Annotated in this window: 54 protein-coding genes (1 of these 54 running past the window's edge); 25 read left to right on the forward strand and 29 right to left on the reverse strand. The window is 44.6% G+C overall.

Translation table 11 applies throughout. The features are described from left to right. Positions 1-74 precede the first annotated feature (74 nt). From OQJ86_RS12150 to OQJ86_RS12160, 3 genes are all read right to left on the reverse strand, one after another. Entirely contained in the window at positions 75-704 is a 630-nt protein-coding gene (locus OQJ86_RS12150) for a GrxB family glutaredoxin (protein ID WP_265987914.1), read from the reverse strand. A 79-nt stretch (positions 705-783) separates the two neighbouring features. Further along, complete coding sequence (locus tag OQJ86_RS12155; protein ID WP_265987915.1) at positions 784-1,971, reverse strand: MFS transporter; 1,188 nt, start codon at positions 1,969-1,971, stop codon at positions 784-786. Positions 1,972-2,072: 101 nt separating this feature from the next. Beyond that, positions 2,073-2,741 carry an SDR family oxidoreductase gene (locus tag OQJ86_RS12160; RefSeq protein WP_265987916.1) on the reverse strand — a complete coding sequence of 223 codons (669 nt, stop codon included), beginning with the start codon at positions 2,739-2,741 and terminating at the stop codon, positions 2,073-2,075. A gap of 121 nt (positions 2,742-2,862) precedes the next feature. Between OQJ86_RS12160 and OQJ86_RS12165 the strand changes: the two genes are divergently transcribed. After that, positions 2,863-3,786 (forward strand): LysR family transcriptional regulator, encoded by a 924-nt coding sequence (locus OQJ86_RS12165; RefSeq protein ID WP_265987917.1) that lies wholly within the window; start codon positions 2,863-2,865, stop codon positions 3,784-3,786. Positions 3,787-3,793: 7 nt separating this feature from the next. On the opposite strand, the gene OQJ86_RS12170 is transcribed toward OQJ86_RS12165, so the two are convergent. Genes OQJ86_RS12170 through OQJ86_RS12180 form a run of 3 tightly spaced genes read right to left on the reverse strand, consistent with a single transcriptional unit; the run spans position 3,794 to position 5,647 of the window. Continuing rightward, complete coding sequence (locus tag OQJ86_RS12170) at positions 3,794-4,336, reverse strand: nucleotidyltransferase family protein (protein ID WP_265987918.1); 543 nt, start codon at positions 4,334-4,336, stop codon at positions 3,794-3,796. A 5-nt stretch (positions 4,337-4,341) separates the two neighbouring features. Then, the gene (locus OQJ86_RS12175) at positions 4,342-4,716 is read right to left on the reverse strand and encodes an MmcQ/YjbR family DNA-binding protein (RefSeq protein WP_265987919.1); all 375 of its coding nucleotides are present in this window, start codon (positions 4,714-4,716) and stop codon (positions 4,342-4,344) included. Positions 4,717-4,735: 19 nt separating this feature from the next. Beyond that, positions 4,736-5,647 carry a LysR family transcriptional regulator gene (locus tag OQJ86_RS12180; protein ID WP_265987920.1) on the reverse strand — a complete coding sequence of 304 codons (912 nt, stop codon included), beginning with the start codon at positions 5,645-5,647 and terminating at the stop codon, positions 4,736-4,738. A 230-nt stretch (positions 5,648-5,877) separates the two neighbouring features. On the opposite strand from OQJ86_RS12180, the gene OQJ86_RS12185 reads away from it, so the two are divergent. Continuing rightward, entirely contained in the window at positions 5,878-8,754 is a 2,877-nt protein-coding gene (locus OQJ86_RS12185) for an MGH1-like glycoside hydrolase domain-containing protein (RefSeq protein WP_265987921.1), read from the forward strand. 101 nt (positions 8,755-8,855) lie between these two features. Here the strand turns inward: OQJ86_RS12185 and OQJ86_RS12190 are convergent, their stop codons facing one another. Beyond that, positions 8,856-9,749 carry a LysR family transcriptional regulator gene (locus OQJ86_RS12190; RefSeq protein WP_265987922.1) on the reverse strand — a complete coding sequence of 298 codons (894 nt, stop codon included), beginning with the start codon at positions 9,747-9,749 and terminating at the stop codon, positions 8,856-8,858. Between the two features lie 160 nt (positions 9,750-9,909). On the opposite strand from OQJ86_RS12190, the gene OQJ86_RS12195 reads away from it, so the two are divergent. From OQJ86_RS12195 to OQJ86_RS12210, 4 genes are all read left to right on the forward strand, one after another. Further along, positions 9,910-10,779 (forward strand): Vmh family MBL fold metallo-hydrolase, encoded by an 870-nt coding sequence (locus OQJ86_RS12195; RefSeq protein ID WP_265987923.1) that lies wholly within the window; start codon positions 9,910-9,912, stop codon positions 10,777-10,779. 404 nt (positions 10,780-11,183) lie between these two features. Next, entirely contained in the window at positions 11,184-13,442 is a 2,259-nt protein-coding gene (gene tssI / locus OQJ86_RS12200; protein WP_265987924.1) for a type VI secretion system tip protein VgrG, read from the forward strand. After that, complete coding sequence (locus OQJ86_RS12205; protein WP_265987925.1) at positions 13,424-14,017, forward strand: DUF4123 domain-containing protein; 594 nt, start codon at positions 13,424-13,426, stop codon at positions 14,015-14,017. The genes tssI and OQJ86_RS12205 overlap by 19 nt, the downstream gene beginning before the upstream one ends. A 12-nt stretch (positions 14,018-14,029) precedes the next feature. Continuing rightward, the gene (locus tag OQJ86_RS12210) at positions 14,030-16,591 is read left to right on the forward strand and encodes a LysM peptidoglycan-binding domain-containing protein (RefSeq protein WP_265987926.1); all 2,562 of its coding nucleotides are present in this window, start codon (positions 14,030-14,032) and stop codon (positions 16,589-16,591) included. Between the two features lie 23 nt (positions 16,592-16,614). Here OQJ86_RS12210 and OQJ86_RS12215 read toward each other — a convergent pair whose 3' ends face one another. From OQJ86_RS12215 to OQJ86_RS12255, 9 genes are all read right to left on the reverse strand, one after another. Continuing rightward, positions 16,615-17,691: a formylglycine-generating enzyme family protein gene (locus OQJ86_RS12215; RefSeq protein ID WP_122020385.1), complete on the reverse strand. Its 1,077-nt coding sequence runs from the start codon at positions 17,689-17,691 to the stop codon at positions 16,615-16,617. A 345-nt stretch (positions 17,692-18,036) separates the two neighbouring features. Further along, positions 18,037-19,101 (reverse strand): formylglycine-generating enzyme family protein, encoded by a 1,065-nt coding sequence (locus OQJ86_RS12220; RefSeq protein WP_265987927.1) that lies wholly within the window; start codon positions 19,099-19,101, stop codon positions 18,037-18,039. 135 nt (positions 19,102-19,236) lie between these two features. Beyond that, a complete protein-coding gene (locus tag OQJ86_RS12225) occupies positions 19,237-19,626 on the reverse strand; it encodes a DUF6232 family protein (RefSeq protein WP_045463283.1) in 390 nt (129 codons plus the stop codon). Between the two features lie 224 nt (positions 19,627-19,850). After that, the gene (locus tag OQJ86_RS12230; protein ID WP_265987928.1) at positions 19,851-21,425 is read right to left on the reverse strand and encodes a DEAD/DEAH box helicase; all 1,575 of its coding nucleotides are present in this window, start codon (positions 21,423-21,425) and stop codon (positions 19,851-19,853) included. A gap of 264 nt (positions 21,426-21,689) precedes the next feature. Then, positions 21,690-24,119, reverse strand: a complete 2,430-nt coding sequence (locus OQJ86_RS12235; protein ID WP_265987929.1) for a carboxypeptidase-like regulatory domain-containing protein — start codon at positions 24,117-24,119, stop codon at positions 21,690-21,692. Between the two features lie 43 nt (positions 24,120-24,162). Further along, positions 24,163-24,855, reverse strand: coding sequence for a molecular chaperone (locus OQJ86_RS12240; RefSeq protein ID WP_265987931.1), 693 nt, complete (start codon positions 24,853-24,855; stop codon positions 24,163-24,165). Further along, positions 24,852-25,286 carry a DUF4402 domain-containing protein gene (locus OQJ86_RS12245; protein WP_082038289.1) on the reverse strand — a complete coding sequence of 145 codons (435 nt, stop codon included), beginning with the start codon at positions 25,284-25,286 and terminating at the stop codon, positions 24,852-24,854. The genes OQJ86_RS12240 and OQJ86_RS12245 overlap by 4 nt, the downstream gene beginning before the upstream one ends. A gap of 66 nt (positions 25,287-25,352) precedes the next feature. Continuing rightward, positions 25,353-25,787, reverse strand: a complete 435-nt coding sequence (locus tag OQJ86_RS12250; RefSeq protein ID WP_038865086.1) for a DUF4402 domain-containing protein — start codon at positions 25,785-25,787, stop codon at positions 25,353-25,355. An 821-nt stretch (positions 25,788-26,608) separates the two neighbouring features. Continuing rightward, a complete protein-coding gene (locus OQJ86_RS12255; protein ID WP_104029604.1) occupies positions 26,609-27,319 on the reverse strand; it encodes a lipoate--protein ligase family protein in 711 nt (236 codons plus the stop codon). 242 nt (positions 27,320-27,561) lie between these two features. Here OQJ86_RS12255 and OQJ86_RS12260 point away from each other — a divergent pair, with 242 nt between their 5' ends. Together OQJ86_RS12260 and OQJ86_RS12265 are read left to right on the forward strand one after the other, a co-directional pair. Beyond that, positions 27,562-28,017 carry a hypothetical protein gene (locus tag OQJ86_RS12260; RefSeq protein WP_038865089.1) on the forward strand — a complete coding sequence of 152 codons (456 nt, stop codon included), beginning with the start codon at positions 27,562-27,564 and terminating at the stop codon, positions 28,015-28,017. Positions 28,018-28,096: 79 nt separating this feature from the next. Continuing rightward, positions 28,097-28,423: a DUF4156 domain-containing protein gene (locus OQJ86_RS12265; protein ID WP_038865090.1), complete on the forward strand. Its 327-nt coding sequence runs from the start codon at positions 28,097-28,099 to the stop codon at positions 28,421-28,423. Positions 28,424-28,534: 111 nt separating this feature from the next. Here the strand turns inward: OQJ86_RS12265 and OQJ86_RS12270 are convergent, their stop codons facing one another. From OQJ86_RS12270 to OQJ86_RS12280, 3 genes are all read right to left on the reverse strand, one after another. Then, positions 28,535-29,563 (reverse strand): hypothetical protein, encoded by a 1,029-nt coding sequence (locus OQJ86_RS12270; RefSeq protein WP_265987933.1) that lies wholly within the window; start codon positions 29,561-29,563, stop codon positions 28,535-28,537. Between the two features lie 33 nt (positions 29,564-29,596). Continuing rightward, complete coding sequence (locus tag OQJ86_RS12275) at positions 29,597-29,815, reverse strand: hypothetical protein (RefSeq protein ID WP_039974807.1); 219 nt, start codon at positions 29,813-29,815, stop codon at positions 29,597-29,599. 181 nt (positions 29,816-29,996) lie between these two features. After that, positions 29,997-31,145: a PLP-dependent aminotransferase family protein gene (locus OQJ86_RS12280; RefSeq protein ID WP_102387888.1), complete on the reverse strand. Its 1,149-nt coding sequence runs from the start codon at positions 31,143-31,145 to the stop codon at positions 29,997-29,999. A 124-nt stretch (positions 31,146-31,269) separates the two neighbouring features. On the opposite strand from OQJ86_RS12280, the gene OQJ86_RS12285 reads away from it, so the two are divergent. Both OQJ86_RS12285 and OQJ86_RS12290 read left to right on the forward strand, forming a co-directional pair. Continuing rightward, positions 31,270-32,139 (forward strand): AraC family transcriptional regulator, encoded by an 870-nt coding sequence (locus OQJ86_RS12285; RefSeq protein WP_042602151.1) that lies wholly within the window; start codon positions 31,270-31,272, stop codon positions 32,137-32,139. Between the two features lie 105 nt (positions 32,140-32,244). Beyond that, positions 32,245-33,159, forward strand: a complete 915-nt coding sequence (locus OQJ86_RS12290; protein WP_042602152.1) for a LysR family transcriptional regulator — start codon at positions 32,245-32,247, stop codon at positions 33,157-33,159. A 63-nt stretch (positions 33,160-33,222) separates the two neighbouring features. Here the strand turns inward: OQJ86_RS12290 and OQJ86_RS12295 are convergent, their stop codons facing one another. Together OQJ86_RS12295 and OQJ86_RS12300 are read right to left on the reverse strand one after the other, a co-directional pair. Beyond that, entirely contained in the window at positions 33,223-34,095 is an 873-nt protein-coding gene (locus tag OQJ86_RS12295) for a B12-binding domain-containing radical SAM protein (protein ID WP_038882409.1), read from the reverse strand. Positions 34,096-34,406: 311 nt separating this feature from the next. After that, entirely contained in the window at positions 34,407-35,210 is an 804-nt protein-coding gene (locus OQJ86_RS12300; protein ID WP_265987936.1) for an SDR family NAD(P)-dependent oxidoreductase, read from the reverse strand. A 231-nt stretch (positions 35,211-35,441) separates the two neighbouring features. Between OQJ86_RS12300 and OQJ86_RS12305 the strand changes: the two genes are divergently transcribed. Beyond that, positions 35,442-35,681 (forward strand): YdcH family protein, encoded by a 240-nt coding sequence (locus OQJ86_RS12305; protein ID WP_038865100.1) that lies wholly within the window; start codon positions 35,442-35,444, stop codon positions 35,679-35,681. Positions 35,682-35,757: 76 nt separating this feature from the next. On the opposite strand, the gene OQJ86_RS12310 is transcribed toward OQJ86_RS12305, so the two are convergent. Further along, positions 35,758-36,411: a cupin domain-containing protein gene (locus OQJ86_RS12310; RefSeq protein WP_038882405.1), complete on the reverse strand. Its 654-nt coding sequence runs from the start codon at positions 36,409-36,411 to the stop codon at positions 35,758-35,760. A 579-nt stretch (positions 36,412-36,990) separates the two neighbouring features. Here OQJ86_RS12310 and OQJ86_RS12315 point away from each other — a divergent pair. Genes OQJ86_RS12315 through OQJ86_RS12325 form a run of 3 tightly spaced genes read left to right on the forward strand, consistent with a single transcriptional unit; the run spans position 36,991 to position 39,847 of the window. Next, entirely contained in the window at positions 36,991-38,133 is a 1,143-nt protein-coding gene (locus OQJ86_RS12315; RefSeq protein WP_038882403.1) for a hypothetical protein, read from the forward strand. Continuing rightward, the gene (locus tag OQJ86_RS12320) at positions 38,123-39,049 is read left to right on the forward strand and encodes a metal ABC transporter solute-binding protein, Zn/Mn family (protein ID WP_265987937.1); all 927 of its coding nucleotides are present in this window, start codon (positions 38,123-38,125) and stop codon (positions 39,047-39,049) included. Before OQJ86_RS12315 ends, OQJ86_RS12320 begins: the two co-directional genes overlap by 11 nt. A 3-nt stretch (positions 39,050-39,052) precedes the next feature. Next, on the forward strand, positions 39,053-39,847 hold the full coding sequence (locus OQJ86_RS12325) for a metal ABC transporter permease (protein WP_038882400.1): 795 nt from the start codon (positions 39,053-39,055) through the stop codon (positions 39,845-39,847). A gap of 157 nt (positions 39,848-40,004) precedes the next feature. Here OQJ86_RS12325 and OQJ86_RS12330 read toward each other — a convergent pair whose 3' ends face one another. After that, positions 40,005-41,351, reverse strand: coding sequence for a DUF1501 domain-containing protein (locus OQJ86_RS12330; RefSeq protein WP_265987938.1), 1,347 nt, complete (start codon positions 41,349-41,351; stop codon positions 40,005-40,007). A gap of 5 nt (positions 41,352-41,356) precedes the next feature. Then, a complete protein-coding gene (locus tag OQJ86_RS12335) occupies positions 41,357-42,841 on the reverse strand; it encodes a DUF1800 family protein (RefSeq protein ID WP_265987939.1) in 1,485 nt (494 codons plus the stop codon). Positions 42,842-43,281: 440 nt separating this feature from the next. On the opposite strand from OQJ86_RS12335, the gene OQJ86_RS12340 reads away from it, so the two are divergent. Together OQJ86_RS12340 and OQJ86_RS12345 are read left to right on the forward strand one after the other, a co-directional pair. Further along, positions 43,282-44,001: a beta-ketoacyl-ACP reductase gene (locus OQJ86_RS12340; protein WP_265987940.1), complete on the forward strand. Its 720-nt coding sequence runs from the start codon at positions 43,282-43,284 to the stop codon at positions 43,999-44,001. Between the two features lie 367 nt (positions 44,002-44,368). Next, positions 44,369-44,848, forward strand: a complete 480-nt coding sequence (locus OQJ86_RS12345; RefSeq protein WP_038882396.1) for a DUF1456 family protein — start codon at positions 44,369-44,371, stop codon at positions 44,846-44,848. Positions 44,849-45,375: 527 nt separating this feature from the next. Here the strand turns inward: OQJ86_RS12345 and OQJ86_RS12350 are convergent. Together OQJ86_RS12350 and OQJ86_RS12360 are read right to left on the reverse strand one after the other, a co-directional pair. Next, a complete protein-coding gene (locus OQJ86_RS12350) occupies positions 45,376-46,581 on the reverse strand; it encodes a DUF3103 domain-containing protein (protein ID WP_265987941.1) in 1,206 nt (401 codons plus the stop codon). 526 nt (positions 46,582-47,107) lie between these two features. Further along, complete coding sequence (locus OQJ86_RS12360) at positions 47,108-47,437, reverse strand: hypothetical protein (RefSeq protein WP_416236452.1); 330 nt, start codon at positions 47,435-47,437, stop codon at positions 47,108-47,110. Between the two features lie 555 nt (positions 47,438-47,992). Here OQJ86_RS12360 and OQJ86_RS12365 point away from each other — a divergent pair. The 3 genes from OQJ86_RS12365 (at position 47,993) to OQJ86_RS12375 (ending at position 48,941) form a co-directional block, all read left to right on the forward strand. After that, positions 47,993-48,205, forward strand: a complete 213-nt coding sequence (locus tag OQJ86_RS12365) for a cold-shock protein (protein WP_038865127.1) — start codon at positions 47,993-47,995, stop codon at positions 48,203-48,205. Between the two features lie 119 nt (positions 48,206-48,324). Beyond that, positions 48,325-48,525: a hypothetical protein gene (locus OQJ86_RS12370; protein ID WP_038882393.1), complete on the forward strand. Its 201-nt coding sequence runs from the start codon at positions 48,325-48,327 to the stop codon at positions 48,523-48,525. A 251-nt stretch (positions 48,526-48,776) separates the two neighbouring features. Beyond that, positions 48,777-48,941, forward strand: a complete 165-nt coding sequence (locus OQJ86_RS12375; RefSeq protein WP_164492023.1) for a hypothetical protein — start codon at positions 48,777-48,779, stop codon at positions 48,939-48,941. Positions 48,942-49,166: 225 nt separating this feature from the next. On the opposite strand, the gene OQJ86_RS12380 is transcribed toward OQJ86_RS12375, so the two are convergent. Next, positions 49,167-49,376, reverse strand: coding sequence for a hypothetical protein (locus OQJ86_RS12380; protein WP_038882392.1), 210 nt, complete (start codon positions 49,374-49,376; stop codon positions 49,167-49,169). A 504-nt stretch (positions 49,377-49,880) separates the two neighbouring features. Here OQJ86_RS12380 and OQJ86_RS12385 point away from each other — a divergent pair. Further along, positions 49,881-50,138 carry a hypothetical protein gene (locus OQJ86_RS12385; RefSeq protein ID WP_038865133.1) on the forward strand — a complete coding sequence of 86 codons (258 nt, stop codon included), beginning with the start codon at positions 49,881-49,883 and terminating at the stop codon, positions 50,136-50,138. 423 nt (positions 50,139-50,561) lie between these two features. Here OQJ86_RS12385 and OQJ86_RS12390 read toward each other — a convergent pair whose 3' ends face one another. After that, entirely contained in the window at positions 50,562-51,095 is a 534-nt protein-coding gene (locus OQJ86_RS12390) for a dihydrofolate reductase family protein (protein WP_265987944.1), read from the reverse strand. A gap of 99 nt (positions 51,096-51,194) precedes the next feature. Between OQJ86_RS12390 and OQJ86_RS12395 the strand changes: the two genes are divergently transcribed. Both OQJ86_RS12395 and yghU read left to right on the forward strand, forming a co-directional pair. Beyond that, complete coding sequence (locus OQJ86_RS12395) at positions 51,195-51,761, forward strand: TetR/AcrR family transcriptional regulator (protein WP_237303878.1); 567 nt, start codon at positions 51,195-51,197, stop codon at positions 51,759-51,761. Positions 51,762-51,976: 215 nt separating this feature from the next. Then, positions 51,977-52,837, forward strand: a complete 861-nt coding sequence (gene yghU, locus OQJ86_RS12400; protein ID WP_265987946.1) for a glutathione-dependent disulfide-bond oxidoreductase — start codon at positions 51,977-51,979, stop codon at positions 52,835-52,837. 309 nt (positions 52,838-53,146) lie between these two features. On the opposite strand, the gene OQJ86_RS12405 is transcribed toward yghU, so the two are convergent. After that, positions 53,147-54,754 (reverse strand): BCCT family transporter, encoded by a 1,608-nt coding sequence (locus OQJ86_RS12405; protein WP_265987947.1) that lies wholly within the window; start codon positions 54,752-54,754, stop codon positions 53,147-53,149. A gap of 501 nt (positions 54,755-55,255) precedes the next feature. Here OQJ86_RS12405 and OQJ86_RS12410 point away from each other — a divergent pair. The 3 genes from OQJ86_RS12410 to OQJ86_RS12420 all read left to right on the forward strand — a co-directional run. After that, the gene (locus OQJ86_RS12410) at positions 55,256-56,425 is read left to right on the forward strand and encodes a D-alanyl-D-alanine carboxypeptidase family protein (protein WP_042602584.1); all 1,170 of its coding nucleotides are present in this window, start codon (positions 55,256-55,258) and stop codon (positions 56,423-56,425) included. A gap of 106 nt (positions 56,426-56,531) precedes the next feature. Then, a complete protein-coding gene (locus OQJ86_RS12415; protein ID WP_038865140.1) occupies positions 56,532-56,939 on the forward strand; it encodes an SPOR domain-containing protein in 408 nt (135 codons plus the stop codon). A gap of 201 nt (positions 56,940-57,140) precedes the next feature. Beyond that, positions 57,141-57,671, forward strand: the 5' portion of a protein-coding gene (locus OQJ86_RS12420; RefSeq protein ID WP_237303876.1) for a class I SAM-dependent DNA methyltransferase. 174 nt of this gene lie beyond the right edge of the window; the window shows 531 of its 705 coding nt (coding positions 1-531); the start codon lies at positions 57,141-57,143; its stop codon lies beyond the right edge, outside the window.

A 57,671-nucleotide genomic window follows, 5' to 3' on the forward strand; every position in this document is an offset into this window, starting at 1 on the left:
CAGAGAAGCCATCACTCAACATCACCAATGCTGAAAAGTCTGGGCTGATGGCGATGGCTTAAACCGATCTCAGGTTACTTAAGTAGTGGTACTTGGGTTTTGTTGCTTACCGATTCCATCCAATCTTTCACGGTGTTGTCCCATCGGATTTCTGTGGCACTGAAGAACCCGCGCAAAATAGAAAATAAGATCGCTTCGTCTACCAAAGTCACATGCTGGTAGGAATCGAGATTCAACACGCTCTTCGCACGTTCAATGAGCGCTTCTACCTCTTTCGCAATGTTGGGTGTGTCTTGCAGAAGTGCATCAAAATTGAGTGCATCCGTTTCCTTTTTCGCGTGCCAAGCGAGCTGTGCAGATTGAGTGGCAAACTCTGGTAAATCCATGTTTGACCAACGCGGGTAACCCACTTTCTGCAGTGGAAGAAACGCGATTTTTTGCCAATCCAGCGCTTGTTGAGATGGTTGACTTGTTTCACTTGATGTTGCCAGTTCAAGGAAGTAAGCGATGATATCTAGACTTTCTGCCATCGCTTCACCGTTGTCTTTGATAAGAAGTGGCACTTGCTTGGTTCCAATCAGGTCTGTTGTGGTTTTGTCATCGTCATAAGCAATATTGATGATGTCGAGTTGGATATTCAGCATGCCAGCAACATAGCGGACGCGAGCACTGAATGGGCAATGTTCGTAAATGTAGAGTTTCATAGTGTTTTCCTATCGATTCGTATTGTGTAGCCCCGCTTGTTCGGGAGGCGTTAAGTCAGGGCTACCAGTAGGGATGAAATTAGTTGTTGAAGCTTGGTGTTAGCTCAGTTTGTTTGCTTTCTTTGCGGTTCGCCTTGGCGATGAATAGCAAACCAATCAGTGGAACAATGATGGCTGCGTAAGGGATCATGCCTGCGCCCATTTGGCTATCGAGCACCATGCCACCTAAGAAACCGCCAAAGGCATTGGCTAAGTTGAACGCAGAGATGTTTGCCGTCGCTGCTAATTCTTGACCTTCACCACCGTGGTTCATTACTCGAAGCTGCATTGCTGGCACGTTAGCGAATGACGCAATACCAAATACAAAGGCGGTGGCAATAAACAGAACTTTGCTGTCGACAGTTAGGCCGACCAGTACCAGTGACACAATCATTGCGATAGCCCAGAACATGGACGCTTTTTGTAGGTTTTTATCTGATGAACGACCACCCATGGTGTTGCCGACAATCAGACCGACACCAACGATAACCAAAATCCAAGTCACGGCACTTTCACCAAAGCCAGTGATGTGCATGGCGATAGGGGCGATGTAGCCATACAAAGTCATAAACCCCGACCAAGCAAATACGGTGATCGCAAGGCTGATAAGTAGCATTGGGTTTTTGAACGCAGCCAATTGCGCTTTGACATCTTTTGCTTCGCCATGACCGGTAGATTTGATCAATGAAGTGATGAAGAACAGAGCCACTAAACCAAAAGCGGCAACGGTTAAGAAAGTGGTGTGCCAGCCGAATTGCAAGCCAATCCAAGTACCGCCAGGCACACCTAAAACGTTAGCCAATGTTAGGCCTGCGAACATCTGTCCGACCGCACGACCTGCCATTTTTTCTGAAACCAAATTGGTCGCGACCACGGCTCCGATACCGTAGAAAGGACCTTGAACCAAACCTGTGATCACTCGGCTGACCATCAATACAAAGTAGTTCGGCGCGAAAGCGGACAATACGTTGCCGAGAATAAACAGCACCATTAGCCCAGCCAGTACGGCTTTCTTGTTAAAGCGTGCTAAGTAAATCGTAAGTAGCGGGCCGCCAAACACAATGGCAAGCGCGTAGGCACTGATTAGGTAACCCGCTTGCCCTTCCGTGATGGACAAAGAGTTGGCGACTTGAGGAAGGATTCCTGCAATAACAAATTCCGCGGTACCGATAGCAAAAGCTGCAAGCGTTAAGATCCATACCTGCAGCGGCATTTTTTCTTTATTCATGGGGGAATCTCTTTTTTTTATTTCGTTTGAACCCATTGGTGCCATGCTTTTTTATTTCTCTGGCACCTTGTTTTTATTTGCGGTTAGCTAAGCGTGTGTTGTTAGCCAAGCAGTGCGCCACCATCGACATCAATCACGGCGCCAGTCATGTAGCTGTTTTCAGTCAGAAGTCGATAAGCTTTTGCAACGTCACTGGCTTCGCCAACTTTGCCCACTGGTAAGCTATTTTGCGTGCGTTTGTACATGGTATTTCTGTCGTCTTCGTTCATGCCTTGATACGCCTCAGTTTTAGTCAAACCAGGGCTGACCGCATTCACTCTGATCGGAGCCAATTCTTTCGCCAGTACTTTCGTGGTCGCTTCAATGGCCGCGTTGATGGCAGTTTTGACGTAGGTGTTAGCAACCACTTTGCGCGATAACATGCCGGAAGTTAGCGTGATTGAGCCGCCTTTCTTGATGTAGCGTGCGCCATGTTTCGCCGCGTTGATGGCGCCCCAAAACTTGGTATCAAAAGCGTATTTTGCTTGGGAAACTTCCACGTCCATCACTTTGCCTGCCGGAGCATAAGAACCTGCTGTGACGATCAGGTGGTCAAAAGCACCAATGGTTTCGAAGTAGTGGTAAACCGACTGTTCATCGCTGATGTCTAACCCTGTTTTGCGGCTTGCTACGTGGACAACCGCATTGTCGCTTGCAAGTTGTTGGCTAAGTTCAGCACCAATACCTGATGTGCCACCGAGTACGACGTAGACAGTTTTTTCTGTTTTCATGATTTGCTTCTCCAATCTTGTTTCGTTGGAGCCAGTATATTGATTGGAAAAAATTTGATAATTGGGTAATATTTGAATTGATTATTCAGCTCAGTCGAATAATGAGGTTTTAGGAGGGAATGTGGACAAGTTTTCGGATATGACGCTATTTGTCAGCATAGTGAAGAACCAAGGGCTGGCGGCGGCTGGTAGAGAGCTCGGCTTATCGCCGGCCACGGTAACGGCAAGATTGCAGTCGCTGGAAGAGCGTTATGGGGTGAAACTACTTAATCGCAGTACAAGGCATATCTCATTGACGGACTCTGGTGTTATGTACCATCAGGCATGCTTGGAAATCATCGACAGCGTTAAAGAGACGGAGAACTTACTCCAAACTGGCACCAAAGAAGTGCGCGGCACACTTAAAATCTCGGCTCCTCGTGATATTGGTAAGCAATACATTTCGCCAATACTGTCGGAATTTAGTCAGCTCTATCCCGATGTGATCCCTTATCTGTATTTGAACGATAACTTATCCAACTTAGCTGAGTCCGGTTTGGATATTGTTATCCGATATGGGGAGCTAGCCGACAGTAACCTTATCTCTCGCAAACTGGCGTCCAGTCGCCGAGTGCTTTGCGCTTCTCCTCAGTATTTGGCAAAGAAAGGCACGCCGATCACGCCACAAGATTTAGCACAGCACGATTGTTTAGCCATGGTTCGCAGCAATGAAGAGTTGAAAACATGGCACTTTCAAGATGAAGATCAGCACAACGTTATTACTGTCGTACCGAAGCGGTTTTCTGATGATGGCGAAGTGATTCGTCAATGGGCATTAGATGGGGCGGGGATTGCGTTGAAATCGATTCTCGATGTACAAGAAGACATCAAACAGCAGCGTTTAGTGACGGTGTTAAATGGCTATATGAAGAACTTCAACGCATCGACCTCCTCTGCAGGTGCAGATTTGAACGTGATTTACCTGAGCCGCCAGTATCAACCCAAGCGACTTCGTTTGTTTTTGGACTTCTTGATTGAGCGCTTCCATAGTCAGTTTCCGGAATAAGCAAGAATTAGACGGCAATCCGCAATTGAGGCCATGTGATTAGCCAGTTTTTGGATTCTACCCGAGATTGAAACAGCGCTAATGTTCGCTTGGGATTGTAAGTAATCTGACCTTCAAACAAAGACTCAAATCCGAACGCTGAAATGCACTCTATCTGATTCTTTTCGTTCAATCTGGCAGCAACCGCCGTTTCTTTCTCTGGCCAGTAGCCCATCGCATCTAAGGTACTTTGGTAAGGTTTATCACCATTCTTTAGGTGCATGTTTACTTGATTGCGTACTTGCCAGTTGACCTCTGGCATCAAGGCGTTTAGCTGCGTTTCGTATTTGAGGTTGGCCTGATCGTCCGATTCACTCGGATCGAAATAAACAACATCAAGATCGTTTAATGGTGTTGGATTTTGCTTTTGGTGAAGGTGATCCCAAACTAGGTTTCGTACAAAGCCCGCAGCAATGTAGCAATCTGGTAAAGCCAGTGAGCGAACACACTCCAATGCTTGAATGCGAAGTGGATCTTCTGCCAACAACTGAGCAAGTTTATCTTCAAGCATCGGCATTACTTCGCTGGTGGCAGTTCAATGCCCAATTCTTCGCGTTTTCGCTTACTCAAGCCAAGTGCAACCAATCGATAAGATTCTGATAAATAGTACTTTAGCTCTTCGTCTAGGCGTCCGGAGGTTTCCGTTTGCTGAATCCACTTCATTCCACGGTTTGCGAAATAAGGGGCGGGAATATAACCCTCATAATCACTTAAAAAATCGAAGTTTAAAGGGGAAGTCTTAAACGTAAATGCAGGCTGCTTGTCTTTACTCCAGCCACCAATAGCAAACACCTTTCCACCGACTTTCCAAACGTGCGCATCACCCCATTGAACAACATGAGAAGTGGCAGTGAATGAGCCGCAGAATTGATTAAATTCATCGTATGTCATTGGGTTACCTCAATAGTGATTAGCTTAAATTTTGGGCTAGCTTAGTGATGTGTGCAATCAAAGCCAAGTGAGATTTTGAGGTTTCCCTTCTATGGCGATAGATGCCGACAGTACCCGGCTTGGGCTGTGAGTCCACGGTTAAGATTTTCAACCCTAACGATTGTAAGTAATCGCTCAGGTGGCTGGTATAAGACATCACGGCTATGCCACTTTTTAGTACATCAATACTCGCGAGTAACGAATCGACTTCGTAAGTTGGGCGGTCATCAAGTTGCTGACGTTCCCTTTCGTTTTGCTTGGGAATTGGGTTGTCTAAAACATGGTTAAACTTTTTTGCATCATAGGTGACGGATAGGGCGGGGTATTCATGGAGCATTTGTTTTGTCACCACTTTACCCAAAAGTGGATGATTGGGAGAGACAAAGTAGGCGTCAACAGTTTGAAATAAAGGAATAAAAGTAACATCACACTTTGACGACAAACCTACAATTTCATGACCAATGAAGAATTCAATTTGCTCATTAATCAAAGAATCCATTAAACCCAAATGATTGCCAAATTCGACGTGTGTGGATTCGGATGGTTGATGAGACAAATGTTCATCTAAGGCTTGCTTTACGAACAAAGGCCACCAAGCGTCCCCGGTTCCTATTTTTATTTTGCCGACTTGATACTGCTTCCTCTCTTCAATGCCTTGCATCATTTGATTGTATTCGTGCTGCATCGCATCGCTATGACGATAGAGAATACGACCAAATTCGGTTAGAACCATGCCGCTTTGGTGGCGTTCAAAGAGTGTGACGCCAAGAGACTCTTCCAGCTTTTTTAAATTACTCGTCATTGTTGGTTGGCTTAGTCCGGCCATCCTTGCGGCGGCACTTATGCTTTGACAACGAGCAATCAGTAAAAATTGCTGTAGAGATTTGTCCATTGTTATTCCCCTTTTTGAAACAAGGTTTCTTGGGGGTATTGTGCACAATTTCTTTTATAAATCACAAATCTGCTATCTGACATAATTGAATTTATTAGTGTTTCATAGATCTAAATCACTATTGGTAAGCAACATATAGATATTGTCTATAAAGCTGGCGCTGTTACCTATTTTTCTCTGAAGAGCGTGTTCCTTAGACTGTCGCCAAAATAACAATCTAAGGGATGAACATGAAACCAAGTTTTATTGCGCTTGCTATTGCTGCAACGATGGGATTAGTTGGATGTGGTTCAGATTCTGATACCACGGAGATCGTCGATAAACCGATTATTTCGGAAGATCTTTACTTGCGCGGATTGAATGGCGATTGGGGGACTGCGGAACACGCGAAGCTGAACTATTTAGGGAACAACGAATATGAGACGGTTCTGCGTGTAGCGCGAGGTAGTAATCAATTCAAGATTGCCGATCCTGGCTGGCAAATTCAATACACCCATTTTGAACAGCCTGCGATGTTTGATGAAGCTCAGGATTACTTACCAAAACCAGAGACGAATGAAGCGTGTATGAATGACGACTGCAATTCGGAAATCACGTTTGAAGATAAAGGTTACTATAAATTCTCTGTGAGTTTTGCGGATGAAAGCAGCGCGATGATGACCGTAACAAAAGCCACGCAAGAAGAGGCGGAGAAGTACTACTCAGATGCTATTTTGGACCCTGAAATGGTGCATGAGGGGCATCAAAATAAAGAGCTAAAACTGTTCCGAAACTACGATGACAGTAATGAAACGGTGACTTTTTCTGTCAAAGATCCTAAAGCAGATCTGCGCGAGTTTGGCATCTCAACTACGACGGAGCTGCGAGACGCTCTGGATCAAGGCATGGTGATTACGGAGAAAGAAGGGCCTCGCGTTGTTTCTGGCGATCTCGCGTTTGATGCACTGTTCGCTTTGACGATGAAAGAGCTCGATCAACTTGCGGTGTCTGAAATCAAAGACGGTAATTACAATTACAACAAACCAATAAAGGCAGAAGTGTTTGAGACAGGTGCCAAGTGGCATTACGTTTGGACTCGTGATTTGGCATATGCGGCCGACCTTTCCCTAGCGTTGATGAATCCTACGCGTGTTGAAAACGGTTTGGAATTCAAGTTATCAGTCTTCCGAGACTCAACTGATCAACAATACGATGGCGAGCAAATCGTCCAAGATACAGGCACTGGTGGCAGCTGGCCGATCAGTACCGATAGAACAACTTGGGCGCTAGGCGCAGAACGTTTACTGTCGGCACTGGATGGCGAAGCTTACAACCAATTTGCAGAGCGCGCTTACAACGCGGTTAGCAACACGCTAGAAGCCGACCGTTTAGCGGCGTTTGATCAAGATTCAGGCCTTTACACGGGAGAACAGTCGTTCTTGGACTGGCGTGAGCAGACATACTCTACTTGGACGCCAGATGATGTTAATGCGATTGGTAGTAGCAAGGCGCTATCAACAAACGTGGTTCACTATCGAGCAATGCGCTTGGCGGCGAAGTTGGCAGAACAATTTGACTCGAAAAACGCGGTGAAATACGCAGATTGGGCTGAGCAATTAAAAACGGCAATCAATACCAAGTTTTGGAATGAACAGCGTGGTATGTACGTGAGTTACTTGTTCGATAACGGGCAGGATATTGCGGTCGATAAATATGACATGCTTGGGGAAGCGTTGGCGATCATAAGCGGTATTGCAAGCAATGAACAAGCGAAGCAAATCATGGAAAACTATCCTCACAGTGAGTTTGGTGTGCCAGTTTATTTCCCTCAACAACCTGATGTTCCTGTGTATCATAACCGTGCTATTTGGCCATTTGTCACCGCATATAGCTTGCGTGCTGCACATCGTACTCAAAACGTGGCAGCGGCTAACAATGCGATTCAATCCCTAGTTCGCGGTACCGCAACGAACCTATCAAATATGGAAAACTTGGAGTGGTTGTCTGGCAAATCGTTCATTATTCACAGTGATCATGGTGCAGATGCTTCTTTAGATGGCCCTGTGATCAACTCGCAGCGCCAGCTATGGTCGGTAGGTGGTTACCTCAATATGGTGGTCGAAACTATCTTTGGTATTCACACTGAAACAGGGCAATTGGAAGTTAAACCGTTCATTACAGGATGGGTTCGCAATCAACTTTTTGCTCAATCAGATCAGATTACATTGGAGAACTTTAGCTTCAAGGGTAAAAGCTACTCTGTGACAGTTCACTTGCCAGAAGTACAAGATGAGTCAAACGGTTACTATCCAGTGGAAGAGGTGACGGTTGATGATAATGGTCACTACCAAGTCACCTTGGGTAGCCTTGTTGCTGACGACAGCAGTATAAAAGTGGTTGATGGAGTTAAACCTTACGCAACGGAGAGCGAAAAAGTCTTTTCTCCAAAAGAGCCTAAGCTTGATGTCGCTCGCGCTAACAATAATGTGACGATTGGTGTAACTAGTGACTACAACATTAACTTGTACCGCAATGGTCAGCTTATCCAAAATAATGTAAATGGTAAGCAGTTCAGCGATACGCTCAATGGTTTTTCATGTTACTTAGCTGAAAGCATTAACAAACAAGGTTTCCGCTCCAACCCAAGTGAGCCAATATGTATCGGCAAAGAAATTCGCGTGAAATTAGAGGGGGAGTATCAACCTTTAACAGACGATGTTGATGTGGTTACGGTGAGCAAAGACAGTGGTGATGTAAATGGTCTGAGTGCTTTCACCGTCCCTACCAACGGGCGATACCAGTTGGCGGCGTGGTATAACAATAACTTAGGCCAACTAAACACCGGTATTACTAACGCAGTGAAAGAGCTCGAAGTTCTCGACGAATCTGGTCAGTCAGTTGGTAAAGGTTACATTCAAATGGGCCATATTGGTGAGAACAAAGGCATGCGTTACTCAACACCGATTGAAGTTTCCTTGGAACAAGGCAAATCATACCGACTGGTTCTCAAAGACCATTTCAATATGAGTTACTTGAAATCTAATGAAACCTACATTTACTCGGGTGGTGTAGATGGCGAGATGAACAAAGCGCAGATTGCTGATATCCGAATCACACCGCTTCAATAACGTGAATTGTAGTTCTGAGAAAAAGCCGCTGGTTTATCCAGCGGCTTTCTATTTAAGTAACCACTGGATGTTCGTTGTGACGTGAATGCTCAGAAAAGTGCTCACCAGCGCTTGGATTCCGACATGCTAGTGGAGAGATGATCGATAAAGGCTCTTAATAACGGTGTGACTTGTTTTCGCGTACCATAGATGGCATGAACGCCTAACGTTTTTGGGTGCCATTCTGGTAACAGCTGAATCAATTTCCCCTCAGTGAGCAAATCCTTCACGGTTGGATAGGGCTGTAAGCTGATTCCGTTACCATTTAAAGCGGCAGCAAGCAGTACTTCTGGGGTATTCGCGCTGATATTGCCTTTGATGGAGACTGATTCATCACCGTTTGGTCCAGAGAATATCCACTCAGAACGACCAAAATAGCTAAAGGAAAGACAATTGTGGTGTCCTAGGTCTTGGGCGTTTAACGGTGCGCCTTTTTGTTCGATGTATTTGGGGGACGCACATATCACCGAGCGGCATTCACCTAATTGCTTTGCTACGACATTAGCAGGCAACTCATTGGTGATACGTATGGCAAGATCAATGCGTGATTCCACGAGGTTTACGGTTTCATCTGTCGACACAATATCAATCGCCACATCAGGCCACTGTTCAACAAAGCATGTGATTGCATCAATGAGGAAGCTACTCACGATGGAATAGCTCGCGGTAATACGCAATTGACCTTTTAAATTCACTCGATTTTGATTTCGGATTCCGCTTAAGGATTCTTCAAGTGCAAGTAGCTCTCGTGCAATCTCAAGCGTCTCTTTCCCTGCACTGGTTAAACTGAGGCTTCGAGTTGTGCGGTGGAGCAGACGAGTATCCATCCACTTTTCGAGCTCACCTAAATAACGTGTCACTTTGGTTCGCGACAGATCGAGGTGTTCTGCTGCTGCACTCAAACTGCCACGCTCTACGATCGTGACAAAGACGTTCATTGCCTCAAGTCTGTCCATTCTGTTGCTTCACCGTAGGAAAATCACTGTCACAGTATATGACCGAATTTCGCAACAGTGAAAGTTAATTTGCTGTCTATTTCATCTAAAACCAATCAAATAAGATGGCCTCAACATGAAACGAGCCGCATGAATTGGTTCTCTAATACGGAATAAGATGATGAATAAGCGTTCAATTACTCTACTGGTCACCGCACTAGCGGCATCGAACTATGTGTCGGCTGCGGACTTAACGATTACCCACTACAACCCCGGTGAAAATGCGATCTTTCCTGCAAGCTCTGTGCTTGTTTCTGGTGAAAAAGAACTGATGTTGTTTGACGCGCAATTTAGCGTCAAAGATGGAAAAAAGTTGGTGGAACAGATTAAAAAGAGTGGCAAAGAGCTGTCGATGATTTATATCAGCAGCGGTGACCCAGACTATTATTTTGGTCTAGAGCCTATTGTTGCGGCATTCCCTGATGTGAAAGTAGTTGCGAGTGAAGCGGTTGTTAAACATATCGAGCGAACAAAAGACGCGAAACTGGCGTACTGGGGACCTATTTTGGAAGAGGGAGCACCATCGAAAATTGTTGTGCCTACTGTACTCAATGACACCACTCTGACGCTTGAAGGTAAGCGCATTGAAGTAAAAGAAATCAATACTCATGATGCCTACCTTTGGGTACCTTCGGAGAAGACCGTATTTGGTGGTGTATCGGTTTACAGTGGTGTTCATGTTTGGATGGCGGACACTCAGTCGAAACAAGAGCGTGCTCAATGGTCTCAATCGTTAGAGCGCATGAAAGCACTGAAACCAAAAAACGTCATTCCGGGACACTACCTAGGTGATATGCCGAAAGGTGTGGAAGGTATTCAATTCACCATGAACTACATCGCAGACATTGAGCAGACGTTAGAAAAATTAAGCAAGCCATCTTCAAGCGAGATTTCGGCAGCGATGAAGGCTAAGTACCCACAATTTGCTGCAACAGAGGGCGATCTAGAATTGGGTGCGAAAGTGCTAAGTGGTGAAATGGAGTGGCATTAATCTAAGCCTGTTATTCGCCATACTACCCAAAAACAGCCCCTCATTGTGAGGGGCTGTTGTCGTAATAGCTTTGCCACTTGTCGACGTGGTTTACGATGTGATTGCTGATGAGTGGTAAGTAATTAAAGGCGTGTTCAAAGCTTCAGAACAATTCTTGCCGAGTTATGTCACATACTGACACATTCAAAATCGGTACATGACCGATTAAATAACCATACAAAAAGTCATATTTTTGGTGTCACAGATGATTGGTGTATTTGTCCCCAATAAATACCTAGTCTAACGTGCAAATTATCTGTTAATTCATCACGGTGATGGACGTCATATAACTTGATACAGTTTGGCCAATTTAGTGTCTGTAGGGGTGTTAACACACTTCTTCATTGTCATAAGAGTCGAACAGTATGGTAAATGATGTGGATTTAACCTTTTATGTTTCTGGGTTCTCCGGTGCATTTAAAGTCGAAAGCTTCCGGATTACGGAAACAGTCTCTTCTCCCTTTGAAATGAACCTGACGGTGTTGTCCGACGACGATGCCATCACGTTTGAAGCCTTAAGCCGAAAAATGGGCGTCCTGAGCCTGTTTGGTCAAGGTGTAGGAACGGCTCGCCAGTTTAACGGCAGTATCTCTGAACTTCGTTACTTAGGCTCTGGCCGCCGCTTCTCGCGCTATCATATTACCTTGGTTCCACACCTCTGGTTTCTCACTCAGCGTCAGGACTGTCGCATCTTTCAGATGCAAGCGCCTCCCGACATCATTCGTCAGGTTTTTGATGACGCAGGTATGAGCGATTACCGCTTTGAATTGTCAGCGCAATACGAAGCGAAAGAGTACGTTCTCCAATACCGTGAAAACGACCAGCATTTTGTGCAGCGATTAATGGCAGAGCATGGCCTTTGGTATTACTTTGAGCATAGCGAAGCTGGGCATACCATGGTCATTGTCGATAGCAACGATGCGATACCTGAGCTCATCAGTTCACCTACTAATGCTTCTTACCTAGGACCTGTGATTTATCATGCCCAAGGTGGTGGTACGCCAGATCGAGAACACATCTTCGACCTCGAACAAACGCATCGTACTCGCACTGGCATCGTCAGCTATGGCGATTACAACTATCTCACACCGAAAATCCCACAAGGAAAAAGTGCGGATGAAGGTCCGAACTTTGATTTGCAGCGCTACGACTATCTTGGCCGTTATACTTCACCAGACTTAGGGCAGCAGCGTGTAACGGAGTGGATGTCCGAATACACGGTGGACAGCCATCAGATTGAAGCTGCGAGCGATATCATGCGTCTCACCGCAGGCTACAGCTTCGATATCAGCCAGCATCCTCGTTTAGGCATCAACCGTGATTACCTCATGTTGACGGTGATGCACACTGGCTTTAACCCTCGTGTGCATGAGGAAGAGTCGAGCGATGAGCCTACAACTTATCACAATCAGTTTGTCTGCTTACCACGAGATGTGACATTCCGTGCGCCTAAAATGGCGTCACCTGTCGTTGATGGTCCTCAAACTGCCGTTGTGGTTGGTCCTGCGGGTGAAGAAATCTACACCGATGAATATGGACGCATCAAAGTTCAGTTCCATTGGGACCGTTACGCACAAAGCGATGAGCATAGTTCATGTTGGCTACGTGTCAGTCAATCAATGGCAGCACCCAACTGGGGAGCAGTCTATCTGCCTCGCATTGGTCATGAAGTGATTGTGACCTTCCTAGAAGGTGACCCAGACCGCCCACTAGTGACGGGCGCGGTTTACAACGGTTTACACACGCCGCCATACCCATTACCAGAAAACAAAACGCGCACAGTGTTTAGAACCCAAAGTCACAAGGCTGAAGGTTACAACGAAATGTACTTTGAGGATGAGAGTGACCAAGAAGAGGTTCACTTCCGCGCTCAAAAAGACATGAAGACCAAAGTGCTCAATAACCGTTATCGAGACATCGGAAATGATGAAGAGTTAAAAGTCGGTAACAACCAAGAAAACAACATCTTAGGCGACCGTAAAGAAGTCATTGATGGGCATAAAACCTCCATTACTAAGCAAACCTTTATGGATCAAGTTGAGGAAGATGTTCACGTCACTTACAACGCGAATGAATCCGAGAAAATAGCCAACAACCGAGATTTGTACATCGACGAAAATCGTCAAACTTTGATTGGTAAAGACGATTCACTGGATGTAGGGCAAGACCAAAACACGGTAATCATGGCATCGCGCTCTATTGATGTGGGGGCTGACGACACACATAGCATCGGCAATAACCTCAGTGTCGAAGTGAACGGTAACACCTCTATCCGCTCTGATGGCGAAACGGCGGTGGTCTCAGCGGATGAAATCAAGTTCCTCGTTGGTGCATCCAGCTTAGTGCTAAAGAGCAGCGGCAACATCCATTTAAACGGCACCTCCATTACCATTGATGGTGCGAGTAGTGTCACCGCAACGGGTGGAAAAGTAGACATCAATCCGGGCGGCGCGGCAAACGGTAATAACAGGGTTTCTACAAGGCGTCCTAAAGGATTGTCTATCGCGAAGAAAACACCACCTGTTATGTCTCCGGCCACTTATAAAGGGTTTGTTGAAGACGGTGGCTTAATGCAAGAACTGTGTGATTGTGGGAGCGGTAAAACATGTCAAATACACAGCTAAATCCAAACTGGCGAATTCAAGCCAATGCCCAACCGAACCTAATTACGAATCAACAAGCGTACGCGATTATCGAACCTCTTCTTTGGCCTGAATGGAAAAAGAAATTGGAGGCGCATCTTGAGTCATTCGAGGTTATCCCGTTGATGGCTGGTACTCGTCTATCACACCTCAATGAGGGGCCTGTCTTAGTTTCTATCGGATCATCAGAAGAGGCACTTCAGGCATGCGTAGCTAAGATGAGCCAGACACCTTGTGGTTGTTTGGTTTGGAGCTCGCCATCTTACTCTTCTTCGGAGGTCGCAACCTCATTGCGTCAGCGTCTCTTTGTATCGCGCAATCAAGGAGAAGCATTGTTTCGATTTTATGAGCCCAGAACTCTAGTACCTTTAATGGCAGCATTAAGTGATGAGGAGCGACGACAAATGTTTCCTTTACTCTCATCTCTGCATTGGCATAGCAAACAATGGCTAAGTATTAACTTATTCCACGCTAATAAGGCTACTACGTCAATTCAACCTTGGACACTCTCGCAAGAACAACTGAGCACAATGCAAAACATTGCGCAGCAATGGTAATGGACGCGTTTCATGAGTAACAAAACCTACGTAATTAAACCCGGTGACACCCTTATTGGCATCGGTATCGAGCAAAGTGTTAACTTCAACATCTTGTTAGAACTAAACCCCAAGTACCAACCAAATCCTGATTTAATCCAAGTTGGCGATACGTTAATCCTTCCTAGTCAGGAAGAGGAAGAGCCTATCCCTGTCGAGTTTCCGGTAGAGCCAATCGCCAAAATGTGTCCAAAAGAGAAAGGGACAATTGTTGTGCCGCCTTTGTGTGAACCAAAGGAAATTGAAGATATCATTTTTGCCACGGGTGAATCAGCGAACCGATTCTATTGCCTAACGAAAGAATCGGTGGAAAAGCTTGATAAGGAAATCGAAGAAACGACGAAGTTATTTCAATGCTACAGTGACCTAGTCCATCAAGCTCCAACGGGCAAAGAAACATGGGCTGAGTTGGAAAAGCATACTCAAAAGCGAGAAGCCCTATGTGCCGACCTGATATACGCAGGCATATTGCCAGATCCCAGCCGTAAGAATCCAGCAAGTGTCAAAGCAGAACAGTCTCGAAAAGAAAAGGCTGAGAGAGAAAAAGCTTTAGAAAACCAGCGAATGGCTAACGCTAAAGTAACCGAGTTGAAAAAGCGTATCCGCTACATTGAGGAATACTCAAATTGGTTTGGCTCTGAAGATTCAGCCATTGAGCTAAAAGAGCGTTTGACTGCGACAGTCGTACCAAACCTTAAGAAAGAGCTTGCGACGTGGGAAAAGATGGCCAAAGTCCCACCAACCAAAGAGAGCTCTTCTGGCAAGCTTGTTGATGCTAAAAAAATGGCGGTAAAAGAGAGAGCATTGGATGGCATTGTAACAAATACTGGGGTTAGAGAGTTGTACTCGATTAATCGCGGCGTTTACACCTATGTTCGAGAAGCATTCTTTCAAGAGGAAACAACCGTTCGTAACAGTTGGCGAAACACCTCTAATACCAACAACGCAAACCGAGCATTACGTACGGGAAATATCAAAGAATTTGGTAAAGCTATCGCTGACGATATCACCAGCGACCTTGAGCAGAAAAAGCTTGCTCCTGATATTAAAGCCAACCTTGCGAAGTGGCAGGCGCCCGGTGGAAAAATTGCTGAATGGAAATCGACGGATACACTCTTACGCGACGATGAAGGCAATACAATGTTTGCGGTGAGTTCTGAGGCGCAACTTGGTCGCTGGGGAATGCAAGCGGCTGTCGATGCTGAGTTAAACCCATTTGAGAAAGATGAGCACGGTAATGCGAAAGGAAACGTAGATTTAGGTGTAGGTGCTTCTGCGGGCTTTTCTGCTTTTGAAGCGGCCATTACGGCAGAAGTCTTCTTACCTAGCGATGCGGGTTATACGCCATGCCTAAATTACACCGATGCGAATGGTCAGCCAGCCTTACACTCCTTTGGCAGTTTTCGCTTTAATGCCAAAATGAAAGTGGGTTGTTTTGTGGGCGTAGTTGCTCAAGCAAAAGCAGGTATCAGTAACAGAAGACCGGAAACTGGTGATGATGTAGGGATATTGTTTGACCCTCATGTGAGCATGGGCAACGCAGGAGGCGGTCAAATAGGCATCAAGGCCAGTGTTTTTGGTGGTGGCCAGTTAAGTGGAGAGTTTGCAGGTGGCGTTCAATGGAAAGCGCCAGAAAACGATAAAATCACAAACTTTAACTCTTTGGCTGAAATTCAGACCGAAGGTAATGTTTCCGTTGGTGGTGGTTATAACGCAGATTTCGAGCTTTACCTTCGTGGGGGGCAATTTTTTTTAAAACTATCTGCGAAGTTGGTTTGGGGGGCAGGCGGTGGCGGCGGTTTTGCGGTTGCTATCAATGCACAAGAAATTTGGAATTTAGCGAAAGTAATCTGGCAAGGGCTTCAGTATGTAGATTACCGGATGCTGAAGAACATCAATAACCAAGCGTATGAATACTTGGTTGATGCTGCTTATTTTGCATTTGCTGCCGCTGATATTATCAAATCGCCAGATGATGCCCTTAAAATGACAGTTACTGCCGGGAAAGCTAGTATTGATTTTATAAAGGCTGAGAGAAAAAAATACCTAGCTCTAGAAAAAGAGGCGGCCGTTCTTTCCGATAGAATTTTAAACACATCGACACGTAGCGGTGTACCGTTTGATCAGCTTCCGCCGGAAGCAATAGGCCGAATGCTAGATACTCTTACTCGAACATTTCTTCTAAATTGGGAAGAAAAGCAAGAAGACGCTATTTGCACTTTGTTGTCACAAAGTACTTACAGTTGGCACAAGTTTGAAGAGATCTTAGCGAGAATGAATGAAAAGGGAGAAAAAGAACGTGGGGAGGATACTCTTTTTGATAACATCCAACGTCTAAATGCCATTCTTGATGGGTCTCAACAACGAGAGTTTAATAGGTGGGTGGCATCACTAGCTGAGAAGAACTTGAGTAAAGAGGTAGCAAATGCTCCATTTGCTCCTTACAAAGGTAAAGCCTTTGCACGCAAGCTAGCTCATGTAAATCAGCAATATGCATCAATCTACGGTGGCTCTACGCCTAACCAATACGTTTAAATATTGGCCCTTTCGGGCCAATATTATTTGGAAATCGGTTTTGGATCGTGAATCGTACAACGGAAGCTGTGGGTTGGGGAGTAAGCGTCAAGAACAGGATCTTTACCAAAACGGTCAAAGGTTTTTACTCCTCCACCATCTCGAACAACCTTTTGAATACCATTTTCCGGTCCTTGCGGGTTGTGTTCAGGTGAGTTTAGGTAATACTCTTTTGCATACCAATCATTAACCCACTCCTGAATACCATTACTCATCCCATATATCCCCAGAGGATTTGCTGGCCATTGACCAATATATTCTTCACTACTCGTACTACTATTTACTTCTGAAGGGAGTATATCTATATATTTACCCATATCTGGATCAAAATATTGTCCTTCAGTTAGAGAACGATAACCATCATTGGTTGCATAGTAATAATGCTGTCCGCGACTCCTTGCCGCAAACTCCCATTGCGCTTCTGTCGGAATATCAAATTCTAAAGTGGAAACTTTGCCCAACCACTGACAGTAATCCTTTGCCTCTTGCCAAGATTTTGTATATGCAGCCTCATTGTTTTTCAAATTGTATTCAATAGCTTTCTTATATTTTTCATCTGTCCGCTCCATAGGCTTTGTCTTCAAAGGAATTACACTAATGAAGTTAGTGAGGGCTACCGGTAAGCCATTTATTTGACGCATCCATTCCATATCTAAAAAGCTAGTTTCATATTTAGAAATCGAATAAGAATCGAGAGTAACTTTATGTAAATGTTGGGCTCCAGATAGATTAGTAGCAAAGTTAAAACACTGCGCGTCTGGAGACCAATCTAAGCGGTTTTCAGTTTTTGTTGGGAAATCACAATCCATCTTGAAATCACCCATATCGAAGCTTCCGCCTTCGACGAACACCATGTTCTCGATCGCTCGGACCACCACTTCTGCCGCTTTCTGTTTCTGATCTGGAGTTGCTTCTGGATAAAGCTCATTGATATTCGACACAATCGTATCGATTTGCTTTTGTGAGACCGTCTCGCTAGACACCTTAATTGCTGAACTTTCGCTATTGCACGCAACCAATAGGGGAAGCACACAAGCCATACCTAACCATCTGTTTTTCATTTGGTATTCCTTTTACTTTATGTGCATATTTTACGCAAAAATAAAAGGAGAGAACAGTTTCAAAGGCACTGTATTACTAGTTATAACGACGGCGTTCCTGCTTTTGGGCGAGTAGATTCCAAACGCGCTGGATAAAACAAAGCCGCTGAGATTATCAGCGGCTTTGTCGTTTTAACTCGGTATCTAATTACTTAGCTACCTGCACGCCTTACACACCGTTAAGCAGTGAAGCACTCACTCGCAAAAGAAAACAAATTACCACGCGCAATGATGAATACTTGCCGTATCGATAAACCTAACAAGCGAGGAAATTGGTCGTTGTGACCGATTTCCTCTCTTTCCCCTTTACTTAGCTGGCGTGATTTGCTGAAGCGCGCAACGAAAGCTCACCGATGGGAAGTACCACTCTAAGACTGGTATATCATGTATACGTGAAAAGACCATAGTCATTCCTGCCGCATCACGAAGCACTTTTTCCGTGCCAGAGTCAGGGCCTTGCGGATTATATTCCGGTGAATTCTGGTAATATGTTGGTGAGTACCAATCATTGACCCACTCGCTTACCTGATTAGACATGCCTGCTATTCCCAACGGGTTTGGGGGATAGGAGTCAACATTTTCGATATCTGTTGAGCTGTTGACTTCACTCTCTTTGTAATCCACGTTACGCCCCATCTCTGGATCGAAATAATGAGAATTGTACATTTGACGATAACCATTATTTGTCGCGAAATAAACCATTTCTCCACGACTTCTTGCTGCATATTCCCATTGCGCTTCCGTTGGTAGATCAAATGGTAATGCGCTGATATCACCTAGCCATTGACAATAGTCTTTCGCTTCTTGCCATTTCTTTGCAGATGCCGCAGTATTTTGCCCGTCCTCCATTGCATACACATAACGTTCAGAATCTCGTTCAACAATTGCTCGGTCAGATGAACCATTATAAAAGTCTTTCGCTACTGGTAATCCATTGATCCATCGCATCCATTCCATATCGACAAAGCGTGTTTCAAATTTTGCAATAGAGTACGAATCTAATGTGACCTTGTGCAGGTTATAAGCCCCTGTTTCACCGCTGGATGGGTCACTCGAACACTGCACGCCTGGAGACCAGTCAATACGATTTGGTGTACGACTTGGCACTTCGCAAGGAGCGCCGAAATCGCCCATTTCAAAGCTACCGCCTTCAACAAATACAAGTTCTTCAATCGCTCTAACTACGGTTTTGGCTGCTCTCAGCTTTTGCTCTGGGGTTGCTTCTGGGTAAAGCTCATTGATATTCGACGTTATCGTATCTATTTGCTTTTGTGAGACAGTCTCGCTAGACACCTTAATTGCTGAGCTTTCGCTATTGCACGCAACTAATAAAGGAAGCGCACAAGCCATACCTAACCATCTGTTTTTCATTTGGTATTCCTTTTACTTTATGAGCATATTTTACGCAAAAATAAAAGGGTAGAACAGTTTCAAAGGCACTGTATGACTAGTTATAACGACTGCGTTCCTGTTTTTGGTCATGTTGCTAATTCATATAGAAAACATTTATTTTTCTAATGCGGCATGCACCTTCATTACTTGTTCTTCAAACACGCTTTTGACTTGTTGGTTGTTGCTTTTAGCTACGGATACCCATTGGAGGCCAGTTTCATCGATATGTTGGAATTCAATTTGTAGTTCGTATTTTCTTGTTGAGCCAAGAGCGGTAATGATGCCAGCCGTAAAGGCGACTGGCGCGGTAAGCATCCCAAATGATTCTGGACAGACCATCCAAACGACGCTAGAAACAACCAAGCCAATGCAAAGCATGCGCAATGCATGATCTTTTAAAGTATTGGCCTTAACTCGTACCCTTTTGATTTTATTCAATTGGTATTGATCTTGCCTAAAAGCAAACTGGGATTGAGTGATTTGAAAATCTTGTGCAGAAACCATCGACAATTCCTTTGTTTTGCATCTACATCAGAGTGCTTATAGGAATATCACCTATAAAGCTAATGAATCAATGGGGGCGTAAATAAATGAGTGGGTTAATCACAGATATGTAAATGATTGATTAGTTGTAGAGACTTCAAACATTTTTAGATTCAGGTGAGCATTTAGATAAAACAAAGCCGCTGGTATTATCAGCGGCTTTGTCGTTTTAACTCGTTATCTAATTACTTAGCAGTTTGCGGACGTGGCTTGCGACGTTGTCCTGATGGCTTATTGCCTGACGGTTTACCGTTTGAAGGCTTTGTGCCAGCTGGCTTGCCGCTGTTAGGCTTGCGGTTACCTGATGGTTTGCCACCGTTACCGTTTTTATTTGCGCCCGGTTTGTTCGCTCCAGACTGGTTGCTATTCGGCTTGTTACCGCTTGGCTTGCCGTTTGAACGAGCTTGATCGTCACGATTGCCTTTTGGTTTACCAGCGCCGCCTTTACCTGCTTCACCTTTGCCGTTTTTGTTGTCGCTGTTGAAGCGACGCTTTGGTTTGTTGTTACCGCCGCTGTTTTTCTTCTCAGCGGTTTGACTGTTTTCACCTTCTGCTTTTGGCTTCTTAGGCTTTTTCGGTTTCTTAGGCTTGATTGGGCGAGTATCCAATTTAGATTCTGGAACCACATTGGTTGGTGCAAAGCCCGCTAGCTCTTTACGTGGAAGCAGTTGTTGAATCAAACGTTCGATGGCAAAAAGCTCTGATGCTTCAAGTGCGCACACTAGAGAAATCGCTTTACCAACTTCTCCAGCACGGCCTGTACGACCGATACGGTGAACGTAATCTTCTGCCACTTTTGGTAGCTCGAAGTTAACCACTTGAGGAAGCTGAGGAATATCGATACCGCGTGCGGCGATGTCTGTTGCTACCAGCACACGAATCTCGCCAGATTTAAAATCAGCCAACGCTTTAGTACGAGCACCTTGGCTCTTGTTACCGTGGATCGCTGCCGCTGGTAGCTTTTCGTCCACTAAGAATTTCGCCAGGCGGTTTGCACCGTGTTTAGTGCGAGTGAAGACCAGTACTTGTTTCCAATCACCATCTTTGATCAGTTTTACCAGCATCGGCGCTTTCTTCTTCACGTCTGATGGGTAAATGCTTTGCTCTACAGTGCGTGCTGTAGAGTTTGCAGGGTTCACTGAAATCTCAATCGGGTTGTTCACAAGGCCTTTCGCAAGGTCACGAATCTCATTCGAGAATGTCGCAGAGAACAGTAGGTTTTGACGTTGCTTAGGCAGCAAATCAAGAATCTTACGAATGTCGCGGATGAAGCCCATATCCAGCATGCGGTCCGCTTCGTCCAATACGAGTACTTCTAGTTGGTCGAACTTCACCGCGTTTTGGCTGTAAAGATCCATCAAGCGGCCTGGGGTTGCAACCAATACGTCAGCACCTTTACGTAGACGCTGCATTTGTGGGTTGATCTTAACACCACCGAACACAACAGCACTGTTTAGCGATAGGTGACGGCTGTACATGAACACGTTTTCTTGTACTTGAGCTGCAAGTTCACGCGTGGGTGTAAGAATAAGTGCACGAACGTGATTACTACGAACGCGAGGGCCGTTTGACAAGCGTTCTAGGATTGGCAGAGTAAAGCCCGCTGTTTTACCCGTACCAGTCTGCGCTGCTGCCATGACGTCTTTCCCTTCCAGAATTGCAGGAATTGCTTGAGCCTGAATTGGCGAAGGGGTGTCGTAGCCTTTTTCCTGAATAGCTTTAAGGATTGGAGCAGATAGACCTAACGAGGTAAAACCCATATGTATGATTCTCAATTGTCGAGTTTGATAACAAGGCGTCGATTTTATGCGCGACGCGAAAAGTGCGACATTCTGAGGCTTTTGGGCGTTAGCTTCAACTATTTCTGTTACCGATGAATAGTTGATCCAGATCTCACTTCCGAATCAGTGACAGCGGCTGGGGATGACCTCTCTGAGTTTTTAAAATAGATGGAGGAGGGACTTTATTGATGCTGTTACTATATTTTTCTTTTGAATCATAAGCTTTGGTTGTTTTTCAATGTCTCAGTGAAAGTCAGAGACTTGGTAGTTCAGCTCACTTATCCAAAATTCATTGTCTAGGTGGGCTTGCATCATTCTTTTTTGTTGTCCGTTTTCTAGAGTAATAAGATAGAGTCCGGACGTGAGTCCTTCGACCATATAAAAGCCATCCTTTTCTATTTTGCTTGAGAATTCCATATCGTTGGCAATGTGTTTGAAATGGAGATAGCTGTAGTCTTCAAGTGGGCCTTCGATTACTCCATCAATACCAAAAGAGGCGATCAAGACCACGGATATTTGTGTAACCCCCGCTTGGCGAGTATTGACTAGAATGGGATTGTGTTGCGTTGTTAAGTTGAGGTCGAGGGCACTCTCATCAACATGGATAGAAAGGTTATCGTGGGCAGGAACTTGATGGAAAACAAACTCGCCGTTTTCATCACTCATCGCGAATTGGTCAAGCACACGCAAATTGACATTTGGGATCACGTTGCCTTGTTGATCGACGACGGTGCCGACGAGCTTGGCATAACTGTATTTGCTCCAATCTAATATTTCGGCAATGTTGTCGTCGAAATGGCTGCGAATCCCGGCCTCCGTAGTAAGCTCAATACCATAATGTTCGTGGTTGCCGAACAGTTTTATTTTGAAGTTTGAGTTTACGCGTGCTTCTAACGTTGCGGATAATTCAACATCGTTATTGGTATAACTGGCAGACAGGTTCGACATCACTTCTTCAAAATACTGCCCATAGTTAATCCAGCAATCGGTACAAATATTTCGCAACGAAGCTTCAGTTTGTTCAAGAGAACCGGATTTATCCCATGCCCCTTTTACACGCCATGAGGTATCAGAAAAGCCATTCTTGGCGAGCTCAATAGTATGTAAAAAGTCGTCGATATTTTCTATCTGGTCGCGTGTGTAATTGGATTCAACGCGGAGAAAAAGGTTACGTGCAATTTTTGCACTGAGTTGAGGTGAGATTTGGTACTTATCATCTTCACGTCTTAAATCAAGGTAGGCGTTATAGTAAGGGCCTGAAAAGCTGTATTTTAAAGCGTCATACAACTCGAAATCCCGCGTGAAATTCACCGTCTTGTTGAGCTCTAAGCTTAACGATTGTGTGCGACCAAACTGCATATCCAACTCAATAGGAAAACGTTGTAATTCAGGAATCCAGCCCACATGCATTGCAAGCCAGTGGCGTGGGAGATAGCGTGTTTGGAAAGCCAAGAGCGTGTCGTGGTCTGCAATTAACGCGGTGCTGCCAAAAGTGAGGTAATCATCAATGCCATATTCCAAAATACCTGCGCCAACTTTTGCCTTTTCAAAGTCGGCGATGAGATCTATCCCCCATTGCCCTTTTGGAAGGAAGCCACCATCCAAACCTGCGATAATTACTTCCTCTTGCTGCCAAACACCTTTGGCCAAGTAATAACGGAAAGTGAGAGTATCGCCCGGTGCAATGTTACTTTCTTCTATCACAAAGCGACCAAAATCATCAGAGCGGTATGAGCTTTGATAAACCCCGTTGACTAAAAGATCGATGTTGATGTTTGGCTGGGTTGTCCTTTCCAATTGAAGGTTGCCAAATTTTGGCACCGTTTTGTGGTTGGAGTAGTGAAAGCCATTTTCGAGAATCACAGGATTCGAGTAGAGACCACCATCCAATAACACATGTCCAAGTTCAACTCGGTTGTGGTTGTCTGGTTGAGCGATTGTGATGTTGTAGTATGCCACTGGATGATCTTCTCGTGAATCTACAGACATTTGGCCAATCCAATTTTCTGTACTCAATAGAGAATCGGAGAGCAGGTGTCCTCCCTCCTTGTTATCGCTCTCATATGACGCGGTTGCGGAAAGGCGAGTGGAAAAGCCCAACGTTGATAGCGGCCTGACTGAGGGTTGTCGCGTCAACTGTTCGAGTCGTTTGGCTCTATCTCGAGAATCACGTTTGAGTTTTTGAATTTCCTCCTCTAATTCCGAGGGGGATTTATAGCCCTTGTCGATGATGAGTTGGTAGTCTTCGATATACCAACGAGCTTTAACGGGTAAGCAGTCATTAAGGCTACGCCAATGGATAAGCCATTCCTCTTCATAAAAAAGGATCTGGATAGGCTGTTGCGTTGAATTTGATCGGTAACATACGTGACGGCTTAGGTCGATAATGAAAGCGGGGGTTTCTCGTGCCACGTCTTGCGGTAGGTGTATTTCACAACGCTTATGAACGCAGTTTCCGTGCATTTCCAATAAGTAAGCAATACTGCTCTCGATAGGCAGGTAGGGCTGTTCCTCGTCATCCATCATAACACGATAAAAACTGTCCCCCACATTACCCAAACGAACCTCGATGTGAGCAGGATACAAGGCTAACTGCGATGGTTCGTTGGCGAATAACGGAAAAGATAGGGCGAAGATCATCGACAAACACAGCCCAATGTAACGTAGTCTCATTCTCGTTAGATTGGGCTTAGTACGTGAATTGATGTAAGGCTGGTTACAGGGTGCATTCGTGTAGTGATTGTTCGTCTTGTGTGATAAGAATCTTACTCTTGGCCGGAAGTCGTTTCACGAGCTCAGATTGTCGAAGCAATACCAGCCTCTCTTGATGATTATCGGTGTTGAGCATCGCATTAAATTGATATCTGCCTTTGTTTTGGATGCGTAACTCACCTTGTTTACATTGGATGGATACGTTTTGTTGAACCTCGCCGCGTTGTGCGTAAACTGGGATGTAGCTGTTTACTCGGAAGTCGAGAGCAAAAGAGGGCCCAGAGCTTTGAGCGTCTGCGGTTTGGCTTTGAGCCAAAGTGATAGGAGAGAACCACAAGTAAGCTCTATATTCGCCGTTGTCTTTATCTGCTGGTAAAGCGCTAAACCTCAAGCGAATCGTACGTCTTTGGTTTGGCTTTAACTCTCGAATGATCGGCGGAGATACTTTGATCCACTTTGCAATATCTTCCGTTTGCGCGATGTCTTTATCGGTGCGGGTGACACCCCTCGAAGTGATAGGGCGATAAACTGGCTTAATTTCAAGCCTAATGGGTTTGTCTGAGTTGTTTTCTACGATGATCTTCTCTGTCACTGATTGATCCGCATTCAGCACCAAACGGGTGGGAGCAATCAACAATTGCGCATAGCTGGGGAATGAGACAAATATTGTCGTGAGTAATAGAACTAGGTGCTTCATCGATAATTAACCTCAAAAGGAATGGTGCCAGAGTAGCTGCCTGCTGGAAATTTTGCGCCTATCCGAATTTTTGCGCCGATACACAACAATTTGCTTCTTCCGTTGCTGTTTATTTTTGAGCGCCCGCGTTTAGATAAACCACACCCATAAAAAATTCGACGAACCTTAATTTTTCGAGATGATTTGTCATGATTAAGGTATTGGTTGTTAGGTACGGTGACGGTAATTTTTCGCCCCGGGTCACCGTCTACATAAAAGCGGACAACGTAAAGTTGACTGTGGGTTGGGTTGGAAACTGCATTTTGACCTCGTCCAGATAAATATATTCCTGGGAAAGTGATATCCATATTTTCTGGGACGATCGTCAATGCCAAGCAACTTTGATGAGTTAATAAAAATAACCCTAAATAAAAAGCGACTTTTAATGGCATGATATTCTTATTTTGATAATGGCGGCATTAAAATATTGCCGCCATTTCATTAAATAATACTATTGATTACTGGTAAGTAACATCAACTGGAACGCTAGCAGAGTACGTACCTGCGACAAGCGTTGCTGTTGATACTTGTGCTGTGCCACCAATTTTAAGCTCAGCAGTTCCACCTGTTAGTGTCAACGCAGGAGAGAAGTCAAAGGTTGCTGCAACGTTGTTTGCGCCATTTACAAGGTTAGTACCAGAGATAGCAACATCAACCACTTCGCCAGCGCCGCCGTCGATAGTGAATGTTGCGGCGCCCGCATCACCTTGGGCAATGACAACATCTGTTGTACGGTCTGATGTGATAATACCGAAATCAAGATTAGACGTTCTGGTCATAGTGATCGCTTGTTTTACTTCTAACGTTGCGTCGAAAGTATCGCTAACGGCAAAAGCATTCATTGATGAAAAGGTGATAGCAGATAGCGCAGTAACTTTTACAAATGTATTCATTTCTTTACCTGTTGTGTTTTGGTTTGAGTAAAATGTTCTTATATATGAGACAAATAACTAGGGGTTGGTATATTTGTCAGTTGAATAAAATACACAGAAAGCATAGCTTGTAAAAATATTTCTATAATTAGATAGTTTATATATAAATAAGTTGAACAGCGGTCACATAAGCTATTAGCGGTTACTAATTAAGCTGGTATTATATTGTGGCTAAAAAATTTAAATAAATTAACCATATAAATAATGTGTAGTTATTAGTTGCATAAAAATAAGGTGAATATTATTCAATATAAGTATTATCAAGCTTTAATGAAGAGGATGTTAATGTAGGCTTTAATAATTAAGATGTAGTGATTGAGACATAATTAAATTTAATCTCTGTTATAACATTAAATAATTATACCCAAGTAACCTCAAAATGCTAGGTTCAGCGAGAGTGGCTTGGTTTGTAGACGCGGCGGCGATTTAAAGGTCTAGTGGGCCTAAATCAAGAATCGGCAACAAAGTATACAAACCAAGACAACTCGCCCTTCGGGAGCGTGTCATTGACCCGCTTTTTTAATTAAACCAATGGCTGTGTCAAACAACTTGGAAAGAGCTGGCTATTACGCTGCGTTGTTTTCCTTGATCTCGAATCAATGACAGCGCTCTGAATCCTGCATCTTGAAGTCACTTGGGTATATAATATAGTGCTGGTGGTAAATAAGGCTCAACCCTTATGGTCGACATAAGCAAAATCACTATTTGAGATGCAGTGTCGGAGAGACTTTCCCACGCTCTGTGATTAGCTCTCAAAAGAGATGAGAGCTTATTATGAGAGTCTAGTCTTGCTTGGCGCGATCTAAAAAAGTTTGAGTGATGAGCTGGAACAAGGCATCCACACTCGGTCTTTGTTCAATATGGTTAAATAGGGGGGTGTGAACATCACCGCGAATATGATCGGCATGGCCACACAATTGATTGCACAGTTTTACCGGTTCAACGATCTTTTCTACGTCCGCATCAATAAGAATGCAGGCCTGAGAGAGCACCACTTGCCCGCCGCCTTTCTTCAGTAAGACTCGTTGTGCGGTTCCGACCACTTTTTGTCCATTGATGTTTAGGTTGTAGTCCCCATCACAATATGAGTTTGGTGTTGCGTGCACATCAACCTTCACACCGAGTTGTTCAAAGAAAACCTCTAGGACAGAACATAAGTCGAGATACGCTTTTTTGATGTCGTATGGCTGACCTTCTGGCCAATGATAAATATGTGAGAGATTAATGATTCCTGGGACTTGTGGGACTGGTGCGCCCCCCGTTTTTCTCGAGAATAGCTTCCAGTTTGTGTCTTCAAGGCCTTGTTCAAGCTCATCCGAAATTAGCCACTTTTTTCCTGCCGGAAGAACTAGTGTTGGGCTCTTCACTTGCCATAACAGTAGGACTTGAGAGAGTTGATCCGTCTGCACGAGTTTGATCAGCTCATCTTCTTTACTGAAAACATCTGCGACTTCAGTGCATTGATAGCGGATCAGTTTATTTTTGGAAGCCAAATTCAGTCCCTCTTTTCATCTACCCTTCAGTTTTACTCCAATTCCTTCACAAAATCCAATCACAACTCTGTTTTTGTTTGAAAGTAAATGTTCATTAAAAACATTAAGTTAAAACCTTCATGTGCAAATATCGAGTCAGGTTTATAATTTGCTTTTAATGCAAATGTTGCGTATGCAATGATTGTTGTGTAATCTTTGTTTTGTACCGCTACTCACATCAAATCAAAAAAGAGAATACTGCTATGAAAAAGAAACTCGCTTTAGTTCATCGACTTGCTTCTATCAGTGCCTATCTATTGATCATGAGCTTTTTCACTAGCACCGTACTGGTGGAGTTGTTTGGTAACCACCAAACCATTTTGGCAGTAAAAACCTATATTTCTTATGCGATTTGGGCAGTCGTACCATTAATGGCAATCACTGGAATTACTGGTGCTAAGATGGCACCGAATGTGAAAAAAGGGCCTTTAGCTGCGAAGAAAAAACGCATGCCTTTTGTTGCCTTGAATGGTCTGCTGATTTTGGTTCCTGCTGCAATTTACTTAAAGTACTTAGCGGGAATGGGTCAGTTTGATACCATGTTCTACATTATTCAGGGGATTGAGTTGCTTGCTGGCTTCATCAATCTTACCTTGATGACGCTGAATATTCGTGATGCTCGCGCATTAAAGGCATCAAGAAAATCAATGCTTGTGTAAAGCATAAAAAATTTTTGTTGTTCATTGCTTAAACGATAAATAGAATCCGCAGTCTATTTAATTCTAAGGCGATGAAATTATGAAAAAGTTAATGACTGGTGCAGCATTAGCAACGTTATTAACTGGTTGTGTGACGTTCCCAACACAAGAATCAGAGCAAGTAAAAGTGATTTGGGATGATGTAAATGCAATCGAAAACTGCCAACACCTTGGTACAGTAATGGGCTCAGAAGGTCACTTCTACGATTACTGGCTCCATGCAGACAAAGACATGGTTTGGGGCACATTAAACCAAATGCGCATAAAAGCAGTGGAATTGGGTGCAGACACGCTTTACTTGTATCAACCTCTGGGTTTCTCAAGCTCGGTCACTATGTTCGCTAACGCGTATCAATGCCAAAACTAAGCTTGGAACAAACGAATAAAAAGCAGACTGTCGACAGTCTGCTTTTTTGCTTTATGCCCCCCAATTTTAAAGGGGGCTGCAAGGAACGACAGGACAGGCCGTTCTTGAATTTTAGTTCAAGCTTGCGGTCGCCATAGCAACGGAATCGGTAAACGATACACTGAATGCGTCATCGGTATTGAGCACTTTGGCAGGAAATTCCAAGCTTAGCTGAGCTTGAGGCGCCACTTCAGATTCTACACTGGTAATGAACTTCCGAGTTTCTCCAGGAGAAATCGTCAGGTCGCTGTTTCCCTCTGGACCAAGTTCAGCAATACCAATGGTTGCTAGGCCGTTACCTTCACCATCTACCAAACTCAACAGTGATTCGGATTTGTAAATCAACTCGCCTTTATCGGTTTGGTACGCTCTGAAGGTGTTAAAGCTTGGCTGTAAATCGCCTTCTGTTGCTAAGTTAGTCACAGAGAAAGTGACATTCGAGCCGTCAAATTTTTCGACTTTGACTAAGACATTCGCGTCTTGGTAACGAGCGGCTGCCGCAGCGGTTGCCAACTCTTTCTGTCTTTGTTTCTCTCGTTCAACTTCAGCGATACGCGTTTCTTCCTCTGCAATACGTGTTTCTGCCATCGCGTAAGACTTATCTACCATCGCCAGTAGTGCAGGGATAGAGTAAGCAGACAAGCCCTCTAAGTGATCGAAGTCGATCTTCGCGTGAGTGGTCATGTTATTGGTCGAGAACTGACAGTGACCATCAATTAAGCTCACGAATGCGACTTCATATGTACCTTGTAACTTGCTTACTTCAACGCCGGCCTTCTCTATGTTGGCACGCACTTGTTTGATTTCTGCCAGCGACTGCTTTGGTAATGGGCCGTTTGGTGCTACGTCGTTAGCCACAGAGACTAATGCTTCGGTCACGAATGGATTGTTTTTCTCTGGAACGACGGTAGTTACAAGGTTAGCTTGAGTAATATCTTCCCCAAGCAACACCGTCATTTTTTGCGATGCAGCGGTCTTATTACCGGCGAGAACGTCGCTACAGTTCGGTGAGTTGCTTGCATTTGCAGATGTTGCAGCAACGAGTGATAGCATGGCGGACAAGCCAGTGATGACGAGTCCTTTTGATGGTCGATTGTTCATCCTGATAACCCCTCTGGAATATGATGCGCTCAGCTAACGTTTGTTGCCCAACTTAGTTGGGATAGCGACATTCAGAATGGTTGTAGTTGCGTCCTCGCCACGTTCATCTTCACAAGACTGTTTAGTTGGCTTTTTCTGCCCAACTCTAAATCGCGATAAGCCGTCACGATCAAAAGTGTTTGAATTCGTCGATGATGCTACAAGGTCGATGTCTTTTTTCTGAAAGATAGACGTAACTTTTCCAAGCTTCAAATTCGTGATCGAGATCTATTTTTTGCGATGGTGCGAGGATCAAGCGAAAACAGACACTTAACGTAGAGAGTTGATTTTGAGAGAAAAAAATAAATTTTTTTGGGAACTTTTTGAAACGCTGCCTTTGAGACTTAATTCGCATCTCAAAGGCAGGTATTTGGAAATCAAGGCGTAATTTTGACTACAGTGCGTTTAATACGTCCGCCAAACGGGTCACGGCAACTGTCAATTCTTCTGGTGTAGCGTTTGTAAAGTTTAAGCGCAGCGCTGCTTTGACTGCTGAGCCCTCTGGGTAGAATACAGGACTTGGTACAACGGCAACGCCGTTAGCCAACAATGATTTGGCCAGTTCAAACGTATCGCATTCTGGGATCTCTACCCATACGAACATACCACCATCAACAGGCTTAAGGACGCAACTTGCTGGAAGCTGTTTTTCTAGCTCTGCATACATCACATCGTAGCGAGACTTGTACAATTCACAGATGGTGGTGATGTGGGTGGCAAAGTTGTCATGTTGAAGCAAGCCGTGCAGTAGGGCTTGCATCGGTACGCTTGAGTGCAGATCGGCACCTTGTTTGATTTTAATCAGCGGTTCTAGGTAGCTAGTTTTACCCGTAACCACACCAATACGAAGGCCTGGCGATGCAATCTTAGAGAATGAACGCAGTACGATAGAGTTCTGTGGACAGAAATCAGAAACCAAAGGCAAAGCTTCACCAGAGAAACGCAGCTCGCGGTACGGTGCATCTTCGATGAAAGCCACGTTGTATTGAATACAAAGCTCTGCAACCTTTTGACGCGTTTCTAGTGCCCAGCATACGCCCGTTGGGTTATGGAAATCTGGCACCGCATAGAACATCTTAGGCTTTTGCTCAGCGAAGCACTGTTCTAGCTCTTCAAGGTTTGGACCGAACTCTGTTTGAGAAACAGTCACAATGTTTGCTTGAACCAAGCCAAACACCTGCATCGCACCAAGGTAGCTTGGGGCTTCCATTACGACTTTGTCACCCGGGTTCACATAAGCACGCGCAATCAAATCCAAACCTTGCTGAGAGCCAGTCGTTACCATTGCGCTGTGCGTGTCTGGCAACTGGAAGTAATCCGTCAAGAAATTAAGCAGAGGTGTGTAACCGGCCGTCGAACCGTATTGGAAAACCTCAGGCATGTTTGCGAGATTTTCCAGTGTTGGTTTCATTAAATCGATTGGGAAGGTCTTCTCGTCTGGCAAACCGCCAGCAAGCGAGATGACGTTTTTATCGCTGGCAGCAGCGAGGATCTCTCGAATGTACGATGACTTTACTTGTTGTAGTGACTGTGCGATTTCCATGTGTTGTGTTTCTCGTATTTCTCATTGTTATGCGAGAAATAGTACATGGGAATTGCTTACTTTAGTGTGTCCATTTATGCTGTTAAACATGTCCATTTATGCTATTTAAGCCAAAAGACAGAATATGAGCCAACAACAAGTTTCCAGAATCAATGACGTACTGTTCTACATTCACCAAGACATTAGCAGAGAATTATCCGCTAAAGAGTTGGCTGATGTAGCAGCGTATTCTGAGCAGCATTTCCACCGTATTTTTAAAGAGGTTGTAGGGGAGTCGATTCATCAATACATTCGTCGTACGCGAATGGAATACGCAGCCAATCAACTGATGTTTGATACCAAATCCTCCGTGTTAGAGATTGCCAATAAGTGCGGTTTCAGTTCCGTGTCTTCGTTTAGTCGGGCCTTTAAAGCTACGTTTGCCTTGTCGCCAGGAGTATGGCGAAAACACGATTTACAGATCGCAGAGAAGCCTTATTTAAAAGATCCCGAAGTCGCTGCGGGTTATCATCGAGTCGCCAAGCGTGCTTTACCAGATCCTAAAGTTGTCGAAGTGCCACAGCGGTTTGCGGCTTATGTTCGTCACGAGGGGTATAACCGTTCGATTCGCAATGCTTGGTTGGTGCTTAAAGCTTGGGCTAATTCAGAGAACCGAGACTTCTCTACCCAATATGGTTTACATCATTCCAACCCGGCTTGGGTTGAGTTGGACAAATGTCGTTACGTGGCGTGCATGGCCATTGATAAACCGCTTAAGTATCGCGGAGTGGTGAACCAGATGACGATTCCGGGGGGCTTACATGCGGTGTTCAGGTTGACTGGTGTGTATGGTGAGTTGCTGCCTCAAATCAGCATGGTGTTAGAGAAATGGTTGCCAAACTCGGGCTTTAAGCAACGCTCAACTCCTGCGTATGTGCATTATCATCAAAACCACTTTTTAAATCATGAAGAAGCGTTTGAATTAGATTTCTACTTGCCTATCAGTTTCTTCTAACAATTTCTTTTAAAAAGCTTTGCTTCACGTTCAATGCTTTACTATTGTGTCAGATGAAAATGCCCGGCATTGACGTCGGACTTTATAGAATAAGTTGAAAATGAAATGAATATAGAACATCTCAAGCTTTTCGTTCGTTTGGCATCAACGCACAACATCAGCATGGCAGGACAAGAGCTTGGATTATCGCCAGCCGTTGCCAGCGCCCACATCAATAAGTTGGAAGAAGGGCTAGGCGTTCGCCTTGTGCACCGAACCACACGTAAGGTCTCATTAACGGAAGAAGGTCAGGCATTTTTGCCACACGCGGAAGAAGTGCTTGCAACGGTAGAAGCGGCACGAGGTGCGGTCGGAGTAGGTCATAGCGCACCAACTGGCACGCTTCGAGTCACGGCTCCAGCATCGTTTGGGCGTTTGCATCTTGTGCCGGCACTCAAAGGCTTTATGGCGGCTTATCCAGAGCTAACGGTGGATTTTCGTTTCTCCGATTCCATCATTGATATGGTTGAAGGCGGGTTCGATGTCGCGATTCGTCTTGCAGAGTTGAAAGACTCAACGCTGGTGGCACGTAAACTAGCACCGGATCGCCGTATCATTGTTGCTTCACCAGAGTATTTAGAAAAGCACGGTACGCCGAAAACACCGCAAGAACTTGCTGAGCACGAATGCGTGACGCTAATGGGGCTAGACAATTGGGTGTTTGAAACCCCAGATGGTCATTATGCGATGCGCGCTTCGGGCAGCTTTAGAACCGATAACGGCGATGCGATGCGTGATGCTTGTATCGATGGACTTGGTGTGTCGATCAACTCGATTTGGAGTGTCTACAAACAGCTTCAAGCCGGTGAGTTGGTTGAAATCTTGGAAGACTACCCATTGGTGATGAACGCCAGCATTTGGGCGGTTTACCCTAGCTCACGTTTGATCGCACCTAAGGTTCGTGCCTTTATTGATTACTTTGCCGAGCATTACGGGCAGCCACCTTACTGGGAAACCGAACTGGCTACCCATCAGAAATAAACAAAAACGCTTTCCAATCGGAAAGCGTTTTTTATTGTGTTCATTTAGCGAGAAAGAGAACGACTACCAAGAGAAAGTCTGGATGACGTTGTCTTTTGCCATTGGGTTAGATGCTATCGCGTGATTGATGTTTCTCAGAAAATCCTCGCGTGAATCCAACAACCAACCTTTTTGTGGAACGATGTTGTTACCATGGTCGCCCCAGTAGAAGGTATCAATGTTCAAGTTTTCGAGTAGGTATTTCTCTTCCTCAAGCACTTGAAGTTGCGTTGGCATAATGAACTCACCATTCTTCACTTCTTGTTCCATCACCGTTCCTGGTTGAATCGCAAGTGCCATAGGCGCAATTTGCTCAGGATTGATTTGGTTCAAGATGTCTGTTGTCGCAATAATGTGTTCTTTTGAACGTTCGCGTCCACCTAGGCCAAAGATGAAAGACAGCAACACTTCAATGCCAGCTTCTTTTGCCATTGCCATGCCTTCGATCGCTTGCTCTGGTGACATGCGTTTTTTAATGCGCTCAAGAACAACGCGATCGCCAGATTCAAGGCCAGAATAGGCCATATCTAAACCCGCATCTTTTAGCTCTTTCAATTCAGCAATGGTTTTACGGCGGAAATCGTTCAATCCACTGTAAAGAGATATCTTTTTGCATTCAGGAAACGTTGAACGCAGTTTGTCGAAGATCTTAAGTAAGTAATCCGTACGTGCCGCCATAACGTTACCATCAATCAAAAAGATCGACTCTACATGTGGGTAGATAAGACGCGCTTCTTCAATATCTTTAAACACGTCTTCAATAGGGCGTACCTTAAAGCGTTTGTCATCAAACATGCTGCAAAACGTGCAGGTGTTGATGCTACAACCCAATGTGGTTTGGATTAAGATGCTGCGGTATTCCGGCCATGGTCGGTAAACTTTGCCCTCATAGTTCATAGTTGGATCTCCAGTTAAAAGCGGGATGATTCGATGTCATCACTCGCGAAAGATAATGGGAACGAACGCGTTTGAGTCTGGCGTTTTTCCCGATGGCTGAAGATTAACAAGAGAAGGCTTTGTTGATAATTGGCCTTTATATCAAATGAGTTTTTAGATTTTATTGAAAATGAACAATGATGGCAGTTTTATAAGCGCGAGATCAAAACGTGAGAAACAGAAACGCCAGAAAGCAGTAAACAGGAACCAGTACGTAAAAATGACAACACCCAGCCGAAGCTAGGTGTTTAACAGGAAACAACTGTGTTGAATTAAGCGAGTTTAGCAATCATTGCTTCAATCGCGTCTACCACTTGTTGTGATTTGATGTCATTCAACGCATCACGATGAGGAGCGGCAAAAGCTTCGATATCGTTGTCGAAGTACGAACCATACGCTTGAGCAAATTCATCCGATAGTGCAGCACGAATTAGAATGTCTGCGCCCAAACTGATGTCATTACCCGCGATACCGTAAGCGTCTTTCACCATTTTGCTGCCAAGGAATGACTTTGGATTGACGGAAACCACCATAGGGCCGACGTTTTTCAACTGCAATCCCATAACGCGTGACCACATTGTCAGTGCCAATTTACTTTGAGCATAAGCTTCACCGTCTGACAGTGGTTTTTCGCCCATCAAGGCTTCGATGCTCACTGGTGCTTGTGCCGCAGAAGATAGGCTTACGACACGACCTGTGTTGCCAAGTAGTGGGAGCAACTCTTTTGTCAGCATGTATGGTGCAATGGTGTTAACGGCAAAGCGCACATCAAGACCTTCTTGAGTTCTTGAGTTAGGTGTCGCGAATACGCCTGCGTTATTGATGATCACATCCAGTTTGCCAAAGCGCTCTGCCACCTCTGCAACCATCTGTTTAACGGCTTTGACTGAAGACAGATCAGCAACGATGCTTTCCACTTTGCCAGCATTCATCTCAATTAAGCCTTGCTCTACGTTTTGTAGTTTAGCCTCGTTGCGGCCATGAACAATCACGTGGTGACCATCTGCCACTAACATCTTTGCTGTTTCTAAACCAATGCCGTCTGTAGCGCCAGTAATCAGGATGATTTTTTGCATAATTGAGATTCCTCATGAAGTCGTTATGCAACAATCATAGAGTGAACAGAGTGATTAAACTATCGAGGTAAAGAGGGAAACACTTTATACGCAAAATTGAAAATCAATTTGTTATCTTTTTGTGGGCGATACGACGAATTAACCGCCCACGAAATGCTATGGTTATTTCAAGCGTTGCTTAAGATTTGAGCAGCTTGATTAACTAAAATACACTCAGCCCAAGAGGTCTTTATGTTAGGCGAAAATCACTCATTAACTCATGAATTCCCAGAACATTTGGATACCATCAATCAGCTGACAGCAAGTGACGCCTCGTTTGCTGAAAACGCTAAAAGCTACAACTCTCTCGATAAAGAAATCCGCGAACTAGAATTGCGAGGAAACCCACTCGACGACCATGAAATGAACACACTTAAACATAATCGTGCGGAGCTAAAAGACTGGCTTTACACAAAAATTATGAGCGCATAATTAAGACTGTGACTCCATGGATGGCGGCTCGAATTTCGAGCCGTTTTTTATGCCGTTTTTATACTGGTTCTAAACGCTACTCGACAGGTAAGTGCCCTGTCTTTACCCAGATGATCGTCTCTTGATCAACAAAAGGAAAATGCTCGCTCATGTGTGGGTTGCGTAACCACGTATGCTGGGGGTAGTGACCTAATTCATCATTAAACTCACCAGACAGAACAAAGATCTCTTCCCCTCCAAAATGGCGATGAGGTTGAAACTTTTCACCTTTAGGCCATTTGACCAATGCAACATGCTCGTGTTCGAAGTTGTGCAATGGCATTACCTCCAATCCACCAATACCCGGTAACCATTCGGTTTGGTTGGTATTGATGCGTACCGTTTCCAGATCGTTAGGATCAAATTGATTAAGTTTCACTAAGATCACGCAACCATCTTTGCTGAATGGGGCATGTTGGCTTCCCGGAGGGTTTCGTAGGTAAGTTCCCGCTGGGTAATCGCCATGTTCGTCAGAAAACACCCCTTCGAGCACCAGTATCTCTTCTCCATATGGGTGAGGGTGGGTCGAAAACTGTGAATTTGGCTCATAACGCACTACGCTGGTGGTGTGCCCAGATTCTTTGGCTTCTCGTTCTAGTGGCTTTCGCCAAACGCCTAATGCTGGGCTGGCAATCCAATCTTGTTGTGCGGTGTTAATCACCAACCGTTGTGAAAAATCCATGTTTAACATTGCTTGTTACCGGTGTCAGTCATGTTTGGAATAAATATATACCCAAGTGACTTCAAGGTGCAGGATTCAGAGCGTTGTCACTGATTCAAGTTCAAGGAAAACAACGCAGCGTAATAGCAAGCTCTTTCCAAGTTGTTTGACGATGAAATTGCGTCAGTGACACGCTCCCAAAGGGCGAGTTGCCTTGGCTTGTATGCTTCGTTAACAATTTTTTATTTAGAGCCACTAGATCTTCAAATTGTTGCCTCGCGTTCAAACCAAGTCATTCTCGCTGAACCTAGCACTTTGAGGTTACTTGGGTATACACAGTTTCAAACTACACGTGTCTTGTCTGTTTGGCGGCTCTGATTTTTATCGTTTTAGCTCGCTGAACAAACATGAGGTAAGGCGGAGAGATGTGATGAGCAAACTGGATGTGTGATGGTCAATAATCATTAACCTTATGATTATTATTGATAATGTTCACACAAAATGATTTTACAAATTGTTACATGCTTCGCTTTTTTTAATCCTTGTTATGTTATAACATCCGCGAAATATTTGATGGTGTTATAACATAACAAAATAAGGAAAAACGTTGTGAATAAAAAATTGGTCTCTTTAGCGGTTGGTAGTTTGTTTGTTTCCCCAGTTTTCGCCGATACGCTTTCGAACCCTCAGATTGGCGTGGTACTAGACGGTTACTATCAAGATGGCCAGCGTCATAACTCAGAGCGTGAAGAAGGTTTTGGCCTGGGTCATACTGAGCTGAACATGTCTGCAAACATTGATGATAAATTCCACGGTGCACTAACGGCGGTTCTAGAAAGCCACGGTGATGAAACCGAGCTGATGCTTGAAGAGGCGTTTATTGAGACACTAGCACTACCATACGGCTTAAATGTACGTGCAGGTCGCTTCCTATCTGACTTTGGTTACCTGAACAACCAACACATGCACACAGACAGCTTTGTTGAGCGTCCAATTGCTTACCGTACTTTCCTTGGCTCGCATTACTACGATGACGGTGTGCGTGCAAACATTGTTCTTCCAACTGACCTATATGTGAAGTTAGGTGTAGAAGCATTAAGCGGCAGCAAGATGTCTTCTGTTGAAGATGGCTCTGAAGTTGGCGTTTACACCACAACACTTAAGCTTGGCAGCGATTTCTCAGAGTCTTCAAGCTGGCAGTTTGGCCTGAGCTACCTACGTAACGAAAACGGTAAGGTAACAGAGTTCGAAGATCATGATCACGGCCATGCAGGCGAGCACGATCATGACCACAGCCACGCAGCTGCGGTAACGGGTGAAAACTTATACGGTGCAGACTTTGTATGGAAGTGGGCGCCAGATGGTAACTACAAGTACAGCAACTTCACGCTATCTGCGGAATACATGTTGCTAGACGGTGTGGTAGACAGCAAATACAAGAACGATGCTGAATCGCCAGACAATCTAAGCGCATACTACGTATCGGGTGTTTACCGCTTTAACCCAAGCTGGTCAGCGGGACTTCGTTACGGTGAAGCTGAAAGCTACGATGGCCATGCGCACGGCGACCACATGCACTTCACAGCACTGAATGATAAAGAAATGGATGCGATGATCGCATGGGATTCTTCTCACTTCGGAACTATCCGTGCGCAATACACTCGCATTGATAACCAAGACAGCGAGACAGACAACGTATTCACTCTGCAATACGTGATGACATTTGGAGCGCACGGTGCACATGCGTTCTAAGCTGACATTAAATAAATGCAGTTTAGCGATGATGGCGGTGGGGGCTGCCATCATCTCTTCACCTGCTTTGGCTCTTAACATCTTTGTTTGTGAGCCAGAATGGAAAGCTCTTCTCGAAAGTCACGCCCCAGACGCGACCATCTATTCTGCGACCACCGCCAAGCAAGATCCTCATTACGTACAAGCTCGCCCTTCTTTGATTGCAAAGATGCGCCAAGCCGACATGGCCATGTGTTCTGGCGCGGAGTTAGAAGTAGGGTGGTTACCTATGCTGCAAGTTCGCAGTAGCAATGGTGCGGTACAAAACGGTTCACAAAGCATGATCTACGCGACTGATTTCGTGCGCATGTTAGACACTCATGATCATGTCGACCGCAGCATGGGGGACATTCATGCGCACGGAAACCCCCATGTGCAGTTTGCGGCTAATGACATTATTCCCTTGTCACATGCGGTGACGAAACGGTTACAAGTGCTTGACCCAGACAACGCGCAAACCTATCAATTTAACGGCATGAAGTTCCGTGCCCTTTGGCGTAAAAAGCTCAATGAGTGGAATGAGAAAGCTGCACCATTGAAAGGCAAGCAAGTTGTGGGGTATCACGCAACCTATCGCTACTTGTACGATTGGTTAGGCATGGAGCAAATTGCTGACTTAGAGCCTAAACCGGGCATCTCACCAACCACATCACATCTGCAGTCTTTGACTAAGTTGGACTCGGATTCTTTTGAAGCGATTGTCTACTCGTCGCATCAAGACAAACGTCCTGCGAATTGGTTACAACAACATACCAACAAGCCTCTGATTCAACTACCCTTGACGGTTTCTGATGGCGAAAGCTTGGATGAAATGTATGACCAAGTTATCGATGATTTGTTGGATGTGCTCGTGCAACCTGTTCCGGTGAAGATCTAAATCATGGCAGATTATGCATGGCTATTACCCGCGGTGCTGTGTGGCTTGATCGCTCTGGTTGGTAACGTGGTACTCGGACAGCAAGTGCTAAAGCGTCAGATTATCTTCATCGATTTGGCGGTGGCACAAGTTGCCGCCTTGGGGGCAGCGCTGAGTCACTATTGGTTGAACCAATACGATCTCTTCTCTGGTTCTTTCTTTGGTGAGATGGTTGGCCCTTGGGTGATGTCATTATTACTTTGCGGTTTGATCGCCTTAATGGAAAAACAATATCAGCAACATCTAGAACCGATGATTGGCAGCTTGTTTGTGGTATCCGCCTCTCTAGCGATATTACTGGTGAGTAAAGATCCGCACGGTGCCGATTTTATCCAAGGGATTCTCAACGGGCAGTTGTTGTGGTCGACATGGGATGATGTTTGGCCTTTGGCATTAATCACCGCAGCGATGTTGTTATTGGTGTGGCTCAAGCCAGAATTCATGCAGGGCAGTGGCTTCTATCTCATCTTCGCGATATTAATGCCGATTACGGTCAAGTTAACGGGCATCTATTTAGAATTTGCCTTGTTGGTGATTCCGGCTTTGTGTGCGGCAGCACTGAAAGGTACAAGATTCTTCGTTGCGAGCATCAGCATTGGCATCGTGGGGATATTGTCGGGCATCGCGGCGTCAGCGTATTATGACTTACCAAGTGGGGCGAGTATCGTGATCACCTTGTTCATTGCAGGCATGTTGTTCAATCTTTTGCTTCAGCCTTGGCTGCAAAAAGCGCAATCCGTTCATGAAGAAACAGCATGAAAACAGGCTGAGGAACCTGCTTGAACGTTGACCTAGTACTTTGGCTTAATGATAAAAAGGCTCCGCGTGAACGGAGCCTTTTGTTTAGCACTGCTTTTTCTTATTAGTAACCTTGCTAGTTATTAACTGATTACTTAGTTACTTATCTCCTAATATATTAGCAAGATTTGAACAGAGGGAGAGTCTGAGGTTGGATTGAATCTGTCAAAGTGTTATCCAGCGCAGGGAATAATTGATTAATTCCCGTTTCAGACAGTCCTAACCACGCCATTAAGCTCGCATGAAGCTGATCGGAAGAGATGGTTGGAATCACACGCCCACGCGAGAGTAAGTAAGGGCTTGTCTCAGATAAGTCTGGATATTCACCCACGATCGCTTTTCCTGCTACACCGCCGCCCATCACCAATGCGTGGCTTGCCCAGCCGTGGTCCGTACCATCCGTACCGTTTGGAATCAAAGTTCGGCCAAATTCCGAATGGGTGAAGGTTGTTACCTGACCAAACAAGCCATTGTTTTCCAAAGCTAATTGGAACGCGGCCATCGCTTCTGCCAACTCTTGCAGCAAACCCGTTTGGCGGCTAATTTGAGCTGAGTGAGTATCGAACCCGCCTAACTTACAACTAAAGTACTGCGCAGGATGTTGGAACTGATCTTTATGCAGCAGCAGTTTAAAGACCGCTTTTAGTTGATTACCGATGCGTGTTTCTGGGAATACCTCAGTAATCTCGGCATTCAAAATGGCGCTGAACTCCTGATACATTCTGGTCGAGTCCACCGCAACACCAGCATAGTGAGACTGAAAAACGTTGCCGTAACTGCCCGTGTTTTGCAATTGATCAAACAGATCTCGCGAACGTTGGTCATTAAAAATATCGCTCGGTGGTTGAGAGCCGACCGAGTTAGATTGCGCCTCGATACAGTTGGTCCACACTTGCGTGCCGCCAATATCAAACATTGGCGACAGCTCATTTAGACTGCGCAGCATAGTGCCGAGCTCGGTGGAAGTCTTAGCACCAAAGCCCTCTTTCGACAGAGACTTGGTCGCATGAGACTGAACCATAGTGGATTGATGAGAGTGGCTGAACAAATGAGCAGGGCGAGTACTCTCACCATAAATCACATTGTTTACGCGCTGTGTCAGTGGACCCAGGTTCACAACAGGTACAAGGTTAGCATTATCCCAATAGGTCTTGAGCGCAGCCATGGCAGGGTTTAATGCTAGCTTGGCGTCATCATTGACCGCATCTAAATGAATACAGCTCGTCTCATTCAAAGCCAAGTTGCCACGCAATGCTCGATATTGGCTGTTCGCCGGTGCGGCAGTAGGGATCAGCATATTGTAGCCATCGTTACCGCCCGCAAGGTCGATACCCACTACGGCGCGATAACCGTTTTTGCACTGATTGAAAGAGTCTGCAAAGGCAGGAAAAGCAGCAAGGTTAAGTGCAGAAACCCCAACACCAGCGGAACCTGCTTGTAAAAAACGACGTCGTGTTAAGTTCATGATGATTACCCCTGTGTGATGAATTCTGGTGAAAGCAATGCGTTCATAACGAGATTCTTAATCTCTTTGCGCCATTTAGATTGGCGACTTGGGCACTGGGCGAGGTAATCGAGATAGCATTGACGAGCTTGCTCACTCATTTGATAAGCAAACAAATGCTCGTTTAGGTAATCCACTACGCCTTCGTCATCAAAAGCAAGGTATCGGGTGAACAGCACTTCATCCATGTACCAATCTTTGACCTCTTCCTCGAAACGAGCGACAAGCTCACGGAACTGAATCCCATATTGGTAGATGTCATGCCATTGGTACACATTGAATTCTGGTGCCACTAGACCATTAAAATCAGGGTGGTTTGGCGCATCATCAGGTTGGTAATAATAAAACACAGAAGGTGCTGACAGTGGCAACGTTCGGTTATACCAATTGAACTGTTTTGGCCACATCAATACGCCGTCGCGTCGCTTCACTTGTAGCGCGCGCATCGCATGGGTAAACACAGAAAGCGGGTCACGCAATTTACCCACCGTGCTGCCAGAGCGAAGCGCGTCTTTGTCGGTTAAAATCGCTATCACTAGCGTTTGCATATCACCATCGGAGCGCTTGAATGCGCGGCGCACACGACGAACGTAGCCCGCTCTAGGGTTACTGGTCACAAGCTTATTGATGAAGAATTTCGTGACAAATGTATAGAGCGTGTTTTGGCTCATCAAGAGCTCAATCACCGCTTCTAGTTCTTCTTCTGCGGACAGGCCTGCGGCAAACTTCTTACCTAATATGCGTTTTTCACCCATATCATGCTCGCCGCGCGGCAACATTGGCTGGCTGTACTTATCGTCACCGCGAATATCGATGAACTTCCAACCGGTAAAGACACGCGCCAGTTCTTCGATGTCCTCTTGCGTATAAGATGGCACTTCGTTACCTTCGGCATCCAAACGCACTTCACCGTTGTTACGCAGTTTAACTGGGCCAAGCGTGAACAGTTGCAACAGTTCACGTGCGTAGTTTTCATCTGGGGCAGTGAGCTCGTTAGAAACGTTATTCACAAAAGTCAGGTACTCACCCATGATTGGCGATTTCGACACAAAGCGAATCACATCGCGGAAGTTTCCGAAGGCATTATCGAGCAATCCGTCGAAGTAATTACACATGTAGCGACGCTTAGAAGCCGCTTTAAATGCCGGATCTTTCACACTGACTACGAACAGTTGAGACAGGGTATAAGCAATACGCTGACGCAAGATATCATCGCCTTCGACTGTCATGCGTGTCCAGCTGCTGGCGTTATACAAGCCTTGCCCTAAGTCCGGTACGTTGAGCTCATCTTGCTCAAAATGCTTCAGCCAAGAAGACGGTGTAATAAGTGTTTGTTGAGCGACCCAGTTTTCAATGCTTCCTGATTGAACAAGGTCATTAATGTCACGTTGGGAACCCCCAAACGTGCATTGTTGCAGCGTTCTTGCCGCGTCTATGTAAGCCTGATTCATTTTATCTCCCGTAGGTATTCTTATCTTTGTCAGGTAAGGCGTCTCTTTTCACGTCCATATTTAAAAACACGCTGTATCTTTAAAATCGTAATCCAGATTTTTGATATCAAGAATGTAATACCCGCAGGTTTAATGTGACTTTGCTGCCTAATTTAAAAATTATTCGTCTGAGCTTTAAATGAAAGGCGAGTTATTCAACAAAAAGCGCATTTGTTGCACAGGTTGATCGGCAGAACGGTGACGGAAACGAACTATTTGGCAAACCATCATCAAGTTGCCTTGATTAGTTCACATCCGACTCCCAGACTGTTTCTATAGTTTTTATAAGATATGAAAGACCCTGCGTATGAGAAGCGCAGCAGTAACGCGACTAGGCATAAAAACAAAAAACGCTAGGGATACAAGCGAATTTGTAATCTCAACATTTAAGGAAGACCAAGATGAAACCGGAAAAAGTAGCAGTAGTCACTGGTGCGGCTCGTGGTATTGGCCAAGCGATTTGTGAGCAATTACTGGAGGATGGATTCCACGTAGTCGGGCTAGACATATCGCCCGTGGAATGGAGCCAGTCGGCGCAGCTAAGCAGTTATCAAGTGAATTTGTGTGATGCCGCAGCCGTCAGCGAAGTGGTAGAAAGTATTGTAGAGCAGCACGGAAGAATCGATGCGCTAGTTAACAACGCGGGCATCACTCGCGATGCACTGTTGCCAGACATGTTAGAGCAAGATTGGGACAGCGTTATCGACGTGAACCTAAAAGCGGTGTTCTTACTCACCCAGCGCGTTGCCCCTGTCATGCTAGAGCAGGGCGCAGGCAGCATTGTCAGCATTTCTTCTATCGTGGGGACGGATGGCAACATAGGTCAGAGCAACTACGGCGCAAGTAAAGGCGGCGTTATTTCAATGAGCAAAGGCTGGGCGAAAGAGCTATCAAGAAAGGGCGCGCAAATCCGCGTCAACTGTGTAGCGCCAGGCTTTATCGCCACCGATATGACCAAGAACCTGCCAGAAAAAGTGATTCAAATGATGGAGGGCAAAACCCCATTAGGTCGAATGGGTTCAGTGCAAGACATCGCCAATGGCGTCTCCTTCTTAACCTCCGACAAGAGCGCCTACATCACTGGCCAAGTACTCAAGATTGATGGCGGGTTAGTGCTTTAACCTTCGACACTCAGCCTCAAATAACAAACGCCCTTTACTTATGTGAAGGGCGTTTTTGTTGGGGGGAGTCAATTGAGTTGTTGGCTAACAGTTGTCCCATTCCTTGTTAGTAACGTTCAACCTCACAAATCACAGTGAGATGGTTTGAACTACTCCTTCTAATCAGCAGAGTGTCTATGAAAGTGGGGTCTTACCAACTTCGCCAACTAATTCGAATAGGCCGTCTTATCGCCATTTTTTAACCTACCGAAGAAACGTGTTCTCTGTTAGAGTCACCGTCAACTACGCTATTGAATAAAGACACCCACAGATCGCATGTAATTGATGGATTTTTATTCACCCTTAGAACTCATTTTAGGAATCCCTAGTGACTAACAACGAAATTTTACGTCGTATCCAACACGCGTTAAACCTTAAAAACGCACAGATAATGAAAGCTTTCGGGCAGGCCGAAGTTACTGTGGCTCACGATAAAGTGGCAAACTGGTTAAAAGATGAAAGCGACAAATCTAGCGTTAAGATGAAGGATCAAGAGTTAGCGGTATTCTTAAATGGCTTTATTAACCTCAAGCGAGGCAAAAAAGACGGCGAGCAACTTAAGCCAGAAGTCGCGTTGACCAACAACATGATTCTCATGAAGCTGCGCATTGCGCTAGACATGAAAGCAGAAGATGTGTTGGACGTATTAGAAGTGGTTGGTATTAGTTTAAGTAAATACGAAATTGGTGCGTATTTCCGCAAGCCAAACAACAAAAACTACAAACAGTGTGAAGACCAACTGCTGTGCGACTTCTTAAATGGTGTGCAGTTTACCAATCGTCCCGATTCTGAAGAGTTTACTGGGTAATTTTTATCTCGAATCGAACGTGGTAATTGATTAAAAAAGCGAGAATCATTTCATTTGGTTACTCGCTTTTATCATGTTAAAGACCGATATTAGAGCTTCACAATCACGTCTACTCCTTGTCTTTCTTCAGTCGATACCTATCAAACCACGTTGAAATCTGGTCGGCTTTTAGAATCAAGACACACACCGCCCCCTATGACCCCACCAAGCTAAAACCTTAAGCCAGTGAGGGCCTCTATTCTGGTCAAGCTATTCTAGACATCTTGTAGTGATTCACTAAAACTGGCCACGTATATAGAGTTTTTCCATACTTTTGGTTATGCGAGCAGGGTCACGACTGACGCCATTAGTAACACGGAATTGTCCAAAACCTTCATAGACTGGATTTATACATGTTGTGATCACCAAACACTGAAATCTATGATAAAAAGCCCTTCCTACTTCTAGAAAGGGCTTTTTTCTTTCGTTCTAACTATCTGGCTAGGCTGTCATTAAACACAGGACTAGCCAAAGTGATGAACCTAAAGTTACTCAGTAGGCAGTATGGTGACTGGGGTGAAAGATGCCACCGCGTTACCACCTGCGCCAGGACGGTCAGCATAAGGGGTTTTCTGCAGTAGGGTGTAGTACACGTCTACAAAGTCATCATCGTTAACCAAGATATTGTTTGGAATCAACTCAATGATTTTGCTGGTGATCTGAGGGATGATCACATAACCCTGTACCTCTGGATCAGGGATCATCTTCAGTACTTCTTCTGCGGCTTTGACCAGCAGTTTTGCAAGCTCTTTATAGTTGGTGCCGTCATCGTGCTCCATCAGAATAATGTCTGCTGCGCCCCAGCGGTAACGAGGCCAAAAAATGATGGTTTGATTTGGGTAATAGGTTTGCTTGTCGTAATCCAGATAAGGCATTTCGACCAGATCAATCTGCGGTTCTAGACGGCTGGCATCAACGCCCGTTACGATCGCGTAGATTTCGGCTTTACCTGAGATCCAAGGTTCTCTATCCACTGCTAAACGAATCTTTGTAAGCTGAGTGGTGTTCAGTTCTTCCGGTTCTGATTCGGATATAGAGTGACGAGCCTTGCCGATTAGAGGTTGTTTTGGAGGGTTGTCGGCACTGTCTTTACCGTCGGCATTAATTTGGGTAGTCATGCCAAGCTGGTTCAGCTCTGCTTGCATTGCCATCAGGCCAGCTTTGAGCTCTTTTGCGCCATCACTGTCAATCACGAAGACAGGGACATCCGGCATTTGGTAGACGTCTAACTCATGAACTTGTCCGTACACGTAATACGCTTCAATATATTGCCAATCGGCATCGTCACCGGATGGTTCGAATGCGAACAGCGGGCTCTTACCATCCTTCCAAGCATCAATCATGGTTTCATTAGCCATGCGGATTTCAAGAACGGAGTCACTGAAGTTATTGATACCTTTCATCTTGCGATAGCTAAGATCGGCTTTTTGCATCTCGCTTGAGAAGGTCGAGTAGGGTTGAGCTGAATTCAGCTTGTCTATCGGCATCGATAAACTTTTTTCGGTGATCTGAGCTTTCAAAGAAGACTCAAGATCGGCGTAGCTGGCACTGATCTGCGATGCTAACGATTGTTTTTGCTCAGCAACGTTGGTTGAGGTTAATGACGAGGTAGTTGTGTTGATGCTGTCTGCATAGGAATGGAAGCCAACCACCGTGGTAGCAAGCGCCATACTGATCGAGAATGATGGTCTCATAAAAAGTCCTTATTTTAATTTTTATCACTAGTAGAGTATTTACCCTATAAGGATCAACCTATCAATTTCGTGAATGTGTGAAAAACTTCGCTTGGATTTTTTGTTTCAGTGTGCAGCACAAGATCTCAATTTTATTAAATTTTATAAAATCCATTGAGTGTTAACTTGATATTTCATAGTTTATAAATTGGTAAATAAGGAATTTGTGGCGTTATTAACTGTTGAATCTGTCTGTGTATCAGCTATCGGAATCGTTTTATGAAGCCGCTAGACAATAAGAACCATTGTGGTTTTTGATCACCGTTCGGTGCTCAAAGCCTTGCACGATAAGGTCCGCATCTTTCAATTCATCTTCTCTATGGCTAGTGAGTAGCGCGACCGTAAAGCATCCAGCTCTTTTCGTTGATAATACGCCTGAGGGGGAATGTTTGAACGCTAATTCAAGATGGGAGAACGGGCAGGGGATGGTACACACAGCTTAAAAGCCAACAGTCATAGCTGTTGGCTTTTTTGAAGGGCTAGTGAATCAATTGATATAAGTTGGATACTCTCCGTTTTTCATTCTCGCCTCTATTTGATTTATCACTTTTGGCAATTCTGCAATGGTCTCAATAACGTAGTGCGCACCAGCGGCGTAAAGCACTTTTTCTGCGGCTTGTTTTCGTTGTTCGATTTCTGTTGCTGTCATTGCTTGGAACTCTTCTGGCGTCGCTCCGAACTCGTTACCTGATACAGATAGACCAACCGTCCACATGCCTGCGTTTAGTCCTTCGTGAATACCAGCGACGGCATCATCAACCTTCACGCAATTGCTGACGCGTGTTACGCCCAAATCAATAACGTTCTTTAGTGCCATCCATGGGCCTGGGCGAGAGCCTGCTGCAATTTCATCGCTCGCAACCACACAATCTGGCGCAGATATCATCGTGGAGTTGGGAAGCTAGTGCTCCCAACAAGGACTCCGAATACATTAGCGCAAACCAACTCCGTTATGACTTATTTGTAGTTGCAATAACGGGGCGGACCATACATTTTTGTGGGACAACAATATTGGGTTGTGGGTATGCGATTTCTTCATCAGAAGCTAGAAACATTCACTTTTCCGATATCGAATATTAGCGTTGTTACGATTGTGCGAATGATTCTCGCACATTTAGAGCAAGAGATTAATTTTTACCTTTCAAGTTATTGAATTTATAGGGAATAAAATTTAATGAAGAAATGCATATCTATTATTTTTACTTGGTGTATAGTGTCGGCAGCTCAAACGGTGAGTTATTGATAATATATTTAGTTCAAGATCTTCTCAGTTTTTTCGATTAAGTTCGTCATATCTATCCTGCGATACCTTATTCTTTATTCCTTATTTAGTAGCTTTCTTTTTAACTTAATCAATGTATCGAGATATATTATGTCAAATAAAACAACTGGCTCAGTAAAATGGTTTAACGAATCTAAAGGTTTTGGATTTATCACTCCTGATAACGGCGGTTCTGACCTGTTTGTTCACTTCAAATCAATTGTTAGTGAAGGCTTCAAAACATTATCTGAAGGCCAAAAGGTTTCTTTTGTTGTTGAGCAAGGTAACAAAGGCCCTCAAGCGGGTAACGTTACGTTAGTGTAAGACATTTCTAAAAAGTCTCTTCTGTCGAGGAGACTTTTTTACTTTACGTTTAATAAAGATCCCGAAGGTTCGAAATACGAATAAAAATAAATATTGGGATCGATAAGGTAAGAAGTAACATGAGAAAACCAGTAAGAAAATCAAGCAAGAAAACACAGAAAAACAACTTCGAAGAACGGTTCGCTGCGATGGTAAAAGAATACCAAGAAGCGAAAGAAATTCTCGAGTCTATGACTGAAGGTTCATCAGAATATTTAGCACAGAAAAAAGCATGCGATAAACTTTTTGCAAACGCTGAACGATACATCAATAAAAAATAATGAATTGAAATGGCTTTATTCTAACCTGAATAAAATTAACTAAAATTATTTTGCTTAGAATCACTACATTTTTAAAAGCCTGAGCCTCAGTTTTCTGCAATCGTTGGTTCAATCTGTGTTGATCTCATTTAGAAAAATCATTGAATTACTGTTGCCCACTTATGTTCTGACTTGTGTAGTATCATTGTTGTTTTCATAGCCAATATGAACGCGGTGCGAAATTCAGTAAACCACCAAAAATAGGATGATATATGAGCAAGCTACCTAAACCGACACAAAAGCAGAAGCAATTTAGTATTAATCCGAAAGGGAAAGGGGTTAAGCGGATACCGGAAGAGTTGAAAACAATGGGTGTTCGCAAACGCATAGAAGAGATTGAGGAACAAAAAGAATGGGATAAGGAGTGGGGATTATGAGCTCAAGAAACCTCTCTGAACTTATCAATACGACACTCCTCTTACACTCCGAAAAGCTGAGCAACTTGGACCGAGACATGCTTACAGGTTTACGAGATCAACTTAATCGTGAGCAAGCTTTGTCAGACAAACAAGTTAAACTGTGTCAAAGGCTACTACGAAAAACGAATCAAACCTGTGTATTTATTCATGACGTTCCAAACGAATCATGATTGCTAGCCAACGTCAGTCTTCACTGCTATCTACCCAGCCATCATCAAGCGTCATTCGACTTAGCATCTGATCCATTAAATCTTTAATCTCAATTCGCATTGCGCCCTCTGGCGCATGATGCTCAGCTGAGCGCTTGGCGTTCGTTAGACTTTTCATGAAGATAGCTTCGCTATCCATCACGGCGTGTTTCGCGTTGAAGTAAGTGACCTGATAGGTCGGCATGGTACTATTCCTTTTGTGGGGACGTGGTGATGTGACGCTTTCAATATAGCATTGTTTCACGCTTAAACGTTCGAACTGACTTGGTTTCTTGCCAAAAGTTGACTAGGCAAACAACTGATTATCAAGGAGTATGGACGGAAAAGACCCGTCACACAATGGTTATTACCTCGCCCCACAAGCCTGCGCACTACGAGTATGTTTCATCGCTTCCCACTGTTTAAGCAACTTAACGTTCCATTTGCCATAATATTACGTGTGTCCCAGGCATGTCGTAGTTGTTATCCCCAAAGCTTGTCTGTTGAAAAGCATCGTCTTTCTATGAGCTATCTTGTGCTTGTGGCGTTTCTAAGCTCAGAGGTGATCCATTCGGTGTTTTACACATCTTATTCGTACACAACTATCTTATTCAGCTCTGACTCCAATTCAGTCATCAGCAATACTAACTTTTCTTGCTAAAAAGGTAGAAAAGTTTATGGTATTGTTAAGTTGAAATTGAGTATCATCATGCAATTACAGAAAAAAAAATCCAAAGTATCGCTAAACATTAAAATTTCATCAGACTTAGATTATCGTCTTAAACGAGCGAGAAAAGCAGCACGTGAACAGGGGTTGATGTTCAACGTATCTCAAGAAGTTGAAAAGTTTCTTGAGAAGGAAATAAAGAAAGTTGAGCGCCATCTATCAATAGATGAAGAGATTAAGGATAACTTAGAGGAACTTGGTGGTCTAAATATGGATAAGCTAATGAAATCAATGGATTAATGAAAAGTACTTAAACTAGTACTAATTAGAATAGATAAGCTTGGAGATGATTATGGGAACGATAATTGGGTTATTGATTTTGGCTGTGATCGATGTACAGCTAAAGCGTAATAGCGGGTTGCATTTGCATCAATGGATCGCAAAAAAATACAGTGATTATCAAAAAAACAAAAAAACACCTTTATGACTTACCAATGCCACAGAATTGATTTGAGGCGTGTTTCTATTAGAAAAATGCTCAAAAATAAAATCCAGGCTGGTAGGTTTACAGAGGACATTTTTGTGGTCGGGTACTTACTATACTTGCTCTAATTTTTAGCCGCTCTAACTCAAAAATGTCCTAAAATGAGTTCCATCGATAGCTATTGAAGAAAAAATCGCCCTTAACGTTATCGTCAAGAGCTTGGTTCACTCACCCCGAAGCTACCTTTCACGCACGTAGGTTGTTTGAACTAAGGTATCCAAAACAACTTCGCTCTTGGTGACTTTGAAGTTCAGCGGCTGTTCCAAATCCCCAAATAGAGGTGCGCCGCCGCCAAGTAGGATAGGGAAGCGCGTGATCACCATTTCATCGATAAGATCTTCTTTCAGGAAGTTCTGAATCGTTACACCGCCGTCGATGTAAAGATCGTTAAAGCCTTTTGCGTTTAGATCCGCAAGTACATCTTTTAGCTCGCCTTTTACTAGAAAGACTTTGTCTTCGTAGCTTTGTGGCACTTCTGTCATGGTGTTGCTGAGTACGAACACCGGTTTGCTGTATGGCCAATCGCAATCAAAGCTCAGTACTGCATCCAAGGTATTGCGTCCCATCACCAAGCCATCAATGCGTTCCATCAGTGAGAAGAAGCCAGTATCAATATTGTCTGGGTTTGGTACTGAATGTAGCCAGTCGAGTTTGCCCTGTTTATCTGCGATGTAACCGTCCAGACTGGTTGCAATAAATACGATATTTGCCATGGGTACCTCATTAAAATGTTGGTGCTTGAGCCAAGTTAAAGGTTAGGTTAAAATTAATTCTACAATGTAGAATAATGCTGAGTTTATCGGGAAGATCAAATGTCTGTCAACGAAAAGAAACGCGGAAGACCGGCCGCCAAGCAGTCGCAGCTAAGCGCAGAAGGCATCTTAGAATCGGCCAAGCTATTGATGAAAAAGGATGGAAAGGTACCAAGCATTCGTTCGTTAGCGACGCAATTAAATGTCGATCCTATGGCGATCTATCACTACTTCAAAAATAAGAATGCCTTGCTTGAAGCGTTAACCACATCGCTGGTGGAGGAAATTTATCAACCTCAAATGAATGAAGATTGGCAAGGTGAACTCAAAAGCTTGTCTGTTAGCTACATTGCACTGCTACGTGAGTACAACGGGTTGTTGCAAACCATGTTGAGCATGACATCCCATGGCCCAGCTCAAGTGTTTACCGAGCGTTATCGAATCATTGTTCAGCCTTTGGGTTTATCCCCGCAAGTGGAGAAAGACAGTTTGGACTTGCTGGCGGATTACCTACATGGGTTCGCGTTCTCGATCAGTTGTTGTCACGATGCAAGCTTGATTAAGACTGAGATGATGGATGGACCGCTGAAGCTGATCTGTTCCTCGTTGTTGGTATCTCGAACCTAGCTCACATTAACGTGTACTTTTTACTTATAGCGTGAAAGAAATTCCCATAACCAAAGGTTCTAACTAAAAGAGATTGAAGGACTTTTATTTGGCGAATTCGACCTAATATCTTGAATAGGCTTTATCGTATTTGGCGATGGGGACATTTGATTATGCTTGCTGGCGTGATTAGGACGTCAGTTTGAAGATGCATTCAAACACAATAAGGGATAACAATGACTAACGAATATACTCCACCAAAAGTTTGGACAAACGACAACGAAAACGGCGGCCAATGGGCAAGTATTAACCGTCCAGATTCTGGTGCACGACATGAGCAAGCGCTTCCAGTTGGCGAGCACCCATTCCAGCTTTACTCAATGGGTACGCCAAATGGTCAGAAAGTCACGATCATGTTTGAAGAACTGTTAGCAGCAGGTGTAACGGAAGCAGAATACGACGCGTATTTGATCAAGATTGGTGATGGTGATCAGTTTGGCTCTGGTTTTGTGTCGGTGAACCCAAACTCGAAGATCCCTGCACTAGCGGATCATTCCGGTGATGAGCCAGTGAACGTATTCGAATCTGGTAACATCTTGTTCTACCTCGCGGAGAAGTTTGGTCACTTCCTACCACAAGAAGGTGCAAAGCGCGCTGAAGTCATGAACTGGTTGTTCTGGCTGCAAGGTTCTGCGCCATACCTGGGCGGTGGTTTTGGTCACTTTTACGCATACGCACCAGAGAAGTTCGAGTACCCAATTAACCGTTTCACGATGGAAACAAAACGTCAGCTAGATGTACTGGATAAGCGTCTTGCGAACAATGAATTCCTTGGTGGTGATGAGTACAGCATCGCTGATATCGCAACCTGGCCTTGGTACGGCAACCTAGTATTGGGTCGTGCTTACGATGCGGCTGAATTCCTAGATGTAGCAAGCTACAAAAACGTCGTGCGTTGGGCAAAAGCGATTGATGAGCGTGAAGGTGTTAAACGTGGTCGCATTGTTAACCGCGCATGGGGTGAAGAGTGGGAGCAAGTGGCAGAGCGTCACAGCGCATCAGACATTGATGTGGCGCTGGCGAAAAAGCCTGAATAATCGCCCTTTCTGAATAAGTAAAAAGGAATGCTTCGGCATTCCTTTTTTTGTTTCGTCGAGAGGCGTACGCAAAGTAATAAGTGATCGCCTTGAAGTAAAGCTGCGTAACAAAGAATGTCATAGGACTAAGTCCGTTCCAGTGGTGAGTTAAAATCCCTTGACCAATAACTCATTGCTTTATTCGCCCCAAGACCTTTGCGTATGGGGCTCTTTTAAGTGTAAGAACGGAACTTATTGAATACGGTGACGAGCATAAAAACGAGCGCCAAATGGACGCTCGTTTCTCATATTGATGATATAAAGCTTTTGCTAAGCAACAGAAGGTTTCTGCACTGTGTTTTGATACGCCGGTAATTCTGATCTTAAGCCTTTAATCAAGCTCACACACATGACCAATAAGACTAAGGTGAACGGTAAACCCGTTGCGACAACGCCAGATTGCAGTGCTTGCAGTGCCTCTTTACCACCAATCCAAAGCATGACGGCAGCGATAGAGCCTTCAATACATGCCCAGAAAATACGTTGTGGTACTGGTGCATCAATTTTACCGCCAGCGGTGATGCTATCGATAACCAGCGAGCCAGAGTCTGATGACGTAATAAAGAACACCAAAATCAGAACGATAGACAGGATTGAAATGACTGAACTAAATGGCATGGCGTCATACACATGGAACAACGTCAGTGAGATATCGGTTAAGCCATTTGCGCCTAATTCACCGACTTTATTGACGACTTGGTCGAGTGCGATACCACCGAATACGGCCATCCAAACTAAGGTTACTGTGGTTGGAATCACGATAACCGCGAAGATAAACTCTCGAACGGTACGTCCTTTCGATACACGTGCGATAAACATGCCCACGAATGGTGACCAAGATACCCACCACGCCCAATAGAAAACAGTCCAACCGTGCATCCATTCAGTGTCTTCACGACCAACAGGGTTGCTGAGTGCAAAGATATTCTGTGCGTAAGCGACAGTGGTATCCCAAATGGATGTTGTCGCGATATCGAAGCTAATGAACATCACGAACGCCAGCAGTGCAAAAGCCACCGCCATGTTGATGTTACTCAGTAGTTTGACACCTCCATCGATACCTCGGATCACAGAAAGTACTGCGATAAAAGTAACGAATGCGATAACAATCATTTGCGTACCAATGCCACCTTCTAAACCAAATACATGGTTAATGCCACTGGTTGCTTGTTGTGCACCTAAACCGAGAGACGTCGCTAGACCAAATAGAGTGGAGAGTACCGCTAGAATATCGATAACGTGACCTAACCAACCCCAAGCGCGGTCCCCAAAGATTGGATAAAACGCTGAGCGCAAAGAAAGTGGTAAACCTTTATTAAAAGCGAAGAAGGCCAGTGAGAGTGCAACAATTGCGTAGATCGCCCAACCGTGGATGCCCCAGTGGAACATGGTTGCGGCCATCGCAAGTGATTTTGCTTCTTCGGTATAAGGCTCTACGTTGAGAGGAGTACCGAACCAATTGGTAAAGTAAGCGGTTGGTTCTGAAACACTCCAGAACAACAGTCCAATACCCATACCGGCAGCAAAAAGCATAGATAACCAAGAAATGGTTGAGTGTTCTGCAATGGCGTCTTTACCGCCGATTCTAATTTTTCCGAGGGGAGAAAAAAGAATCGCGATAGCGAATAAGATGAAGAAGTTTGCTGACCACATAAAGAACGAGTCGAAATCTGAAATGATGCCGTTCTTTAGGCCGTTTAGGGCATCACGAGCAGTCGCAGGGTCAACAATGAGAAGAGAAGCAAGACAAAGAAGAACAAGACCAGCACTAATTCCGAATACTGGATTGTGGATATCGAATCCCCACTTTTGAACGTTGTCTTGGCCAACCTGATAGTCGGTGGTGTCGATACTATATTTTTTTAGTGCATTATCCATAAATACAACATGTACGCTTTTTAAAAGTGCTGTCCTTTTTCAAGAAAAACACCAAAACCGCCCTCCATTTATTTTGAGTTCAAATTAAAAAATGCGACGAGATAATAATGTTTTATGTAAAAATATGCAAATTTGCGCTTTTTTTGTCCTTTTATACGAGTTTTGACCGTGCATTTAGGGTTGAAAAGTTATGAGGTGTAATGTTTTGATGTGTAATCTTTTTGGGTCTTGAGCACAGAGAGTAAGGGCTAAAAGGACGGGGCTAAGATGGAAAGTTCAGCTCTTTGCTATTAGCGCTTTGGTATTTTGAATGGTGATAAATGTTAGTTGTCTCATATGCTTGACTAGCGTATTCATATGCCGGTTTTGTGTGCAATATTCTACGGACATCGCATTCTTTTCGACAAACATCGAGTAAACGTAACGAATCGTAACAGAGCTGCTGTAACTGAACAGCGTTTCAATATACTCCACTTAGTTTGTAAGCCACAGAAAGCTGCTATGAGAAAAAACACTTTAATCAATGCTACGTTAGCGACTGCTCTGACTGCAGTATCTACTTTTAGTTTTGCTGCACCTACCGTTGTTCCTAATGCTCCGGAGCTTAGCTCACGCGGTTACGTTTTAATGGATTACCACACCGGAACTGTATTGGTAGAAAGAGACGCAGATAAGCGTCTTAACCCCGCAAGTTTGACCAAACTGATGACCGCCTATGTTGCTGGTCAGGAGGTTAAATCAGGCAACATCAGTCTGGATGACGACGTGGTGATCAGCCGAAATGCATGGGCAAAAAACTTCCCAGACTCTTCAAAAATGTTCATTGAAGTGGGTACCTCTGTTTCTTTGTCTGATCTATATCGTGGTTTGATTGTTCAATCGGGTAACGATGCCAGTGTGGCTATCGCAGAACACGTTGCAGGCAGTGAAGCTGGGTTTGTTGGATTGATGAACAGTTGGGCGAATCAGCTTGGTTTATCAAACTCTGCATTTACCAACCCACACGGATTGGACAGTGATGGTTTGTATTCGACACCTCGTGATATTGCGACTCTCGGCCGTGCCATCATTCGTGATTTACCAGATATCTACCCGTTGTACAGCGAGACTTCGTTTACTTACAACGGCATTACCCAATACAACCGGAATGGCTTGCTACGCGATCGCAGCATGAGTGTGGATGGCATGAAAACCGGTTACACCAGTGGCGCAGGTTACAGCCTTGCGACGTCGGCAACTAATGGTGACATGCGTTTGGTCGCGGTTGTAATGGGCGCAAAAAGCCCAAGTGTACGTGAGTCAGAAAGCAAACAACTACTGAGTTATGGCTTCCGTTTCTTTGATACGGTTGTACCAACTGAAGCTGGTAAAGAAGTATCAACAGCGCGCGTTTGGATGGGCAATCAAGATGAATTGAAAGTCGGTGTCGATCGCGATATTTATCTAACGCTACCAAAAGGCGATGTAAATAAGCTGCAAGCGGAAGTTGAATACAACGGCGATTTAATTGCCCCGATTCAAAAAGATCAAGTGGTTGGCAAAGTTTTGTATAAGGTCGACGGTGACGTCGTGAAAGAAGCTGAGCTAGTGGCGTTAGAGCCCGTTGATGAAGGCAGTATCTTCAAACGTCTAATGGATTGGTTTAAGCGCTTGGTCGCGAGCTGGTTCTAAATCTCGATTACACGCAAATTGATTTACTAAGGCGGCCGAAATGGTCGCCTTTTTGTTTTGAGCACTCATTAAGAGAAACATTCAGAACAAAAAAACGGAGTTACGTGTGCGCAAGATTTTATCTTTGGCCTTGGCTTTTTCCCTTACTGGCTGTGTGCTGCCGCAGCATCAACCAGTCGATTCTGGGCAATGCGTTGGTGTTATGTCATCGCAAGATGCTTATGGATACCTCAACCCAAATCACTACACGATGCAGGTACTGGCACTCAAAAAAGAAAAGGATGTCAAAGAGTACATTCGCTATATCGATCCGAAACATCCGGTTTGGGTGAACTGGAAAAACAGCCGTGGTACACGATGGTATACCGTGACGGTTGGGGATTTCAAAACCAAGCAAGACGCTTATAACGCACTGTCTTCGTTGCCAAGCCGCGTTAAGCAATCTTCCCCGTTTGTGCTGACGTTTGGTGAAATGCAGCGCAAGCAAGAGACCAGTGTGGTGCGAATGCGTTAATACCTAAATACCTAGGCTTCGATTCGATTAGGGGTTTGCACACAATTCAGAGTCTTTCGATACATCGGTAAGGCTCTTTCTATTTTTCAGAACGCCACTTCTTCAATGTACGCGCAAGATCACTGATCTGACGTGCTTTTCACTTTACTTCATATCGAGTATTTTCTAGTCTTCGCATCCCACTTTTTCGTTGGAGTCACCATGAAGCAAGAAATGTACACTACCTACGCAAAGCAATACGATTTAGCCGCGCAAGATAACCTGTACAACGCGCATTTTGAGCGTCCAAACACCCTTGAACTAGTCGGTGATGTGGCAGGCAAAAAGGTGCTGGATTTAGGTTGTGGTTCTGGTATTTACGCGCAGCTTCTTCTTGAGCTGGGCGCAAGCTCAGTAACCTGCATCGACGCTGCACAAGAGATGATAGATATCGTAAAAGAAAAGCTAGGTAGCTCGGTCACCGCTTACGCGCAAAACTTGGCGCTCGGTTTACCTGAAGAGGCGGACAGGCAGTACGATTTAGTCATTTGCCCGCTGATGGTTCATTACATTGAAGATCTTCGTCCCTTGTTTAACGATATTCAACGAGTATTAAAAGCCGGTGGTCAGTTTGTCTTTTCAACCCATCATCCATTTGCGGATTTCGAATGTTCGGCTTCTGGTAATTACTACGATAAAGAGCTGGTTGAAGATATGTGGAATACGGTAGGAGAACCGGTTCCTGTGGCATTC

The sequence above is a fragment of the Vibrio sp. Sgm 5 genome (assembly GCF_026241575.1).
Lineage (GTDB): Bacteria > Pseudomonadota > Gammaproteobacteria > Enterobacterales > Vibrionaceae > Vibrio > Vibrio jasicida.

What these genes read in the sequence shown, in the direction of transcription:
- OQJ86_RS12370 (WP_038882393.1), top strand. Translation starts at nt 48,325, where the DNA reads ATGAGAAAACCAGTAAGAAAATCAAGCAAGAAAACACAGAAAAACAAC.
- OQJ86_RS12410 (WP_042602584.1), top strand. Translation starts at nt 55,256, where the DNA reads ATGAGAAAAAACACTTTAATCAATGCTACGTTAGCGACTGCTCTGACT.
- OQJ86_RS12325 (WP_038882400.1), top strand. Translation starts at nt 39,053, where the DNA reads ATGGCAGATTATGCATGGCTATTACCCGCGGTGCTGTGTGGCTTGATC.
- OQJ86_RS12160 (WP_265987916.1), bottom strand. Translation starts at nt 2,741, where the DNA reads ATGAAAACAGAAAAAACTGTCTACGTCGTACTCGGTGGCACATCAGGT.
- OQJ86_RS12170 (WP_265987918.1), bottom strand. Translation starts at nt 4,336, where the DNA reads ATGCTTGAAGATAAACTTGCTCAGTTGTTGGCAGAAGATCCACTTCGC.
- OQJ86_RS12245 (WP_082038289.1), bottom strand. Translation starts at nt 25,286, where the DNA reads ATGCCATTAAAAGTCGCTTTTTATTTAGGGTTATTTTTATTAACTCAT.
- OQJ86_RS12385 (WP_038865133.1), top strand. Translation starts at nt 49,881, where the DNA reads ATGCAATTACAGAAAAAAAAATCCAAAGTATCGCTAAACATTAAAATT.
- OQJ86_RS12260 (WP_038865089.1), top strand. Translation starts at nt 27,562, where the DNA reads ATGAAAAAGAAACTCGCTTTAGTTCATCGACTTGCTTCTATCAGTGCC.
- OQJ86_RS12350 (WP_265987941.1), bottom strand. Translation starts at nt 46,581, where the DNA reads ATGAGACCATCATTCTCGATCAGTATGGCGCTTGCTACCACGGTGGTT.
- OQJ86_RS12390 (WP_265987944.1), bottom strand. Translation starts at nt 51,095, where the DNA reads ATGGCAAATATCGTATTTATTGCAACCAGTCTGGACGGTTACATCGCA.
- OQJ86_RS12180 (WP_265987920.1), bottom strand. Translation starts at nt 5,647, where the DNA reads ATGGACAAATCTCTACAGCAATTTTTACTGATTGCTCGTTGTCAAAGC.
- OQJ86_RS12240 (WP_265987931.1), bottom strand. Translation starts at nt 24,855, where the DNA reads ATGAAGCACCTAGTTCTATTACTCACGACAATATTTGTCTCATTCCCC.
- OQJ86_RS12330 (WP_265987938.1), bottom strand. Translation starts at nt 41,351, where the DNA reads ATGAACTTAACACGACGTCGTTTTTTACAAGCAGGTTCCGCTGGTGTT.
- OQJ86_RS12295 (WP_038882409.1), bottom strand. Translation starts at nt 34,095, where the DNA reads ATGAACTATGAGGGCAAAGTTTACCGACCATGGCCGGAATACCGCAGC.
- OQJ86_RS12300 (WP_265987936.1), bottom strand. Translation starts at nt 35,210, where the DNA reads ATGCAAAAAATCATCCTGATTACTGGCGCTACAGACGGCATTGGTTTA.
- OQJ86_RS12270 (WP_265987933.1), bottom strand. Translation starts at nt 29,563, where the DNA reads ATGAACAATCGACCATCAAAAGGACTCGTCATCACTGGCTTGTCCGCC.
- tssI (WP_265987924.1), top strand. Translation starts at nt 11,184, where the DNA reads ATGGTAAATGATGTGGATTTAACCTTTTATGTTTCTGGGTTCTCCGGT.
- OQJ86_RS12395 (WP_237303878.1), top strand. Translation starts at nt 51,195, where the DNA reads ATGTCTGTCAACGAAAAGAAACGCGGAAGACCGGCCGCCAAGCAGTCG.
- yghU (WP_265987946.1), top strand. Translation starts at nt 51,977, where the DNA reads ATGACTAACGAATATACTCCACCAAAAGTTTGGACAAACGACAACGAA.
- OQJ86_RS12380 (WP_038882392.1), bottom strand. Translation starts at nt 49,376, where the DNA reads ATGCCGACCTATCAGGTCACTTACTTCAACGCGAAACACGCCGTGATG.
- OQJ86_RS12215 (WP_122020385.1), bottom strand. Translation starts at nt 17,691, where the DNA reads ATGAAAAACAGATGGTTAGGTATGGCTTGTGTGCTTCCCCTATTGGTT.
- OQJ86_RS12320 (WP_265987937.1), top strand. Translation starts at nt 38,123, where the DNA reads ATGCGTTCTAAGCTGACATTAAATAAATGCAGTTTAGCGATGATGGCG.
- OQJ86_RS12290 (WP_042602152.1), top strand. Translation starts at nt 32,245, where the DNA reads ATGAATATAGAACATCTCAAGCTTTTCGTTCGTTTGGCATCAACGCAC.
- OQJ86_RS12190 (WP_265987922.1), bottom strand. Translation starts at nt 9,749, where the DNA reads ATGGACAGACTTGAGGCAATGAACGTCTTTGTCACGATCGTAGAGCGT.
- OQJ86_RS12365 (WP_038865127.1), top strand. Translation starts at nt 47,993, where the DNA reads ATGTCAAATAAAACAACTGGCTCAGTAAAATGGTTTAACGAATCTAAA.
- OQJ86_RS12335 (WP_265987939.1), bottom strand. Translation starts at nt 42,841, where the DNA reads ATGAATCAGGCTTACATAGACGCGGCAAGAACGCTGCAACAATGCACG.
- OQJ86_RS12205 (WP_265987925.1), top strand. Translation starts at nt 13,424, where the DNA reads ATGTCAAATACACAGCTAAATCCAAACTGGCGAATTCAAGCCAATGCC.
- OQJ86_RS12210 (WP_265987926.1), top strand. Translation starts at nt 14,030, where the DNA reads ATGAGTAACAAAACCTACGTAATTAAACCCGGTGACACCCTTATTGGC.
- OQJ86_RS12305 (WP_038865100.1), top strand. Translation starts at nt 35,442, where the DNA reads ATGTTAGGCGAAAATCACTCATTAACTCATGAATTCCCAGAACATTTG.
- OQJ86_RS12195 (WP_265987923.1), top strand. Translation starts at nt 9,910, where the DNA reads ATGAATAAGCGTTCAATTACTCTACTGGTCACCGCACTAGCGGCATCG.
- OQJ86_RS12280 (WP_102387888.1), bottom strand. Translation starts at nt 31,145, where the DNA reads ATGGAAATCGCACAGTCACTACAACAAGTAAAGTCATCGTACATTCGA.
- OQJ86_RS12310 (WP_038882405.1), bottom strand. Translation starts at nt 36,411, where the DNA reads ATGTTAAACATGGATTTTTCACAACGGTTGGTGATTAACACCGCACAA.
- OQJ86_RS12250 (WP_038865086.1), bottom strand. Translation starts at nt 25,787, where the DNA reads ATGAATACATTTGTAAAAGTTACTGCGCTATCTGCTATCACCTTTTCA.
- OQJ86_RS12235 (WP_265987929.1), bottom strand. Translation starts at nt 24,119, where the DNA reads ATGAGACTACGTTACATTGGGCTGTGTTTGTCGATGATCTTCGCCCTA.
- OQJ86_RS12360 (WP_416236452.1), bottom strand. Translation starts at nt 47,437, where the DNA reads ATGGCACTAAAGAACGTTATTGATTTGGGCGTAACACGCGTCAGCAAT.
- OQJ86_RS12405 (WP_265987947.1), bottom strand. Translation starts at nt 54,754, where the DNA reads ATGGATAATGCACTAAAAAAATATAGTATCGACACCACCGACTATCAG.
- OQJ86_RS12220 (WP_265987927.1), bottom strand. Translation starts at nt 19,101, where the DNA reads ATGAAAAACAGATGGTTAGGTATGGCTTGTGCGCTTCCTTTATTAGTT.
- OQJ86_RS12175 (WP_265987919.1), bottom strand. Translation starts at nt 4,716, where the DNA reads ATGACATACGATGAATTTAATCAATTCTGCGGCTCATTCACTGCCACT.
- OQJ86_RS12340 (WP_265987940.1), top strand. Translation starts at nt 43,282, where the DNA reads ATGAAACCGGAAAAAGTAGCAGTAGTCACTGGTGCGGCTCGTGGTATT.
- OQJ86_RS12225 (WP_045463283.1), bottom strand. Translation starts at nt 19,626, where the DNA reads ATGGTTTCTGCACAAGATTTTCAAATCACTCAATCCCAGTTTGCTTTT.
- OQJ86_RS12185 (WP_265987921.1), top strand. Translation starts at nt 5,878, where the DNA reads ATGAAACCAAGTTTTATTGCGCTTGCTATTGCTGCAACGATGGGATTA.
- OQJ86_RS12285 (WP_042602151.1), top strand. Translation starts at nt 31,270, where the DNA reads ATGAGCCAACAACAAGTTTCCAGAATCAATGACGTACTGTTCTACATT.
- OQJ86_RS12150 (WP_265987914.1), bottom strand. Translation starts at nt 704, where the DNA reads ATGAAACTCTACATTTACGAACATTGCCCATTCAGTGCTCGCGTCCGC.
- OQJ86_RS12230 (WP_265987928.1), bottom strand. Translation starts at nt 21,425, where the DNA reads ATGGGTTTTACCTCGTTAGGTCTATCTGCTCCAATCCTTAAAGCTATT.
- OQJ86_RS12375 (WP_164492023.1), top strand. Translation starts at nt 48,777, where the DNA reads ATGAGCAAGCTACCTAAACCGACACAAAAGCAGAAGCAATTTAGTATT.
- OQJ86_RS12265 (WP_038865090.1), top strand. Translation starts at nt 28,097, where the DNA reads ATGAAAAAGTTAATGACTGGTGCAGCATTAGCAACGTTATTAACTGGT.
- OQJ86_RS12155 (WP_265987915.1), bottom strand. Translation starts at nt 1,971, where the DNA reads ATGAATAAAGAAAAAATGCCGCTGCAGGTATGGATCTTAACGCTTGCA.